General features: G+C 62.0%; 54 protein-coding genes (1 of these 54 only partly in view). 42 read left to right on the forward strand and 12 right to left on the reverse strand.

Features of this window, described 5'->3' with window-relative positions:
* The coding region (locus tag I8N66_RS08505; RefSeq protein ID WP_291152144.1) for an aminotransferase class III-fold pyridoxal phosphate-dependent enzyme at window positions 1-747 on the forward strand (747 nt) is incomplete at its 5' end.
* 36 nt (window positions 748-783) lie between these two features.
* On the opposite strand, the gene I8N66_RS08510 is transcribed toward I8N66_RS08505, so the two are convergent.
* Together I8N66_RS08510 and I8N66_RS08515 are read right to left on the reverse strand one after the other, a co-directional pair.
* Entirely contained in the window at window positions 784-1,326 is a 543-nt protein-coding gene (locus I8N66_RS08510; RefSeq protein ID WP_223727771.1) for a YceI family protein, read from the reverse strand.
* A gap of 53 nt (window positions 1,327-1,379) precedes the next feature.
* Window positions 1,380-2,000: a cytochrome b gene (locus I8N66_RS08515; RefSeq protein ID WP_291152146.1), complete on the reverse strand. Its 621-nt coding sequence runs from the start codon at window positions 1,998-2,000 to the stop codon at window positions 1,380-1,382.
* Between the two features lie 192 nt (window positions 2,001-2,192).
* Here I8N66_RS08515 and I8N66_RS08520 point away from each other — a divergent pair, with 192 nt between their 5' ends.
* The 6 genes from I8N66_RS08520 to I8N66_RS08550 all read left to right on the forward strand — a co-directional run bounded on the left by I8N66_RS08520 (window position 2,193) and on the right by I8N66_RS08550 (window position 8,027).
* On the forward strand, window positions 2,193-2,672 hold the full coding sequence (locus I8N66_RS08520) for a hypothetical protein (RefSeq protein ID WP_291152149.1): 480 nt from the start codon (window positions 2,193-2,195) through the stop codon (window positions 2,670-2,672).
* Between the two features lie 190 nt (window positions 2,673-2,862).
* Window positions 2,863-3,348: a GNAT family N-acetyltransferase gene (locus tag I8N66_RS08525; RefSeq protein WP_291152154.1), complete on the forward strand. Its 486-nt coding sequence runs from the start codon at window positions 2,863-2,865 to the stop codon at window positions 3,346-3,348.
* A 60-nt stretch (window positions 3,349-3,408) separates the two neighbouring features.
* Window positions 3,409-4,731, forward strand: coding sequence for a bifunctional class I SAM-dependent methyltransferase/GNAT family N-acetyltransferase (locus I8N66_RS37520; RefSeq protein WP_365887003.1), 1,323 nt, complete (start codon window positions 3,409-3,411; stop codon window positions 4,729-4,731).
* A gap of 123 nt (window positions 4,732-4,854) precedes the next feature.
* The gene (gene tpiA / locus I8N66_RS08540) at window positions 4,855-5,625 is read left to right on the forward strand and encodes a triose-phosphate isomerase (protein ID WP_291152157.1); all 771 of its coding nucleotides are present in this window, start codon (window positions 4,855-4,857) and stop codon (window positions 5,623-5,625) included.
* Between the two features lie 131 nt (window positions 5,626-5,756).
* On the forward strand, window positions 5,757-6,251 hold the full coding sequence (secG, locus tag I8N66_RS08545) for a preprotein translocase subunit SecG (protein WP_291152160.1): 495 nt from the start codon (window positions 5,757-5,759) through the stop codon (window positions 6,249-6,251).
* Between the two features lie 138 nt (window positions 6,252-6,389).
* Window positions 6,390-8,027, forward strand: coding sequence for a CTP synthase (locus I8N66_RS08550; protein ID WP_162768747.1), 1,638 nt, complete (start codon window positions 6,390-6,392; stop codon window positions 8,025-8,027).
* 172 nt (window positions 8,028-8,199) lie between these two features.
* On the opposite strand, the gene I8N66_RS08555 is transcribed toward I8N66_RS08550, so the two are convergent.
* The 5 genes from I8N66_RS08555 to I8N66_RS08575 all read right to left on the reverse strand — a co-directional run bounded on the left by I8N66_RS08555 (window position 8,200) and on the right by I8N66_RS08575 (window position 12,155).
* Window positions 8,200-9,288 (reverse strand): DUF418 domain-containing protein, encoded by a 1,089-nt coding sequence (locus tag I8N66_RS08555; RefSeq protein ID WP_291152163.1) that lies wholly within the window; start codon window positions 9,286-9,288, stop codon window positions 8,200-8,202.
* A 237-nt stretch (window positions 9,289-9,525) separates the two neighbouring features.
* The gene (locus I8N66_RS08560; protein WP_291152166.1) at window positions 9,526-10,182 is read right to left on the reverse strand and encodes a CDP-alcohol phosphatidyltransferase family protein; all 657 of its coding nucleotides are present in this window, start codon (window positions 10,180-10,182) and stop codon (window positions 9,526-9,528) included.
* Window positions 10,166-10,564: a hypothetical protein gene (locus tag I8N66_RS08565; RefSeq protein ID WP_291152169.1), complete on the reverse strand. Its 399-nt coding sequence runs from the start codon at window positions 10,562-10,564 to the stop codon at window positions 10,166-10,168. The genes I8N66_RS08560 and I8N66_RS08565 overlap by 17 nt, the downstream gene beginning before the upstream one ends.
* A complete protein-coding gene (locus I8N66_RS08570) occupies window positions 10,561-11,511 on the reverse strand; it encodes a phosphatidate cytidylyltransferase (protein WP_113537703.1) in 951 nt (316 codons plus the stop codon). The genes I8N66_RS08565 and I8N66_RS08570 overlap by 4 nt, the downstream gene beginning before the upstream one ends.
* Window positions 11,508-12,155, reverse strand: coding sequence for a lysophospholipid acyltransferase family protein (locus tag I8N66_RS08575; RefSeq protein WP_291152176.1), 648 nt, complete (start codon window positions 12,153-12,155; stop codon window positions 11,508-11,510). Before I8N66_RS08575 ends, I8N66_RS08570 begins: the two co-directional genes overlap by 4 nt.
* Window positions 12,156-12,680: 525 nt before the next feature.
* Here I8N66_RS08575 and I8N66_RS08580 point away from each other — a divergent pair.
* From I8N66_RS08580 to I8N66_RS08655, 16 genes are all read left to right on the forward strand, one after another.
* On the forward strand, window positions 12,681-13,487 hold the full coding sequence (locus tag I8N66_RS08580) for a class I SAM-dependent methyltransferase (protein WP_291152178.1): 807 nt from the start codon (window positions 12,681-12,683) through the stop codon (window positions 13,485-13,487).
* Between the two features lie 206 nt (window positions 13,488-13,693).
* On the forward strand, window positions 13,694-13,864 hold the full coding sequence (locus tag I8N66_RS08585) for a hypothetical protein (RefSeq protein ID WP_162768742.1): 171 nt from the start codon (window positions 13,694-13,696) through the stop codon (window positions 13,862-13,864).
* Between the two features lie 182 nt (window positions 13,865-14,046).
* Window positions 14,047-14,937 carry a VOC family protein gene (locus I8N66_RS08590; protein WP_291152182.1) on the forward strand — a complete coding sequence of 297 codons (891 nt, stop codon included), beginning with the start codon at window positions 14,047-14,049 and terminating at the stop codon, window positions 14,935-14,937.
* Window positions 14,937-15,779 carry a 3-deoxy-8-phosphooctulonate synthase gene (kdsA, locus tag I8N66_RS08595; RefSeq protein ID WP_223727092.1) on the forward strand — a complete coding sequence of 281 codons (843 nt, stop codon included), beginning with the start codon at window positions 14,937-14,939 and terminating at the stop codon, window positions 15,777-15,779. The genes I8N66_RS08590 and kdsA overlap by 1 nt, the downstream gene beginning before the upstream one ends.
* Window positions 15,780-15,915: 136 nt before the next feature.
* Window positions 15,916-17,190: a phosphopyruvate hydratase gene (gene eno / locus I8N66_RS08600; protein ID WP_275023564.1), complete on the forward strand. Its 1,275-nt coding sequence runs from the start codon at window positions 15,916-15,918 to the stop codon at window positions 17,188-17,190.
* A 230-nt stretch (window positions 17,191-17,420) separates the two neighbouring features.
* Window positions 17,421-17,741, forward strand: coding sequence for a septum formation initiator family protein (locus I8N66_RS08605; protein WP_113537698.1), 321 nt, complete (start codon window positions 17,421-17,423; stop codon window positions 17,739-17,741).
* 136 nt (window positions 17,742-17,877) lie between these two features.
* Window positions 17,878-18,924, forward strand: a complete 1,047-nt coding sequence (pdhA, locus tag I8N66_RS08610; protein WP_113537697.1) for a pyruvate dehydrogenase (acetyl-transferring) E1 component subunit alpha — start codon at window positions 17,878-17,880, stop codon at window positions 18,922-18,924.
* A 17-nt stretch (window positions 18,925-18,941) separates the two neighbouring features.
* Window positions 18,942-20,312 (forward strand): pyruvate dehydrogenase complex E1 component subunit beta, encoded by a 1,371-nt coding sequence (locus tag I8N66_RS08615; protein WP_291152196.1) that lies wholly within the window; start codon window positions 18,942-18,944, stop codon window positions 20,310-20,312.
* A gap of 15 nt (window positions 20,313-20,327) precedes the next feature.
* A complete protein-coding gene (locus tag I8N66_RS08620) occupies window positions 20,328-21,665 on the forward strand; it encodes a pyruvate dehydrogenase complex dihydrolipoamide acetyltransferase (protein ID WP_291152199.1) in 1,338 nt (445 codons plus the stop codon).
* Window positions 21,666-21,731: 66 nt separating this feature from the next.
* On the forward strand, window positions 21,732-22,373 hold the full coding sequence (locus I8N66_RS08625) for an SGNH/GDSL hydrolase family protein (RefSeq protein WP_113537694.1): 642 nt from the start codon (window positions 21,732-21,734) through the stop codon (window positions 22,371-22,373).
* Between the two features lie 2 nt (window positions 22,374-22,375).
* Entirely contained in the window at window positions 22,376-22,957 is a 582-nt protein-coding gene (locus tag I8N66_RS08630; RefSeq protein ID WP_291152206.1) for a GNAT family N-acetyltransferase, read from the forward strand.
* Window positions 22,958-22,975: 18 nt separating this feature from the next.
* On the forward strand, window positions 22,976-24,421 hold the full coding sequence (lpdA, locus tag I8N66_RS08635) for a dihydrolipoyl dehydrogenase (protein WP_113537692.1): 1,446 nt from the start codon (window positions 22,976-22,978) through the stop codon (window positions 24,419-24,421).
* 74 nt (window positions 24,422-24,495) lie between these two features.
* Window positions 24,496-24,747: a GlsB/YeaQ/YmgE family stress response membrane protein gene (locus I8N66_RS08640; RefSeq protein WP_034795805.1), complete on the forward strand. Its 252-nt coding sequence runs from the start codon at window positions 24,496-24,498 to the stop codon at window positions 24,745-24,747.
* A gap of 130 nt (window positions 24,748-24,877) precedes the next feature.
* Complete coding sequence (gene lipA, locus I8N66_RS08645; protein WP_113537691.1) at window positions 24,878-25,846, forward strand: lipoyl synthase; 969 nt, start codon at window positions 24,878-24,880, stop codon at window positions 25,844-25,846.
* Between the two features lie 152 nt (window positions 25,847-25,998).
* Entirely contained in the window at window positions 25,999-26,565 is a 567-nt protein-coding gene (locus I8N66_RS08650) for an AAA family ATPase (RefSeq protein WP_113537690.1), read from the forward strand.
* 9 nt (window positions 26,566-26,574) lie between these two features.
* Window positions 26,575-27,024, forward strand: coding sequence for a type II toxin-antitoxin system RatA family toxin (locus I8N66_RS08655; protein WP_291152231.1), 450 nt, complete (start codon window positions 26,575-26,577; stop codon window positions 27,022-27,024).
* On the opposite strand, the gene I8N66_RS08660 is transcribed toward I8N66_RS08655, so the two are convergent.
* Together I8N66_RS08660 and I8N66_RS08665 are read right to left on the reverse strand one after the other, a co-directional pair.
* Window positions 27,012-27,509, reverse strand: a complete 498-nt coding sequence (locus tag I8N66_RS08660; protein WP_291152484.1) for a CinA family protein — start codon at window positions 27,507-27,509, stop codon at window positions 27,012-27,014. The genes I8N66_RS08655 and I8N66_RS08660 overlap by 13 nt on opposite strands.
* Window positions 27,509-28,714 carry a bifunctional 2-C-methyl-D-erythritol 4-phosphate cytidylyltransferase/2-C-methyl-D-erythritol 2,4-cyclodiphosphate synthase gene (locus tag I8N66_RS08665; RefSeq protein ID WP_365887019.1) on the reverse strand — a complete coding sequence of 402 codons (1,206 nt, stop codon included), beginning with the start codon at window positions 28,712-28,714 and terminating at the stop codon, window positions 27,509-27,511. Before I8N66_RS08665 ends, I8N66_RS08660 begins: the two co-directional genes overlap by 1 nt.
* Before the next feature lie 213 nt (window positions 28,715-28,927).
* On the opposite strand from I8N66_RS08665, the gene dusB reads away from it, so the two are divergent.
* The 9 genes from dusB to hflX all read left to right on the forward strand — a co-directional run bounded on the left by dusB (window position 28,928) and on the right by hflX (window position 40,579).
* Window positions 28,928-29,971 (forward strand): tRNA dihydrouridine synthase DusB, encoded by a 1,044-nt coding sequence (dusB, locus tag I8N66_RS08670; RefSeq protein ID WP_291152237.1) that lies wholly within the window; start codon window positions 28,928-28,930, stop codon window positions 29,969-29,971.
* Complete coding sequence (locus I8N66_RS08675; protein WP_291152240.1) at window positions 29,968-31,119, forward strand: nitrogen regulation protein NR(II); 1,152 nt, start codon at window positions 29,968-29,970, stop codon at window positions 31,117-31,119. Before dusB ends, I8N66_RS08675 begins: the two co-directional genes overlap by 4 nt.
* Window positions 31,116-32,570: a nitrogen regulation protein NR(I) gene (gene ntrC, locus I8N66_RS08680; protein WP_113537684.1), complete on the forward strand. Its 1,455-nt coding sequence runs from the start codon at window positions 31,116-31,118 to the stop codon at window positions 32,568-32,570. Before I8N66_RS08675 ends, ntrC begins: the two co-directional genes overlap by 4 nt.
* Window positions 32,571-32,792: 222 nt before the next feature.
* On the forward strand, window positions 32,793-35,063 hold the full coding sequence (locus I8N66_RS08685; protein WP_291152245.1) for a PAS domain-containing sensor histidine kinase: 2,271 nt from the start codon (window positions 32,793-32,795) through the stop codon (window positions 35,061-35,063).
* Window positions 35,053-36,417: a two-component system response regulator NtrX gene (gene ntrX / locus I8N66_RS08690; protein ID WP_113537682.1), complete on the forward strand. Its 1,365-nt coding sequence runs from the start codon at window positions 35,053-35,055 to the stop codon at window positions 36,415-36,417. Before I8N66_RS08685 ends, ntrX begins: the two co-directional genes overlap by 11 nt.
* Window positions 36,418-36,571: 154 nt before the next feature.
* The gene (gene trkA / locus I8N66_RS08695) at window positions 36,572-37,948 is read left to right on the forward strand and encodes a Trk system potassium transporter TrkA (RefSeq protein WP_113537681.1); all 1,377 of its coding nucleotides are present in this window, start codon (window positions 36,572-36,574) and stop codon (window positions 37,946-37,948) included.
* 11 nt (window positions 37,949-37,959) lie between these two features.
* A complete protein-coding gene (locus I8N66_RS08700) occupies window positions 37,960-38,823 on the forward strand; it encodes a D-amino-acid transaminase (protein ID WP_291152250.1) in 864 nt (287 codons plus the stop codon).
* A 109-nt stretch (window positions 38,824-38,932) separates the two neighbouring features.
* A complete protein-coding gene (gene hfq, locus I8N66_RS08705; RefSeq protein WP_003535434.1) occupies window positions 38,933-39,175 on the forward strand; it encodes an RNA chaperone Hfq in 243 nt (80 codons plus the stop codon).
* Window positions 39,176-39,253: 78 nt separating this feature from the next.
* On the forward strand, window positions 39,254-40,579 hold the full coding sequence (hflX, locus tag I8N66_RS08710; RefSeq protein ID WP_291152440.1) for a GTPase HflX: 1,326 nt from the start codon (window positions 39,254-39,256) through the stop codon (window positions 40,577-40,579).
* Window positions 40,580-40,668: 89 nt separating this feature from the next.
* On the opposite strand, the gene mazG is transcribed toward hflX, so the two are convergent.
* Entirely contained in the window at window positions 40,669-41,502 is an 834-nt protein-coding gene (gene mazG / locus I8N66_RS08715) for a nucleoside triphosphate pyrophosphohydrolase (protein WP_291152443.1), read from the reverse strand.
* 5 nt (window positions 41,503-41,507) lie between these two features.
* Window positions 41,508-42,095 (reverse strand): nucleoside deaminase, encoded by a 588-nt coding sequence (locus I8N66_RS08720; RefSeq protein ID WP_291152446.1) that lies wholly within the window; start codon window positions 42,093-42,095, stop codon window positions 41,508-41,510.
* A 230-nt stretch (window positions 42,096-42,325) separates the two neighbouring features.
* Here I8N66_RS08720 and cysG point away from each other — a divergent pair, with 230 nt between their 5' ends.
* From cysG to I8N66_RS08750, 6 genes are all read left to right on the forward strand, one after another.
* A complete protein-coding gene (gene cysG / locus I8N66_RS08725) occupies window positions 42,326-43,786 on the forward strand; it encodes a siroheme synthase CysG (protein ID WP_291152449.1) in 1,461 nt (486 codons plus the stop codon).
* A 10-nt stretch (window positions 43,787-43,796) separates the two neighbouring features.
* A complete protein-coding gene (locus I8N66_RS08730; RefSeq protein ID WP_113537675.1) occupies window positions 43,797-44,111 on the forward strand; it encodes a DUF2849 domain-containing protein in 315 nt (104 codons plus the stop codon).
* A 14-nt stretch (window positions 44,112-44,125) separates the two neighbouring features.
* Window positions 44,126-45,796: a nitrite/sulfite reductase gene (locus I8N66_RS08735; RefSeq protein ID WP_291152453.1), complete on the forward strand. Its 1,671-nt coding sequence runs from the start codon at window positions 44,126-44,128 to the stop codon at window positions 45,794-45,796.
* Between the two features lie 17 nt (window positions 45,797-45,813).
* A complete protein-coding gene (locus I8N66_RS08740) occupies window positions 45,814-46,314 on the forward strand; it encodes a DUF934 domain-containing protein (protein WP_113537673.1) in 501 nt (166 codons plus the stop codon).
* Window positions 46,315-46,458: 144 nt separating this feature from the next.
* Complete coding sequence (locus I8N66_RS08745; protein ID WP_113537672.1) at window positions 46,459-47,271, forward strand: ferredoxin--NADP reductase; 813 nt, start codon at window positions 46,459-46,461, stop codon at window positions 47,269-47,271.
* Window positions 47,272-47,527: 256 nt separating this feature from the next.
* Window positions 47,528-49,048 (forward strand): acetyl-CoA hydrolase/transferase family protein, encoded by a 1,521-nt coding sequence (locus I8N66_RS08750; RefSeq protein WP_291152459.1) that lies wholly within the window; start codon window positions 47,528-47,530, stop codon window positions 49,046-49,048.
* Window positions 49,049-49,135: 87 nt separating this feature from the next.
* Here the strand turns inward: I8N66_RS08750 and I8N66_RS08755 are convergent, their stop codons facing one another.
* Window positions 49,136-49,753 carry a GntR family transcriptional regulator gene (locus tag I8N66_RS08755; RefSeq protein WP_113537767.1) on the reverse strand — a complete coding sequence of 206 codons (618 nt, stop codon included), beginning with the start codon at window positions 49,751-49,753 and terminating at the stop codon, window positions 49,136-49,138.
* A 271-nt stretch (window positions 49,754-50,024) separates the two neighbouring features.
* On the opposite strand from I8N66_RS08755, the gene I8N66_RS08760 reads away from it, so the two are divergent.
* The 4 genes in view from I8N66_RS08760 to I8N66_RS08775 are tightly spaced (at most 43 nt apart) and all read left to right on the forward strand, a layout consistent with a single transcriptional unit that may run on beyond the window.
* The gene (locus tag I8N66_RS08760) at window positions 50,025-51,284 is read left to right on the forward strand and encodes a ferric reductase-like transmembrane domain-containing protein (RefSeq protein WP_291152464.1); all 1,260 of its coding nucleotides are present in this window, start codon (window positions 50,025-50,027) and stop codon (window positions 51,282-51,284) included.
* Window positions 51,285-51,327: 43 nt separating this feature from the next.
* Entirely contained in the window at window positions 51,328-54,549 is a 3,222-nt protein-coding gene (locus I8N66_RS08765) for a c-type cytochrome (RefSeq protein WP_291152467.1), read from the forward strand.
* A 10-nt stretch (window positions 54,550-54,559) separates the two neighbouring features.
* Complete coding sequence (locus I8N66_RS08770) at window positions 54,560-55,459, forward strand: OmpA family protein (protein WP_291152470.1); 900 nt, start codon at window positions 54,560-54,562, stop codon at window positions 55,457-55,459.
* A 2-nt stretch (window positions 55,460-55,461) separates the two neighbouring features.
* Window positions 55,462-56,874 carry the 5' portion of a caspase family protein gene (locus I8N66_RS08775; RefSeq protein WP_291152473.1) on the forward strand. 132 nt of this gene lie beyond the right edge of the window, so the window shows 1,413 of its 1,545 coding nt (coding positions 1-1,413); it begins with the start codon at window positions 55,462-55,464; its stop codon lies beyond the right edge, outside the window.

A 56,874-nucleotide genomic window follows, 5' to 3' on the forward strand; every position in this document is an offset into this window, starting at 1 on the left:
GGCATCATCCAGGCACCGGCTGAATACTGGCAGAAACTCCGCGCGCTCTGCGACAAGTATGGAGTGCTTTGGGTCGCCGATGAAGTGCAGTGCGGCTACGGCCGTTCCGGCCGCTTCTATGCCTTCGAGCACTATGGCGTCGTGCCGGACGTCACCGCGCTCGCCAAGTCGCTCGGCGCCGGCAAGGCCGCCGTCGGCGCGATGATTGCGCGCCGCGAAGTCTACATGAAGGCCTATGGCACGCCGAAGACCGCGATGATCCACGCGATGGCGACATTTGGCGGCATGGGCGAGGCTTGCGTGACGGCGATCGAAGGCATCAACGTGCTCTACGACGAGCACCTGATCGACCGCGCCGCTGACAGTGGCGACTACCTGCTCGAGCGTCTGCAGGCGCTGAAGGACAAGTACCCGAAGATCATCAAGGACGTGCGCGGCAAGGGCTTGATGGTCGGTCTGGAGTTCCAGGACTTCAGCCAGACGCTGCCGATGGTCCTGCGTCCTGTTGTCTCGATGCTCGACGACAAGCTCAAGGGCTCGCTGTCCGGCTTCATCGGCGCGTTGCTTTTGCGCGACTACGACGTGCTGGTCGCCTTCACCGAATACAATCGCAACGTCATCCGGCTTGAGCCGCCGCTGATCTGCGAGCGCGCCCATGTCGACCAGTTCATCGCTGCCCTGGACGACCTGCTCGGCCGCGGTATCGTGCGGATCGTCAAGGATTTCGTCGGAAGCCAGATCGGCTGAGCAACGATCCTGTCGTCTTGCAAGGGGCAGGGGCGCTTAGTGCCTCTGCCCTTTGATGTTCATGTCGAATTCGACGACATTGGAATAGATCGGCGTGCCGACATCCATGCCGTAGGGTGAGCGGTGGATATTGCCGCGGATGTTGAAGGCAATCGAGCCGCGGTTCCAGTCAAGCAGCGTCACGGAAAACCGCTCCTTTCGCGAGGTGCCGCGTGCCGTCAGCGTTCCCTCGACCGCCGCCGTATCCGGGCCGGTCTGCTTCACATTCGTCGACCGGAAGGTGACGGTGCTGAAGTTCGCGGTGTCGAAGACGGCGCTCGACTTCAGGAAATCCTCGATCCGTTTCTCTCCCGTTTTTACGCTTTCCGGATAGAGCGTGAACTCGACCGTCGAGTGGTCGATATCGTTGCGGTCAATGCGGAAGTTGCCGGAAAATTTGCCGAAGTCGCCGACGATCCCTCCACCGCCTGCTTGTGCCACCGTAAAGTGGATGCGGGACGCGGACGTAATGCCATAGTTGCCGGCGGCATCCGCAAGGTCTGGCGCGGCGCCGACAGCGAGCGATGGGCTGACGGACATGGCCGCCAGCAGGGCGAGTGCAAGTGCTCTGGGTGATGGTTGCAGGCGCGGTGTCATGGTTTCTTCCTTCCAGCGATAACCGGATCGGCGCTCGCCGCTTGGGAGCGTTTATGGCGGCGCGAACCGGCTGGCAGCATGCGGACGAGGACGTCGTCCCGCCGCGCAAAGTGGTGGTAGAGCGCGGCCAATACGTGAAGCGTGACGAAGGCGAAGAGCAGATAGGCGAGCGTCATATGGACGAGCGTCCAGAAATCCTCGGCCGGTGCCGATTTCGCCATCGGCAGATGCGGTATGACGAACCAGTCGAAATAGAAGCTTGGGATGTTGAGCGTCGAGGTTGATGCGACCGCCCAGCCGGCAAGCGGGACAGCGAGCGCAAGCCCCATGAGCACGATATGGGTGACGCTTCCGGCGCGCTGTTCGAGTGCGCTTAGACCTTCTGGCGGCTTCGGACGAAGCTCAACCATGTGCCAGAGCCCGCGGACGGCCGCGAGGCCAAGCGCGGTGAAGCCCAGCGATTTGTGCCACTGGTACAGCGAAAACTGGAGCGCCGGATCGATCGGTAGCCGGCGCATGATGATGCCGAGGGCAAGCAAGGTAAGGATGATCGCCGCAATCGTCCAATGAAGGGCGATGGTGACCCAGCCAAACCCGGCTTTGTCGTTGCGCAACATGATCGTCTCCGTGGTCGCCAGCCCGGTGGCTACAACTCGGTTACGGCGGTGAGACCCATGAGCCCATGCTTTTATTCGCCGATAATACCGTAAAATTGCACTGCGATCTTGTTGATGTCGGCAAGCTGTGGTCCACTTGCGGTGGAAGGGGACACGGAGGGGTTGTTCCCGGGAGCAGTTGGGCTGGCGTACATGACGAAGAAAAAAACGACACCAATGAGTCCGCACGAGCGGGAGGCTTATGAGCAGGCTCGCACGGGTAACCGCCTTGGAACCGAAGGCAAATATGGTGAGGCGAACGATGCCTGGCGTCTGGCATCCGACCCGGCCGATGCCCACCTCGCATTTACGGACATGTATTACTGGATCAAGAGCGGTTACGGCGCGGCACTTTGCGATGCCGGGCAGTATCGGGAGAGCATTGCCGTCTCGCTCATGTCCCGAGAGTGGACGCTGGAGCGGCGCCAGCCGCTTTCGTCGCTGTCGATCGCACGCTCGTATCTCGCGCTTGGCGAAGGCGAGGCGGCCGCCCCTTATCTCCGCGAGGTTCACGGCTTGATCGGCGATGCCATCTTCGAACAATTCGACGAGGATCTGGAGGCCGACGTTCACGCGGCGATCGCCGGCCTGGAAAACGGCGGAACGCGGCCGTCCGCCGGTCGGCCGAAGTGACGTTGGCTTCCTAGGCCAGGGCCAGGACCACTGCAAACCGGAATATGACGGCGTTCGCGATCGCGAACGGTCAGGCGTTTTCTCGCCATGATTTCATTTTAGGTGCCGATTGCCCCTTTAGCGGGTGATTCGAAGTCGACCGTTCTGGTTCCGGCTCTTTTTTACATTTTGATTTTCTTAGGAGTTTCCAATGAGTGAAACCGTATTGCCGTCTGATGCCGAAATTACCCTTCGGCGCATTTCAGCCCTGACCGTCTGCGACGTTTGCGAGCTCAGCGAAACGCTGAGCGACGAGCAACGCGACATGGTGGCGGACAACGGCACCTCGATCGCCGAGGCGCATTTTTCCGAGAACGCCTGGTTCCGCGCGATCTACGCGGAGGAAACGCTTGTCGGCTTCATCATGCTGCATGAAGGATCCGACTGGGACGACGGTATCGATTGCCCGGGGGTCTATCTCTGGCGGTTCATGATTGCCCGCCCGTTCCAGGGCAAGGGGTTTGGCAAGCAGGTGATCGCCCTTGTGGTGCGCGATCTGAAAGCGCGCGGTCTTCACGAACTCTACACGAGTTACGGACAGGGCCCCGGCAGTCCCGAAGGATTCTATCGTGGCCTCGGCTTCGTGCCGACGGGCGAGCACTATGACGACGAGCTTGAGGCCGTGCTGAAATTTTAAGACAGTGCAGACATGGGCGCCGGCTTCATGTCTGCCGACACGATTTTCATGAGTATGACGATGAGTAACGATCTACACGAGGCCAACCGCCTCTCCTGGAATGCTGCGACGGTCGCACACAACAGCCACAAGGGCGATCAGGCGGCCTTCTTTCGCGCCGGCGGCTCGACGCTCTATCCGGAAGAAATCGAGCTGCTCGGCGATATGACCGGGCTGGACCTCCTGCATCTTCAATGCAACTCTGGCCAAGACAGCCTGAGCCTTGCGCGTCTCGGCGCCAGGGTCACCGGCGTCGATATCTCGGACGAAGCGATCGCCTTTGCGACCCGGCTCTCCGAGGAAAGCGGGATTGCTGCCCGCTTCGAGCGCGCCGACCTGTTCCAGTGGTTCGATGGCGCGCGGGCGAGCGGGCGTCGGTTTGACCGGGTCTTTGCGTCCTACGGCACGATCTGCTGGCTGTCGGATCTCGGCATCTGGGCGCGCGGTATAGCCGACGTGCTGAGGCCGGGCGGTCGTTTCGCCTTCATCGAGTTCCATCCCTTCGCGATGGTCTTCGGCCCGAGTTGGCAGCTGCATTATGACTATGCGCCGAGGGAACCGGTCGCAGAGACTGGCGTCGGCGACTATGTCGCGGATTCCGGCGCCGGTCTTGCCGCTGCCGGCTATCAGCAGGGTGTGGTGGGCTTCACCAATCCACATCCTTCCTTCGAGTTCAACTGGGGGATTGCGGATGTGATCCAGGCGCTCATCGATGCCGGTCTCAGGGTCGAGCGCCTGACGGAGTATCCCTATTCCAACGGCTGGGTCGGCTTCGAAGGCATGCGTGATCTCGGTGGCCGACGCATGGCGCCGCCTGCGACCATGCCAAGCCTGCCCTTGATGTATGCGATTGCGGCGTCGAAGCCGGGGTCGGAAGCAGGAGGCAGGGCAGTGGCGAGCGCCGCGCCCATGACCATTCGGCCCTGGCGCCCGGAGGAGGGCGACCGGCTACTCGCAATCTGGCTCGCCGCTTCGCGCATCGGTCATCCGTTTCTCGGAGAAGCCCGCCTTGTCGAGCAACAGCAGGTGGTGCGGGACACCTATCTGCCGATGGCCGACAACTGGGTCGCCGAGATCGACGGCAAGGTCGTGGGCTTCATTGGGCTGATCGAGAGCTTCATCGGCGGGCTGTTCGTCGATCCGGATATCCGCGGTTCGGGCATCGGTCGCGCCCTTGTCGAGGATGCGGCGGCCCGTCTAGGGCAGCTCGAAGTCAGCGTCTATGCGGACAATCAAGCTGCCGTCGACTTCTACCGTCGCCGCGGTTTCGTCGAAACCGCGCGCAAGGAGACCGACGACGAAGGATTGCCGTTTGCGGTGATCGACATGGTGCGCAACGCCTGACAATTGCTCGCGGCGGGGCAGGGCAACTTGTCCCGCTGCCAGGGAATAATCACCGCCAGCGCTTTTAATTGCCGGCCGCATTTGCTAGGCCGCTTCCGGAGAAAAGCATCCGGAGGAAATTGCATGACGCCCGATATCCGCCCGCTCGTCGCCGGCAACTGGAAGATGAACGGAACCCGCGCCTCGCTGGACCAGATCAAGGCGATGGCCGAAGGGGTCAAGGGCGAACTTTCCGCCAAGGTCGAGACGCTGATCTGCCCGCCGGCAACCCTGCTGTACGTGGCGACGGCGCTTTGCGACGACAGCCCGCTGATGATTGGCGCGCAGGATTGCCATCAGAAGCAGTCGGGCGCACACACCGGCGACGTTTCAGCTGAAATGATCGCCGATTGCTTCGGCACTCACGTCATTGTTGGCCATTCCGAGCGTCGTACTGACCACGCTGAAAGCGATGCTCTGGTTCGCGCGAAGACCGAAGCGGCCCATGCCGCCGAGCTCGTGGCCATTGTCTGCATCGGCGAAACGGGCGACGAGCGAAAGGCGGGCAAGACCCTGGACGTTCTGAAGCGCCAGCTCGCCGAGAGCCTGCCGGATGCCGCGACTGCCGAAAATACGGTCATTGCCTACGAACCCGTCTGGGCGATCGGCACGGGCCTGACCCCGACCGTGGCCGACGTCGAGGACGCGCATGCCTTCATGCGCAAGGAGCTCGTTTCGCGCTTTGCCGACGCTGGCGCCAAAATGCGTATCCTCTATGGCGGCTCGGTCAAGCCTTCCAATGCGAAGGAACTGATGGGTGTGGCCAATGTCGATGGCGCGCTGATTGGTGGTGCGAGCTTGAAAGCGGAAGACTTCCTCGCCATCTACCGGGCTTATGAAGAATTGACGGCCTGATTGCCCGGAGCACCGGGCGGGGGCTTGGAATGGCGCACGGCATGGTATAAAGAGGCGCGAAAATTGCGCCCGGCCATGCCGAGTTGGCGCATGGTTTGATTCGTGTGCCCAAAGGGCAGGACTGGAAGCTGATGCAGACCGTACTACTCGTCATCTATCTCATGGTCGTCGTCGCCCTGATCGGCGTCGTTCTCATTCAGCGTTCCGAAGGCGGCGGCCTCGGCATCGGCGGCGGCTCGGGCTTCATGTCCGCGCGTGGCACGGCCAATGCTCTGACTCGCACGACGGCAATCCTTGCCGCGCTGTTCTTCGTCCTCGCAATTGCCATGGGCATTCTGGCGCGCTACCAGCCGCAGGCAACCGATATCCTCGACCGGATCCCGGGCACCAGCTCGAACGGCGGCGGTGTTCTCGATTCGCTCGGCGGCGGCAACACCCAGGCTCCGGCCGGCGGCGCCGCGCAGCAGCAACCCGCAACTGCCCCGGCAGCCGGCAATGGCGCTGCGACAGGCAACGGCGTTCCCTCGGCCGCACCGGCAACATCCGGCGAAGCTCCGGCAGGCGGCGCAACGACTGAGACGCCCGCCAACAACAACTCGGGATCGCAAGTTCCCAGCGGCCAATAAGGTCGCAATTCAGAAGAACCCGCCGGCGGATGTTTCATCCGCCGGTTTTGTTTTGTGTGAAATCTGCCTCCATCCAAAGACGAAAAGTTCTGGAACATGAATTTTTCGGTGGCGGAATCATTTGTGAAAAGGTATCCGGTGACTCCCATGGCGCGATATGTATTCATCACTGGCGGCGTGGTTTCCTCCCTCGGAAAAGGCATCGCTGCAGCGGCTCTCGGAGCACTGCTGCAGGCGCGTGGCTACCGGGTGAGACTGCGCAAGCTCGACCCCTACCTCAACGTTGACCCGGGCACTATGAGCCCGACCCAGCACGGTGAGGTTTTCGTAACCGACGATGGCGCGGAGACAGATCTCGATCTCGGCCACTATGAACGCTTCACGGGGCGTTCGGCGACGAAGACCGACAACATCACCACGGGCCGGATCTACAAGAACATCATCGACAAGGAACGCCGCGGCGACTATCTCGGCGCAACCGTTCAGGTGATCCCGCACGTCACCAACGAAATCAAGAACTTCGTCACCGAAGGCAACGACGACTACGATTTCGTACTCTGCGAAATCGGCGGCACGGTCGGCGATATCGAGGCGATGCCGTTCATGGAGGCGATCCGCCAGCTCGGCAATGACCTGCCGCGCGGCACCGCCGTCTACGTCCACCTGACGCTGATGCCGTATATTCCTGCGGCAGGCGAACTCAAGACCAAGCCGACGCAGCATTCGGTCAAGGAACTGCAGGCGCTCGGCATTCATCCCGATATCCTGCTCGTTCGCGCGGATCGCGAAATTCCGGAAGCCGAACGCCGCAAGCTCTCGCTGTTCTGCAACGTTCGCCAGTCGGCGGTTATCCAGGCGCTCGACGTCGCCTCGATCTATGACGTTCCGATCGCCTACCACAAGGAAGGCCTCGACAACGAGGTGCTAGCAGCCTTCGGCATCGAGCCGGCGCCGAAGCCGCGCATGGAAGCCTGGGAACGCGTTGCCGATCGGATCCGTACGCCAGAAGGCGAAGTCACGATCGCAATCGTCGGCAAGTACACGGGTCTCAAGGATGCCTACAAGTCGCTGATCGAAGCGCTCTACCACGGTGGCATCGCCAACCGGGTGAAGGTCAAGCTTGAGTGGATCGAATCGGAAGTCTTCGAGAAGGAGGACCCGGCACCCTATCTCGAGAAGGTCCATGGCATCCTCGTTCCCGGCGGTTTCGGCGAGCGTGGCTCCGAGGGCAAGATCAACGCGGCGCGCTTTGCCCGCGAGCGCAAGGTGCCTTACTTCGGCATCTGCTTCGGCATGCAGATGGCGGTCGTGGAAGCTGCCCGCAATCTCGCCGGTATCGAGAAGGCGTCGTCCACCGAATTCGGCCCGACCAAGGAGCCGGTTGTCGGCCTCATGACCGAGTGGGTGAAGGGCAACGAACTCGAGAAGCGTTCGGCTTCCGGCAATCTCGGTGGTACCATGCGCCTCGGCGCCTACCGTGCGTCGCTCAAGAGCAACACGAAGATTGCCGAGATCTACGGTTCGACCGATATTTTCGAGCGTCACCGTCACCGCTATGAAGTCAATGTCGACTACAAGGATCGCCTGGAATCCTGCGGCCTCGTCTTCTCCGGCATGTCACCGGACGGCGTGCTGCCGGAAACGGTCGAGTACCCGGATCATCCGTGGTTCATCGGCGTCCAGTACCATCCGGAACTGAAGTCGCGCCCGCTCGACCCGCATCCGCTGTTTGCGAGCTTCATCGAAGCGGCGCTGGAACAATCCCGTCTCGTCTAAGTCGAGATTGCATCAAACAAGAAAGGCCGGTCGCGAGACCGGCCTTTTTCATATGTGCTGGTGCGCGGAGTTCCTGGTGCGACCAGTCAGAGATTGCTCATTGCGGCGCCCGCCAGATGGTGATGAAGCGCAGTACCCATTCGAGCGGGCCGTAAGCGTAGCGCGCCATCCATCAGCGGCTGGTGAAAAGCTGGGCCGTGAAGATTGCAAGCGCAATCAACACCGTTGCCAAGGGCGAGACCTGGCCGATGAGGCCAAGCCCGTACCCATGGAAGATCAGAGCCGCGACCAGTGACTGCATGAGGTAGTTGGAAAGCGCCATACGGCCGGCTGGCGCCAGCAGGGTGCGCAGGCGCTGCCCGGCCGTCGTTCCGAAGAACAGCATCATGCCGCCGACATAGGAGCCGGTCAGGAACGGGCCGGTGATCAGTCCAATCGAAAGACCGATGATGGCGACGGGCGAATCGATCAGCTCGACGCTGGCATAGGCATAGACGATGGCGCCGGGCAGTCCGATCCACAGGCCGGCGCGAAGCAGCCGTTGGAAGAGTGGGCGGTTTTCCTCCGGTCGCGCCAGCGTCTTGCGGCGCCCCGCGATCAGGCCGAGCGCGAACATCGCAAGCGCACACGGCGCCTGCAGCAGGCCAAGGATCACCCAGACTGACGAGAGCTCCGTCAGGTGCTGGCCGATGATAGCTTGCCAGTCGCCTTGAAAGGCAAGTTCTGTCGCCTCGGCCGCAGCAAGGATCGCGGACCGGTCGAGCGGCATCGGCCCCAGCGTAGCGAGCACACCGAGCGCACCCCATGCTACAGCAATGAGAATGATCAGCCATTTCGCCAGGCGGAAGAGGGCGGCATCGCTTCGGTTCCGTAGTGTCAGCAGCACGACGCCGAGCACGGCATAGGTGGTGAGAATGTCGCCATGGAAGAGCAGAACCGCATGGGCAATACCGATCAGCCAAAGGCCGGTCTGCCGACGCAAGAGCCGGGGCACGAAAGCTTCGCCGGATTTTTCCGCCGAGCGCATCTGCAGCGTGAAGCTGTAGCCGAACAGGAACGAGAACAAGAGGTAGAACTTCATCTCGAAGAACAGCGCGATCACCAGATGGACGGCGCGGTCGGCGATGCCGCCGAAGGCCGGATCGGCGAGCTCCAGTCCATAGAACGCGGAGGCGAAGGCCATGCTGTTGACGAGAAGGATTCCGAGCAGTGCAAAGCCGCGCAATGCGTCGACATCGTCGATGCGATCCGGGGTGGTCATTCGAGTTCTCCGTAGCGGCAGGCGCTGGAAGGGTGCGCCATAACCAGTTGAAACAGCGCCGTTTTGTGAAAATGAACGTCTCAATCGCCAGCAGGGACAGGGGAGCCCCGCTCAGCTTGGGCGAGTGTTCTATTTATTAAATCGACTAGTCAATCTAGTAATTGGAGCAATGAGACGTCAAGTCGCGCCCGGGGGTTTAGCGCGCGGGAGCCTTTCAGTTACGGTGGATGGGGACGGTCAGCCTTTGTGGCTGGTATTCTGCCGGAGCCAGGCGATTTGCCGGCGGGCACGCAGAAGTGCGGTCAGTGCAGCGCCGATCGAGATCAAGAGCAACGCGGCCCAGAGGACTTCGCCGTCGCCAAGCCAGAGGCCTTCAAGAGACGAAAGAACCGCAGCCAGCGTCATTGTCGCCATGCGGTGCTGCTTGGCCATCGGGCCGGAGAAATCACTCGGAGCGCCATTGGCTCGGCCAAGTTCGCGCACATAGGCCGTCAGTACGGCGAAAGTAGCTGCAGCGAAACCAAGGGCAGGCACGCCGATCCCGAATCCGGCGCCGACGAAGATGAAGACATCGGCGACACGGTCCGGAAATTCGTTCCAGAAAGGACCATCGGCTTCGCCCTTGCCACCCTCGACGGCGACCATGCCGTCGAAGAGATTGCAGAGCAGGCGCCCCTGGCAGAAGAGGGCTGCGGCGATGAACAGCGCGACTCTTGCCCCATCCTGCGTTTCCCCCGTCAGCCAGAAGGCGAGCCCGGCCAAGGCCGCGGCTAGCATGCTGGCCTGCGAGATCTGGTTGGGCGTGACGCTCATCGAGGCCAGGCGCCGCGCGATCGCCTGCGCCCAGCGGGTGTTGCGGCTTGCGAGTGGCCTGCGGTCACCGGTCCCGGTCATGTTCGCCTCGGCTGATGGAATAGTTGTAGATGGCGGCGTAGGTGGTCGAAACCGTGAGCGGCAGCGCGATCGTTTTCAGGATCTCGGGCGTGCCGCTTGCTGCGTGGATCGCGATGAGGACTGCTGACGAACCAAGGCAGGCGAGGAGTGGCGGCAGGACCAACCGCGTCGCGCCGCTGAACCGACTGTAAAGCACGTCGATCGCCGTCTTGAGATAGAGCGTCAGCAGGGCCGAAAGCGTACCCTGGACGACGCTGGCAACAACCGGCTTCGGCATCGGATGATGGCGATTGGCGAAGAGCGCCCAGCCACCCATGGCAAAAAACGCAAATGCCACATGCACCACGCCGCTTGATGCCAATCCCCTCAGCTTTGAGGTCATGTCAGTGACCACCAGTAACGCGTCAGATGGAAGAAGATCGGCGCCGAAAAGACGACGGAATCCAGCCGGTCGATCAGTCCGCCATGGCCCTCGATCAGGTGACCCCAGTCCTTGACGCCGCGGTCGCGCTTGATCGCCGACATCACGAGCCCGCCAAAGAAGCCCATCAAGGTGATGATGAGCGACATCACAGCCGCTTGCATCGGCGTAAACGGCGTAATCCACCAGAGCGACGCACCGATCAGGGTGGCGCTTGCGACCCCGCCGACAAACCCTTCGACGGTCTTCGAGGGCGAAAGGGTCGGTGCGATCTTGGTGCGTCCGAAGAGCTTGCCCCAGACATATTGCAGCACGTCGCTGGACTGAACGACGATGACCAGGAAGGCGATCAAGAGAACGTTGCGGCCATCATAGCCTGGGATCTGCAACGTCAGCAACGCCGGCACGTGCGAGGCGCAGAAGACGCAGATCATCAGCGCCCATTGCACCTCGGAGATCCGCAGAAGGAAATCACGCGTATCACCGCGCAGAACCGCGACGATCGGCATCAGCAGGAAAGCATAGACCGGCACGAAGATCGAATAGATGCCGTATTGCTCGGCCCACAGCAGAAAGTAGTTGATCGGCAGCACGACGAAGAAAGCGGCAGCGATTGCCCAGTGATCGCCACGTCGCGTATTGATGAGCGTGATGAATTCGCGCAGTGCCGCGAAAGAGCAGAAGGCAAAGAGCAGGAGCACGCCGACCCGACCGGCGACAAAGGCGATAGCGATGAGTACCACCATCGCCCACCACGCCTTGATGCGAGCGTTGAGGTTCTCGATTGCGCCGTTAGATCCGTCCGGCGAAAGCTTCTGCTTGAGCACGTAGCCGATGCTCGACGCGAGCACGAGAATGCCGCCGACACCGAGAAGCAGTTTGAGCATGTCCAGGCTTGCCGTGCTCATGCATTGTCTTCCGTTGAAGAGGGAGCGAGCGAGAGCAGGGCGACCTCGACGCGGGCGATGAATTCGTCCTTGGTCTCCTGCGCCTTGAGGTGCATCGGTTCGCCGAAGGTTACGGTACAGATGAGCGGGATCGGCACGAACTCCCCCTTCGGCATCACGCGGTTGAGATTGTTGATCCAGACGGGGACGAGCGCCACATCCGGCCGCTTGCAGGCAAGGTGATAGAGCCCGCTCTTGAAAGGCAACAGGCGCGCCTCGGTCTGGTTGCGCGTTCCCTCGGGAAAGAGAATCAGCGACGAGCCGTCGTTGAGGACGGCCGTCATTTGCTCGACCGGATCCTGGGTGCGGGCCGTCGCGTCGCGCTCGATCAGGACCGCGTCGAACACGTCACGGCCGATGAAGGCAGAGAGCTTCGATTTCAACCAATATTCTGCCCCGGCCACCGGCCGCGTGCGCTCCCGCAGCCAGGGCGGCAAAACCGCCCAGATCAGGACGAAATCGCCGTGGCTGGAATGATTGGCGAAGTAGATGCTCTGTTTCGGCGGCAGGCCGGTCTCATGCCAGATGGCGCGCGCCGCGGTCATTGCGCGCGCAAACATCATGATGGCGATGGAGGCCAGCTTGGCCATTATCTCGCGGATCATGCGAATTCGTGCTCGGATTGGAAACGGGCCGGTACTCCGACGCACCCTGCGGAGCGTATGGGCCATGTCCGGATGGGTTTCATGCCTTGCAACAATAAGATCAAGTGCTGCCCCTCAGCCTGCGCCTAGCGTAACCCCAGGCTGCATCGACCAACATTACGCGATTGCGTCCGCTTCTCAAGCGGTTGAAATCACAAGCAAGGTGATAACGGACCAGGCGCTCCGGATATTCGCCGTCGTTGTGAAGGGATCGAACGCAAGACGATGCGACGCCTCGCCACAGCCGGTCGCAGAGCCAACGTTGACCAACTGCAACCCTGCCGCTAGCCTGCGCTTACAACATGAGGAGCCTCGTCCGATGCGCCAGTAATGCCCGGTGAAAACCGAATTCGCCTCAACTTCGCTCGCGAAGGGGATGGACGATGGCATTGCTAGACCCGCATTGGCGGTCAGACGCCGAGGCATTCCGTGCCTGCGCCCCCGTTCGTGAGCGGTCACATTTGGACACGTTTCCAGGGACCGAACATGCAAGGTAAATCCAATCTCGATATCATCGATCACAACCGCCAGGCCTGGGACAGGCAAGCGAGTGAACACTGCGAGTGGTCGCGGCCGGTGACGCCGGAGATGATCGCTGCGGCCCGTGCCGGGCAATGGCAGGCGCGGCTGACGCCTGGCGATCTGCCGAAGGGCTGGCTACCCGACATCCGCGGCAAGAAGATCCTGTGCCTGGCCTCGGCGGGCGGCCAGCAGGGGCCAATTCTGGCGGCGGCAGGTGCCGAGGTCACCGTCTTCGACATCTCCGAGGGGCAGCTCACCCAGGACCGGCTTGTGGCCGAACACGAGGGCCTGTCGCTGGCAGCGGTACAGGGGGACATGCGCGACCTCGCGGTCTTTGCGGACGAAGCCTTCGACATTGTCTTTCACCCGATATCGAATCTCTACGTTCCGGATCTCCAGCCGGTTTGGCGGGAATGCAATCGCGTGCTCAAGACCGGTGGACGCCTGCTCGCGAGCTTCTACAACCCGATTGTTTTCGTTGGCGACCGGGACCCGGGCTATGCGGAGAAGGGCCTCATTCGCCCCGTCTATGCGCTGCCCTTTGCGGAAGCCGAACATCTGGCTGCCGATGCGGTGCAAGCCAAGATCGGTCGCGGTGAAGCGCTGGTGTTCGGGCACAGCCTTGCCGCGCAGATCGACGGGCAATTGCAAGCAGGCTTCGTGCTCGCCGGCTTTCACGAAGACTGGCAGCCATCGCCCCGTTTTCTGATAGACAGGTTCGTGCCGACCTTCATCGCCACCTGCGCCATCAAGAGCGATCTCGGCCTCTGACATAGGGGCGCGAACGGTGCGCGTCTTGTGGCGTGCACAGGAGGAACAGAGCAATCGCGGCGTCCGCGATAACCCGCGGTTGCGTTTTCGGGCAGGCTGCATGCCGATCATTGTGACTTGTTACGTCGCGTTACTGTTACGTACTCGCCAAACCGCTGGTTTCATTCTTTTATGTTCGTCAGCGAAACTGGAAAGGGTCAATACGCATGCGCTTCATCGCTTTGTTGGTTATGCCGTTGGCGATCGTGCTGGGGCTTTCGGGCTGTGCCTCCACCACCTCCTCGAGCAATACGACCTACGCGCAGCCCCAAACGTTCGCCCCCGGTCTCGGCGCGGGAAATACGGCCAACTCCACGGCGGCTCCGGGCTACTACTGACGCTCTGGCGGCCCGACACCTGCGGGCAAGCGTAATTCCGCGACGGGCGCGGCCCGGCGCGGAGTGTTCTTGCCTGCGGCCAGTTTTCGGGCTCACACGGCCAATCGGCTCCCTGGCCGCGACTCGGCTTGCAATCGCCGGCCAAAAGTTGCAAACAGCGGCGAACCATCAGGGAAAACGCCATGAGCCTCTCCAAGCGCACCACCCGCCCGCTCGATCACCTCGTGCTGCCGGTGGATACGCTTACGCAGGCGCGGCGCCGTTTTTCCGATCTCGGCTTTACTGTCGCTGAGGATGCGCGCCATCCTTTTGGCACTGAGAATGCCTGCGTCTTCTTTTCCGATGGCACCTATCTCGAACCATTGGCCGTCGCCTCCCGCGAGGAATGCGAAGCCGCCGCCCTCGCGGGCAATGCCTTTGTCGCCCGCGATCAGGCCTTCCGCTTTCGTCAGGGACCAGAAGGTCTTTCGGCCCTGGTTTTCGGCACCGAGGATGCGGCAAGCGATCACATTCGCTTCCGTGCGCACGGCGTCTCGGGCGGCGACATGCTGGAGTTCTCTCGGCCGATGAAACTGCCGGATGGCCGAGAAGGATTGGGTTCCTTCCGCCTTGCATTTGCGGCCGATCTGCGTGCGCCGGATTTCTTCCTCTTCAACTGTCAGCGCGTCCGGGCACTACCCACAGACCGGGCAGCGCTGGAGCGGCATCAAAACGGCGTGACCGGCATCGCCGAAGTGGTTCTGTCGGAAGCCAACCCGACCGATTTTCAGTATCTCCTGCAGGAGGCCGTCGACGAACGCGAAGTCGCTGCGCACTCCTTCGGCATGGATATCTCGGCCACGAACGCCAAGATTTCGGTGCTGAATGCAGCTGGCATGGAAGCTTTCTTCGGTCGCTCGGTGCGCGAAGCCGAACGCGGCCTGCGTGGACGCGCCGTCGTCTTCCGCGTCGCCGATCTCGAGGCGACACGCGCGCTCTTTGCTGACAACGATATCGAATTTGCAGAAATGGGCGGACGCCTCATTGTTCCCGAAATGCCGGGGCAAGGGGTGATCTTCGCTTTTGGAGCTTGATGATGAAAACCAATGCCAGAGTAGTAGTCGGCAACGGCGCCCACCAGGTCGCCTTCGCGCAAACCGATAAGCTGTCGCTGATCGCCGGCCCCTGCCAGATGGAGAGCCGCGAACACGCCTTCATGATGGCGGGTGCGCTTTCCGAACTCTGCAAGAAGCTGGGCCTCGGCCTCGTCTACAAGTCCTCCTTCGACAAGGCGAACCGTACCTCGCTTTCGGGCAAGCGCGGCATCGGCCTCGACAAGGCCATGGAGATCTTTGCCGACCTCAAGAAGGAGTTCGGCTTTCCGGTTCTGACCGACGTCCACACCGAAGAGCAATGCGCTCTGGTCGCTCCGACGATCGACATCCTGCAGATCCCCGCGTTTCTGTCGCGCCAGACCGATCTTTTGGTCGCCGCTGCCAAAACCGGCCGCGCGATCAACGTCAAGAAGGGTCAGTTCCTCGCCCCCTGGGACATGAAGAACGTCCTCGCGAAGTTCACCGAAAGCGGCAATCCGAACGTTATGCTTTGCGAACGCGGCGCTTCCTTCGGCTACAACACGTTGGTCTCCGACATGCGCTCGTTGCCGATCATGGCATCGCTCGGCGCGCCCGTCGTTTTCGATGCGACCCATTCCGTGCAGCAACCGGGCGGGCAGGGTGGCTCCTCGGGCGGCCAGCGTGAATTCGTCGAGACCCTGGCGCGTGCGGCCGTTGCCGTCGGCGTTGCCGGCGTGTTCGTCGAGACACACGAGGACCCGGACAATGCCCCGTCGGACGGTCCGAACATGGTGCATCTCAAGGACATGCCGCGGCTGCTCGAAAAGCTGCTGGCCTTCGACGCGATCGCCAAGGGCTGAGCCCGCGCGACGCTTCGTGAAATTTTCATGAACCGCAATGGCGCGAACGGTTTTGCATATTGCGCGCCATTGTAATTTCGAGGCCTTGGCGTATGACAGGCCCGACCACCCACCGTCCTCAAGCAGGGAAGAGATCATGACTGCAATCATCGACATCATCGGCCGAGAAATTCTGGACAGCCGCGGCAACCCGACCGTCGAGGTCGACGTGTACCTGGAAGACGGAAGCTTCGGCCGTGCGGCGGTCCCGTCGGGCGCCTCGACCGGTGCGCATGAGGCTGTCGAGTTGCGCGATGGTGGTACGCGTTACCTCGGCAAGGGCGTCGAGCGCGCTGTCGAAGCCGTCAACGGCGAGATCTTCGAAGCGATCGGCGGCCTCGATGCCGAGAATCAGATCCAGATCGACAAGACCATGATCGAGCTCGACGGCACGTCGAACAAGTCGCGCCTCGGCGCCAACGCCATCCTTGGCGTGTCGCTTGCCGTCGCCAAGGCTGCGGCTGAGGCTGCCGGCCTGCCGCTCTATCGTTACGTCGGCGGCCCGAACGCCCACGTTCTGCCGGTTCCGATGATGAACATCATCAATGGCGGCGCCCATGCCGACAACCCGATCGACTTCCAGGAGTTCATGATCGTTCCTGTTGGCGCCGACACGATGCGCGATGCGGTCCGCATGGGTTCGGAAGTGTTCCACACGCTGAAGAAGCAGCTTGCGGCCGACGGCCATAACACCAATGTCGGCGATGAAGGCGGCTTCGCACCGGGCCTCGCGTCCGCTCCGGCAGCGCTCGACTTCATCATGAAGTCGATCGAGAAGGCCGGCTACAAGCCGGGCGAAGACATGTTCATCGCGCTCGACTGCGCCGCAACCGAATTCTTCAAGGACGGCAAGTACGTGCTCGAAGGCGAAGGCCGCACGCTCGAGCCGGGCGCCATGGCCGAATACCTGGCCGAACTCGCTGCCAAGTACCCGATCTTCTCGATCGAAGACGGCATGGCGGAAGACGACTGGGATGGCTGGAAGGCCGTGACCGACCTCATCGGCAACAAGTGCCAGCTCGTCGGCGACGACCTGTTCGTCACCAACTCGGCGCGTCTGCGCGACGGCATCAAGATGGGCGTTGCCAATTCGATCCTCGTCAAGGTCAACCAGATCGGTTCGCTCTCCGAGACGCTCGACGCCGTCGAGACTGCGCACAAGGCGCGCTACACCGCCGTCATGTCGCACCGCTCGGGCGAGACCGAAGATGCCACGATCGCCGATCTCGCGGTTGCCACCAACTGCGGCCAGATCAAGACCGGCTCGCTTGCCCGTTCGGACCGGCTCGCAAAGTACAACCAGCTGATCCGTATCGAAGAGCAGCTCGGCCTGCAGGCGAAGTACGCCGGCCGTTCGATCCTGCGCGGCTGATCCCAGGGCGGGATAGGGAAACTGTGTGCGGTTTTCCGCTCGCATCCCGCTCTCACTTGCTAAAGCGCCGTGCGTCTTGTCAGGCGCGCATGGCTCACTGCCGCTGATAAACGAAACCCGCCCACGTTCCCGCGTGGGCGGGTTTCTGTTTTCCTGCCATTCATGGTCAACGGTCGGTTAATCAATCGACGCTAATCTGACTTCCGTATTGCGTATCAGGGCGTGAATGGATGTGGACACGGCATCATAAGAAACGGAAACTGGGTCGGCTGGTGATGCCGTTGATCGCGGTCGCCTTTCTCTCCTACTTCGGCTATCATTCCATCCACGGCGGCTATGGCCTGAAGGCGACCGAGCAATTCGATCGCCAGATCGTCGAGCGGCAGGCGCGGCTGGATAAGCTCACGAAGCAGCGAATGATCCTCGAAAAAGAGGTTCAGTTGATGAGTGATGGGTCGCTGGAACGGGACATGCTGGATGAAAAAGCTCGCCTCGCGCTCAACATGTCGCGAAGTGATGAGATTGTTATTTTCCACCGGCCCGCGAATTAACCTGAATTCAGTTAATTGAAATTTGTAAATTAAATTCAATTACTTGCGTGGAATGCGAGCCATGCAAATATGGCATTGCTGTGGCCGCGTTCTTTCCCTATGGTAACCGCAAAAGGCTAACCATTGGGAGGAACGAATGGCTCCGCGAAAATCCGCGTCCGTTTCCAGCCGCAAGAGTGCCGCAAAGCCGGCCAAGAAAGATTTCAACGGCGGCACCTTCGCCGACTTCTCCAAGGAAGAAGATCTCAAAGCCTACCGCGAGATGCTGCTGATCCGGCGTTTCGAGGAGAAGGCCGGCCAGCTCTACGGCATGGGCTTCATCGGCGGCTTCTGTCACCTCTATATCGGCCAGGAAGCCGTCGTCGTCGGCATGCAGATGGCGCTGAAGGAGGGTGACCAGGTCATCACCGCCTACCGTGATCATGGCCACATGCTGGCCTGCGGCATGAGCGCCCGCGGCGTCATGGCCGAACTCACCGGTCGTCGCAGCGGTCTTTCCAAAGGGAAGGGCGGCTCGATGCACATGTTCTCCAAGGAAAAGCACTTCTACGGTGGTCACGGCATCGTCGGCGCGCAGGTGTCGCTCGGCACCGGTCTTGCTTTCGCCAACCGCTACCGTGGCAACGACAATGTGTCCGTCGCCTATTTCGGTGATGGCGCGGCCAACCAGGGCCAGGTCTACGAGAGCTTCAACATGGCGCAGCTCTGGAAGCTGCCGGTGATCTACGTGATCGAGAACAACCGTTACGCGATGGGTACTTCCGTTTCGCGGGCTTCGGCCCAGACCGACTTCTCGCAGCGCGGCGTCTCCTTCAACATTCCGGGCTTCCAGGTCGACGGCATGGACGTGCGTGCGGTCAAGGCCGCCGGCGACGAGGCCGTTGAGCATTGCCGCTCGGGCAAGGGTCCGATCATCCTTGAGATGCAGACCTACCGCTATCGCGGCCACTCGATGTCCGACCCGGCGAAGTACCGCTCGAAGGACGAAGTGCAGAAGATGCGCTCGGAGCATGACCCGATCGAGCAGGTGAAGGCACGTCTGACCGAAAAGGGTTGGGCGAACGAGGACGAGCTGAAGCAGATCGACAAGGATGTCCGCGACATTGTTGCCGACAGCGCCGATTTTGCCCAGGCCGATCCGGAGCCGGATGCATCCGAGCTCTACACCGACATCCTGCTTTGATCCGGGGAGGGACAAACATGCCAGTAGAAATTCTTATGCCCGCCCTTTCCCCGACCATGGGGGAAGGCACGCTCTCGAAATGGCTGAAGAACGAGGGGGACAAGGTGTCCTCCGGCGATGTCATCGCCGAGATCGAGACCGACAAGGCAACGATGGAAGTCGAAGCCGTCGATGAAGGCACGATCGGCAAGCTGCTGATCGCCGCCGGCACCGAAGGCGTCAAGGTCAACACGCCGATCGCCGTGCTGCTGCAGGATGGCGAAGGCGCTGGCGACATCGCCGCTCCGAAGGCCGAAGCTCCAAAGGCCGCCGCCGCCGAAGCCCCGGCTGCTGCCGCATCGGCTCCGGTCGCTGCCCAGCCGAAGGTCGAAGTCGCTGCCGATCCGGCCATCCCGGCCGGCACCGAAATGGTGACGATGACCGTCCGCGAAGCGCTTCGCGACGCCATGGCCGAAGAAATGCGCGCCAGCGACGATGTCTTCGTCATGGGTGAAGAAGTCGCCGAATACCAGGGCGCCTACAAGATCACGCAAGGTCTGCTGCAGGAATTCGGCGCCCGCCGTGTCATCGACACCCCGATCACCGAGCACGGCTTTGCCGGCGTCGGCGTCGGCGCTGCCATGACCGGCCTTCGCCCGATCGTCGAGTTCATGACCTTCAACTTCGCCATGCAGGCGATCGACCAGATCATCAACTCCGCTGCCAAGACGCTCTACATGTCCGGCGGCCAGATGGGCGCTCCGATCGTCTTCCGCGGCCCGAGCGGTGCCGCGGCCCGCGTGGCCGCACAGCACTCGCAGTGCTACGCCGCCTGGTACAGCCATATCCCCGGCCTCAAGGTCGTCATGCCCTACACGGCCGCTGACGCCAAGGGTCTGCTCAAGGCCGCGATCCGCGATCCGAACCCGGTCATCTTCCTCGAAAACGAAATCCTCTACGGTCACTCCTTCGAAGTGCCGAAGCTTGACGATTTCGTGCTGCCGATCGGCAAGGCTCGTATCCACAAGGTCGGCAAGGACGCAACGATCGTCTCCTTCGGTATCGGCATGACCTACGCCGTCAAGGCAGTTGCCGAACTCGAAGCCCAGGGCATCGACGTCGAGTTGATCGACCTGCGTACGATCCGCCCGATGGACCTGCCGACGGTCATCGAATCCGTCAAGAAGACGGGCCGCCTCGTCACCGTCGAAGAAGGCTACCCGCAGTCGTCTGTCGGCACCGAAATCGCGACCCGCGTCATGCAGCAGGCCTTCGACTACCTTGACGCCCCGATCCTGACGATCGCCGGCAAGGATGTGCCGATGCCTTACGCCGCGAACCTCGAGAAGCTCGCGCTTCCGAACGTCGCAGAGGTTGTCGATGCGGTGAAAGCCGTTTGCTACAAATAAGGGGAGGGCCCTTCGATGCCTATCAACATCACAATGCCTGCCCTCTCCCCGACAATGGAAGAAGGCAATCTGGCCAAGTGGCTGGTCAAGGAAGGCGATAAGGTCAAGTCCGGCGACGTGATCGCCGAGATCGAGACCGACAAGGCGACGATGGAAGTCGAAGCCGTCGACGAAGGCACCGTTGCCAAGATCGTCGTCCCCGCCGGCACCGATGGCGTCAAGGTCAATGCGCTGATCGCTGTGCTCGCCGCCGATGGCGAGGATGTCGCCACGGCCGCCAAGGGTGGCAATGGCGCGGCAGCACCGGCACCTGCCGCCAAGGCGGAAGCGCCTGCGCCGGCAACGCCGAGCGTCCCGGCTGCGGCTCCTGCCGCTGCGCCGGCTGCAGCCCAGCCGGCCAAGGCTGAGGGCGGCGCACGCGTCTTCTCCTCGCCGCTGGCCCGTCGCCTGGCGAAGGATGCCGGCATCGACCTGTCGGCAGTGGCCGGCACCGGTCCGCATGGCCGCGTCGTCAAGATGGACGTCGAAGCCGCCGCTTCCGGTGGTGCTGCCAAGCCCGCCGCCGCACCGGCCGCCGGCGCTGCTGCTCCTGCAGCCGCACCGCTTGCCAAGGTCCCGTCGGACGACGCGGTTCTCAAGCTGTTCGAGCCGGGTTCCTACGAACTCGTGCCGCATGATGGCATGCGCAAGACGATCGCCAAGCGCCTCGTCGAATCCAAGCAGACGATCCCGCACTTCTACGTGTCGGTCGATTGCGAACTCGACGCGCTGTTGGCGCTGCGCGCTCAGCTCAATGCCGCATCCCCCGAAAAGGACGGCAAGCCGGTCTACAAGCTTTCGGTTAACGACATGGTGATCAAGGCTCTGGCTCTGGCGCTGCGCGACGTTCCGGACGCGAACGTCTCCTGGACCGACAGCAACATGGTCAAGCACAAGCACGCCGATGTCGGCGTTGCCGTGTCGATCCCGGGCGGCCTGATCACCCCGATCGTCCGCCAGGCGGAGCTGAAGAGCCTGTCGGCCATCTCCAACGAGATGAAGGACCTCGGCAAGCGCGCCAAGGACCGCAAGCTGAAGCCCGAGGAATACCAGGGCGGCACCACGGCTGTCTCCAACATGGGCATGATGGGCGTCAAGAACTTCGCCGCCGTCGTCAACCCGCCGCACGCCACGATCCTCGCGGTCGGTGCCGGCGAGGAGCGCGTCGTCGTCAAGAACAAGCAGATGGTCATCGCCAATGTCATGACCGTCACGCTCTCGACCGACCACCGCTGCGTCGATGGTGCGCTCGGCGCCGAACTGCTCGGAGCCTTCAAGCGCTACATCGAAAACCCGATGGGCATGCTGGTCTGAGTTGGATAAGGACCGGCCTTCGGGCCGGTCCGTTGCTTGTCGCGCAGTCGAAGGCGGGCCCGGACGATGAAAACAGTTCTCTGCTATGGCGACAGTCTGACCTGGGGTTACGATGCCGCGGATGGTGGTCGCCACGCGCTTACCGATCGCTGGCCGAGCGTTTTGCAGAAGGCCCTGGGATCGGATGTACAGGTTATTGCCGAGGGGCTGAACGGCCGCACCACGGCCTATGACGACCATCTCGCCGATTGCGACCGCAATGGCGCGAAGGTGCTGCCGACGGTCCTTCACAGTCACGCCCCGCTCGATCTCATCATCCTGCTGCTCGGCACCAACGACATGAAGCCGGTGATCCACGGAACCGCCTTCGGCGCCGTGAAGGGCGTCCAGCGACTGGTCAAACTCATTCGCCGGCACGACTGGCCTGTCGAGAGCGAAGATGGCCCGGAGATTCTGATCGTCGCGCCGCCGACGCTTTGCGAAACTGCCGATGCCGGGTTTGCTGCAATGTTTGCCGGCGGGGTCGAACAGTCGGCGATGCTGGCACCGCTCTATCGCGATCTCGCCGACGAACTCGACTGCGGCTTCTTCGACGCCGGCTCAGTGGCGGTGACGACGCCGCTCGATGGCGTGCATCTCGATGCCGAAAATACACGTGCCATCGGCCGCGGCCTCGAACCGGTCGTGCGGATGATGCTCGGGGTCTGAGAATGTCGGGGGGCGTCACCATCCGTCCGGCGGAAAGGCGTGAGGCGGCGGAGCTTGCCATCCTCGTCGATATTGCCGCGCATGGCTTTGCCTCCTGGCTCTGGTACGGCGCCGTCCTCCATGGAGTGGCGGACACGGCTTTCGAGCGTGGCCGCAACAAGCTTCGGGAAGAGCCAGGACCGGGGAACTGGCGCGACGCTCTGGTCGGCGAAATCGATGATGAGGTTGCCGGTCTGACGGTCGGCTATGCGATTGGCCCGGAAGTGCTGGAGATCGTCGCTAAGCATCCGGTTCTGGAACCCTTGCTGGCGCTGCAGAGGCAGGTTGTCGGCCACTGGTTCATCGAGAGCCTCGGCGTCTATCGCCATCAGCGCGGCCGCGGGGTCGGCAAAGCGCTTCTGGCAAAGGAATTCGAACGCGCCGGATCGGCGCCGGTGAGCTTGATCACCGAGAGCCACAATGACAGGGCTCAGGCACTATACAGGGCAAACGGTTTCGGCGAGGCAGCGCGCGTCGAGGCGGTTCCGCTCTTTGAGGAAAGCAAGAAACACGACTGGGTGCTGTTCACCCGCAAAGTCGCTTGAGACAAAGGCAGGAAACACATGGCTGAGAATTACGACGTCATCGTCATCGGTTCGGGTCCGGGGGGCTATATCGCCGCCATCCGTGCGGCACAGCTTGGTTTGAAGACCGCGGTCGTCGAGCGCGAGCATCTGGCGGGCATCTGCTCCAACTGGGGCTGCATCCCGACCAAGGCGCTGCTGCGCTCCGCCGAAGTTCTCCACTACGCCCAGCATCCGGGCGCCTATGGCATCAAGATCGAAGGCACGGTGACGCCGGACCTGAAGGCGATCGTCGCCCGTTCGCGCGGCATCGCCGAGCGCATGAACGGCGGCGTCGGCTTCCTGATGAAGAAGAACAAGGTCGACGTGATCTGGGGCGAAGCCAAGCTGACGAAGCCGGGTGAGATCGTCGTCGGCAAGTCGACGAAGCCGGTGGTCCAGCCGCAGGCGCCGCTGCCGAAGAACACCAAGGGCGAAGGCACCTACACCGCCAAGCACATCATCATCGCGACCGGCGCCCGTCCTCGTGCGCTGCCGGGCATCGAGCCCGATGGCAAGCTCATCTGGACCTATTTCGAGGCGATGAAGCCCGAGGAAATGCCGAAGTCGCTGCTGGTCATGGGCTCCGGCGCGATTGGCATCGAATTCGCCTCCTTCTATCGCACCATGGGCGTCGACGTGACCGTTGTCGAAGTCATGCCGACCGTAATGCCGGTCGAAGACGCCGAGATCTCGGGCATTGCCAAGAAGCAGTTCGAAAAGCAGGGCATGAAGATCCACCTTCAGGCCAAGGTAACGAAGGTCGAGAAGGCTGCCAACTCGGTGACCGCCCATGTCGAGATGAAGGATGGCAAGGTCGAGAAGATCACTGCCGATCGCATGATCTCGGCTGTCGGCGTCCAGGGCAATATCGAGAACCTCGGCCTCGAAACGCTCGGCGTGAAGACCGACCGCGGCTGCATCGTCATCGACGGCTACGGCAAGACCAATGTTCCCGGCGTTTATGCGATCGGAGACGTTGCCGGCCCGCCGATGCTCGCCCACAAGGCCGAACATGAGGCCGTCATCTGCGTCGAAAAGATCGCAGGCCTTCCGAACGTCCACCCGATGGACAAGCTGAAGATCCCGGGCTGCACCTATTGCCACCCGCAGGTCGCTTCCGTCGGTCTCACAGAAGCCAAGGCAAAGGAACTCGGCCGTGACATCCGCGTCGGCCGCTTCCCCTTCGTCGCAAACGGCAAGGCGATCGCGCTCGGCGAGGACCAGGGTCTGGTCAAGACGATCTTCGACAAGAAGACCGGCGAACTGCTCGGTGCCCACATGGTCGGCGCCGAAGTCACCGAGCTCATCCAGGGCTTTGTCGTCGCGATGAACCTCGAGACGACCGAAGAAGACCTAATGCACACGATCTTCCCGCATCCGACGATCTCGGAGACGATGAAAGAAAGTGTGCTCGACGCATACGGCCGCGCGCTCAACGCCTGATAGTTTCGGCGGCCGCGTTTTTGGTGTATTTTTGGCATTGCTAATGGGAACATTTTTAATGCACGGAGACCAAAATGAGCGTGAACGGCGTCGGTATTTTGGCTGCGATCATCGTCGGCGGTTTGGCCGGGTGGCTCGCGGAGAAGTTCATGGGCAGCAGCATGGGGCTGATCATGAACATAGTGCTCGGCATCATCGGTGCGGTGGTGCTGAATTTTGTCCTGGCGGCCTTCGGCATGGCCTATGCCGGCTGGGTCGCCTACCTGATCATCGGCTTCATCGGCGCATGCCTGTTGATCGCCGCTGGTCGGGTCGTAAAACGATAGTCTGCCGGGCCATCTGCGCTTCCGTCGGGCATGTGCTTAAGACGGCCTGACATTTCTGGTCGGGCCGTCTATATAGAGCGAAAATGGGTCAACCGGCCTGATGCCGGCCCACCGCGACGAGGAAGACAGTATGGTAACGGTGTTCGATGCCGTCTCTGACCGGGCGCAACGCGTCCGCCATCCGGAAAAGGCGCACAAGCCCGATACGGAAGTGATGCGCAAGCCGGAGTGGATCCGCGTCAAGGCGCCGATGTCCAAGGGCTACCAGGAGACGCGAGAGCTGGTGCGTTCGCACAAGCTCGTCACGGTCTGTGAAGAAGCGGGCTGCCCGAACATCGGCGAGTGCTGGGACAAGAAGCACGCCACCTTCATGATCATGGGCGAGATCTGTACCCGCGCCTGCGCCTTCTGCAATGTCGCCACCGGCAAGCCGAATGCGCTCGACATGGAAGAGCCGGCCAACATCGCCAAGGCCGTCAAGCAGATGGGCCTAAGCCACGTGGTCATCACCTCTGTCGACCGCGACGATCTGGAAGATGGTGGCGCCGAGCACTTCGAGAAGGTGATCTGGGCGATCCGCGAAGCGTCGCCGGCGACGACGATCGAAATCCTGACGCCGGACTTCCTGAAGAAGCCGGGTGCGCTGGAACGCGTCGTTGCCGCCAAGCCCGACGTCTTCAACCACAACATGGAAACCGTACCGGGCAATTACCTGACGGTCCGTCCGGGTGCGCGCTATTTCCACTCCGTCCGCCTGTTGCAGCGCGTGAAGGAACTGGACCCGACCATGTTCACCAAGTCCGGCATCATGGTCGGCCTCGGCGAAGAGCGTAACGAAGTGCTGCAGCTGATGGACGACCTCAGAACCGCGGATGTCGACTTCCTGACGATCGGCCAATACCTGCAGCCGACGCGCAAGCACCACAAGGTCGAAGCGTTCGTGACCCCCGAGGAGTTCAAGTCCTACGAGACCGTCGCCTACACCAAGGGCTTCCTCATGGTTTCCTCGAGCCCGCTGACACGCTCATCGCACCATGCCGGCGACGACTTCGCCCGCCTGAGGGCCGCGCGCGAGAAGAAGCTGCAGGCCGCTGAGTAAAGCGGAGCAAGGTCCTTGAGAACCATGGACTCCGGCGCTTGCGCCGGAGTTTTTGTTTTGGCGAAGTGTATGGGGCGACAACCGGCCGTTCGCGCAAAGCTTGCATCATTTGGTCCGATCGCCTAACGGCTGTCTCTGGAGGAGGCGCGCCGATGCCGCGATATCTGAACAACTGGGACGAGGCGGCGGCGCATCTTGCAAGCGCGCAACGCATTCTGGTGGTCGGCTGCTCCGGCAGCGGCAAGAGCACGCTATCCGCTCAACTGTCCGAACGGCTCGGCCTGCCGCACCTGGCGATGGACCGGGAGTTCTTCTGGTTGCCGGGATGGAAACTTCGGCCGAGGCAGGAAATGCTCGCGCTGATCTCGAAGGCCGCCGCCGGCGAGTGCTGGATCATGGATGGCACCAGCCCGAAGACCCTGCCGCTCCGCCTTCCACGCACCCATGTGGTGATATGGATGCGGCTGCCGCGCTGGGTGTCACTGCGCGGGGTGTTCTGGCGCTGGTTCACCTATTGGAAGAAGACCCGGCCGGACATGGCTGACGATTGTCCGGAGAAGGTCGATCTCGATTTTCTGCGCTACATCTGGAACTTCGAGCGCAGGGATGCGGTTGAGATAGAGACGCAACTGGCCGGTCATTCAAACCTGCCGGTTCTCGTGTTGAAATCGCACGCGGAAACGGCGTTCCTACTTGCTAAGATAAAGCGGGGCGACTAGCTCTCGATCATGCCGCATTTCGAAACCAACCACGTCGTCAACCATAGTGCCGACCAGATGTTCGATCTCGTCGCCGATGTCGAACACTATCCCGAGTTCCTGCCGCTCTGCGAAGCGCTGACCGTGCGCTCGCGCAAGGAGCGCGACGGCAAGGTGTTGCTGTTGGCTGACATGACCGTCGGCTACAAGGCGATCCGCGAAACTTTCACGACGCAGGTGCTGTTGAACAAGGCCGAGCGCGTCATCGACGTCAAATACATCGACGGGCCGTTCAAGTATCTCGACAACCGCTGGCGCTTCGAGCCGTCGGGCGAGGGGCAGTCGATCGTGCATTTCTACATCGATTACGAGTTCAAGAGCCGCATTCTCGGCGCTCTGATGGGTTCGATGTTCGACCGTGCCTTCCGCATGTTCTCCGACGCCTTCGAAAAGCGCGCCGACAAAATCTACTCCGCCTGAGCGATTTCCGTGAGCATGGCGAACGCGGTGCGGACGGTGGCAAGCCGGATGCGGCTGCGGCCGATGTCGCCATAGCGCATCTCCCGATGCAGGATCTCGCCGTTTCGCCCGGATGCTGCAAGGTGCACGAGGCCAATGGGCTTTTCGGCCGATCCGCCGCTGGGGCCGGCAACGCCTGTGACGGAAACCGCGAAATCCGCCGCCGAATGCGAAACGGCGCCGCGTGCCATCTCGATCGCGGTCTCTCGCGATACCGCGCCGTGGGCGGCAAGTGTCTCGGTCTCGACGCCGAGCATCGCGACCTTCGCTTCGTTGGAGTAGGTGACGAAGCCACGATCGACGACGGCGGATGAACCGGAAATCTCGGTCAGGGCACCTGCGATCAGGCCGCCGGTGCAGGATTCGGCGGTCGCGACCTTGAGGTTCCGCGCCGTAAACTTGGCGATGATTTCACCGGCTTTGACTTCGATATCGGCGGGCCACATCACGAAAGGCTCCCGTAAACCACGGTGGCCGTGGCGATGGCGGCGATGCCCTCATCGCGGCCGACAAAACCCAGGCGCTCATTGGTCGTTGCCTTGACCGAGCAGCGGTCGAGCGAAATCCCCAGCATCTCCGAGAGCTTTTCGCGCATCGTCAGCCGATGCGGGCCGACCTTCGGCGCTTCGGCGATCAGCGAGATATCAGCATTGGTGATGATGCCACCACGTTCGCGCACGATCTTGGCAGCATGCTCCAGGAAGATGCGCGATGGCGCGCCCTTCCATTGCGGGTCGGACGGCGGAAAATGGTCGCCGATGTCGCCAGCACCACAGGTGGCGAGCAGAGCGTCGGTCAGCGCGTGCAGCGCCACATCGGCATCGGAATGGCCGGAAAGTTTCTTCGTGTGCGGAATGAAGACGCCGCAGAGCGTGACGCCGTCGCCTTCGATCAACTGGTGCACGTCGTAACCGTTGCCCGTGCGCACATCGGGCAGGGCGGTCCGATTGAGTTTCTCGTCGGCCATGGCGATATCCCTTCTCAGCGTAAGCTTGACGTTGTCGACCGTGCCCTCGACGAGGACGACCTTGAGGCCCGCCCATTCGGCGATCGAGGCATCGTCGGTAAAATCGGTGCGGCCGCTCTTGGCTGCATCCCGGTGCGCAGCAAGAATGGCCTGGAGATCGAATGTTTGTGGTGTCTGTGCGCCGTAGAGACCGTCGCGCGGCACAGTCTCAAGCACGACACTACCCTTGCCCGCGCGCTTCAGCGTGTCTGCGACCGCGACCGCTGGCAGCACGGCCTTGACGTCGTCGCGAAGGGCCGCTGCACAGCGCGAAAGCAGCGCATGATCGGCGAAGGGGCGTACCGCATCGTGAATCATCACATGACGAGCGCCGATTTCTGTGAGGGCTTCGAGGCCGGCGAGCACGGACATCTGCCGGGTCGCGCCACCATGGACGACAGTGACGGCACTTGCCGCCGACCGTTTGCGTGCGGCATCGAACAGCGTCTCGTCATCCGGGTGAATGACGACGACGATTGGGCCGACGGTCGGCCATGTCGCGAAAGTGTCAAGCGTATGGGCGATAACGGGCCGGCCGCCGATGGTTCGATACTGCTTCGGGCCTTCGGCGGATTGTCCGGCACGTTCGCCGCGTCCTGCTGCAACGATCACCACGCCGCACTTAAGCTGTTCTTGAGGCTGCATCTTCTGTATGAGGTCCCGCATTCGCCTATCTTCGCCGTGATGTAACGCGAAGGGGCGTGCTTTGCCAGCACTGCATAATTCCTTAGGTCGAACTTGCGGTGACCTTGGCGCGTCTTGAGAGGCTCGCGGCGCTGTAAGCCTGGAATTTTGCGCAAGGCGCCGAAATCGCTTGGCAAGCCCGAGAACAATGTCTAAAAATAGTGCAGTACCAACATGTGCCTGAAAGATATGCATTTGCCAATTCCGGCTCTCTCGTCACCTCTTCGGATCGCGACCATCGAAATCCGCAACCGGGTGGCGCTCGCCCCCATGTCCGGTGTCACCGATCTGCCGTTCCGGCGGCTTGCCTGGCGTTATGGCGCCGGCTTTGTCGTGACCGAGATGGTTGCGAGCCGCGAACTGGTCGGTAATGCCCAGGAGTCCTGGGCGCGGCTGAAAAATTCCGGCATCAAGCCGCACATCGTCCAGCTTGCCGGTCGCGAGGCGCATTGGATGGCGGAAGCCGCCAAGATCGCCGCCGACAATGGTGCCGATATCATCGACATCAACATGGGCTGCCCGGCCAAGAAGGTAACGGGGGGCTACTCCGGCTCGGCGCTCATGCGTGATCCCGATCACGCTTTGTCGCTGGTCGAGGCGACCGTGAACGCGGTCGATGTGCCGGTAACGCTGAAGATGCGGCTCGGCTGGGACGAGAACTCCATCAACGCGCCGCTGATTGCCAAGCGCGCCGAAGAGGCGGGCGTCAAGGCGATCACCGTGCACGGCCGCACGCGCATGCAATTCTACAACGGCAAGGCAGACTGGGATGCCATCCGCCCGGTCCGCGAGGTCATTACTGTTCCGCTGGTTGCCAATGGCGACGTGGAGACAATCGCCGACGCCGAAGAAATCCTTCGGCGCTCGGGCGCAGATGCCGTCATGGCCGGCCGCTCGTCGCAGGGCCGCCCTTGGCACATCGGCTTTCTTGCCGGTGCGGTCGAGCACCCGTCGCAGGCGGAGGTTGCCGATATCTTTGCGGAGCACTACGAAATGATGCTCGAATTCTATGGCGTCGAGGTTGGCCTGCGGCACGCGCGCAAGCATGTCGCCTGGTATCTCGATCGCGCTGCCCCTGCCATGCCAGGCACGGAAAAGGCAGCAATCCTGACGTCGACCGATGTGCGCTTTGTCCGCGACCGGGCACGCGCCGCGATGCTGGATGCCGCTTCGACCAGGTCGGAAGGTGAGGCGCTCGCAGAAGGAATTGCCGCATGAGCGAGAAACCGGGCGTTTCCGAAGCGGCCGCGAGCGGTCTGTCGATGGCGGTTCTGAATGCCATCCAGAATCCGGTAATCCTGGTCGATGCCAGCGGCCTGGTCGCCTTTGCGAACTGGGAGGCCGAATCGTTTTTTGGCGCCAGCGCCAATCACCTGGCGCGTCACAACATCAGCGCCTTCATTCCCTTCGGCAGTCCGTTGCTGACGCTGATCGAACAGGTGCGCGAACGCAAGGCGCCAGTGAATGAATACCGTGTCGACCTGAGCTCGCCGCGTCTCGGTGCCGACAAGCTTGTCGATCTCTATGTTGCCCCGGTTCTTTCCGAGCAAGGCTCCGTCGTCGTCGTCTTCCAGGAACGCTCGATGGCCGACAAGATTGACAGGCAGCTCACGCATCGCGGTGCCGCGCGTTCGGTGACTGGCCTTGCCTCGATGCTCGCGCACGAAATCAAGAACCCGCTTTCGGGCATCCGCGGTGCTGCGCAGCTGCTCGAAACCTCTGCCAATGACGAAGACAGAGCGCTGACGCGCCTCATCTGCGACGAGACTGACCGGATCGTCTCGCTGGTTGATCGCATGGAGGTGTTTTCCGACGAGCGCCCGGTGGACCGCGTGCCGCTGAACATCCATTCGGTGCTCGACCATGTGAAGGCGATCGCCAAGGCCGGCTTTGCCCGCCACATCAAGTTTTCAGAAAATTACGATCCGTCCTTGCCACCCGTCTATGCCAACCGCGATCAACTGGTTCAGGTGTTCCTGAACCTGATCAAGAACGCGGCCGAAGCGATCGGCGATCGCAGCGATGGCGAGATCGTGCTGACGACGGCCTACAGGCCGGGCATCCGCCTGTCGGTCGCCGGAACGCGCGAGAAAATCTCGCTGCCGCTGGAATTCTGCGTGCACGACAACGGACCGGGCGTGCCGTCGGATCTGCTGCCGCTGCTCTTCGATCCTTTCATCACCACCAAGACCAACGGTTCCGGCCTGGGGCTCGCACTGGTTGCCAAGATCATCGGCGCCCATGGCGGCATCGTCGAATGCGACAGTCAGCAGAACCGTACCACCTTCCGTGTCCTGATGCCTGCCTCCAAGGGCCAGGCAGCGGATGAAGACGACATGCCGATGACAAAAGGAAACCTTGCATGACGGGTGCCACGATCCTCGTCGCGGATGACGACGCAGCCATTCGCACCGTGCTGAACCAGGCGCTGAGCCGCGCCGGCTACGATGTCCGCATCACCTCCAATGCGGCAACCCTGTGGCGCTGGATCGCGGCAGGCGACGGCGATCTCGTCGTGACCGACGTGGTGATGCCCGACGAGAATGCCTTCGATCTGCTGCCGCGCATCAAAAAGGCGCGGCCCGATCTGCCGGTGCTGGTCATGAGCGCGCAGAACACTTTCATGACGGCGATCAAGGCTTCGGAGAAAGGCGCCTACGACTATCTGCCGAAGCCCTTCGACCTGACCGAACTGATCGGCATTATCGGCCGGGCGCTGTCTGAGCCCAAGCGTCGCCCGGCGAAGCTTGACGACGACACCCAGGACGGTATGCCGTTGGTCGGCCGTTCGGCTGCTATGCAGGAAATCTACCGGGTACTGGCGCGCCTGATGCAGACGGATCTGACGCTGATGATCACCGGCGAGTCCGGTACCGGCAAGGAGCTCGTCGCGCGTGCGCTGCACGATTATGGCAAGCGGCGCAACGGCCCGTTCGTGGCGATCAACATGGCGGCGATCCCGCGCGATCTGATCGAATCGGAGCTTTTCGGTCACGAGAAAGGCGCCTTCACCGGTGCTCAGGTGCGCTCGACCGGCCGTTTCGAGCAGGCCGAGGGCGGCACACTCTTCCTCGACGAGATCGGCGACATGCCGATGGACGCGCAAACCCGTCTGTTGCGGGTGCTGCAACAGGGCGAATACACGACGGTCGGCGGCCGCACGCCGATCCGCTCGGACGTGCGCATCGTGGCGGCGACGAACAAGGATCTGAAGCAGTCGATCAATCAGGGCCTGTTCCGCGAAGATCTTTACTATCGCCTCAACGTCGTGCCGTTGCGTCTGCCGCCGCTGCGTGACCGCGCCGAGGATATTCCGGATCTCGTGCGCCACTTTGTCCAGCAGGCGGAAAAGGAAGGGCTCGACGTCAAACGCTTCGACCACGAAGCGTTGGAATTGATGAAGGCGCACGCTTGGCCGGGAAACGTGCGCGAACTGGAAAACCTGGTGCGCCGCCTGACGGCGCTTTATCCACAGGACGTGATCACCCGCGAAATCATCGAAAACGAGCTGCGTTCGGAGATACCGGACAGCCCGATCGAGAAGACCGCAGCACGGCCTGGCTCACTCACCATCTCCCAGGCTGTCGAAGAGAATATGCGCCAATATTTTGCAAGCTTCGGCGATGCTTTACCGCCGGTCGGCCTCTACGATCGGGTGCTTGCCGAAATGGAGTATCCGTTGATCCTTGCGGCGCTTACCGCAACCCGTGGTAACCAGATCAAGGCGGCCGATTTGCTCGGCCTCAACCGTAACACGCTGCGCAAGAAAATCCGCGAACTTGGCGTTTCGGTCTACCGCAGCTCACGCAGCGCTTGACTTGGTCGCAGCCACCGTTGCATTTTCGCCACAATGCGTTGCTTGAACGTGTGACGATCGCCGAATCGCGTGTCGTTGCCGTCTCGTTCAATCGATTTGACCCAATTGATTGAGTGGGGCCGCAACGCAGCAGCCCGTTTGGGCGGTGAGGTCAACCTTTGACCAGAGAATGCTAGCAAGAGATGCCGTCGCCAACAGGCGCCGGTTGGGGGAACGCTTTTCATGGTGGATGCAATGGCCTTGCCGCTGGGCACAGATGAGGGACTCGCGGCGCAGGACCGGCGCGCGTCCTTTGCCCTGCCGGGGCTGATGCTGGCGACCGGGGCCCTGGCCTGTGCCACCGTCTCGTTGATCATCCTTCTCGGATTGACGCCGATACGGCTGGAACGAAATGTCGTCATCGCCTGCGCCGCCATCAACAGCCTGTTCGTCGTTGGCCTGATCTACCTGATCGCCCGCGAAATCCTGCGGCTGCTGCGGGCCCGCAGCAAGGGCCGCGCTGCTGCGCGCCTGCATGTGCGTATCGTTGCGCTGTTTTCGATCGTGGCGATCACGCCGGCGGTGCTCGTCGCGATCTTTGCCAGCATCACTCTCGATGTCGGCCTCGATCGCTGGTTTTCGCTTCGCACCCAGGCGATCGTCCGCTCGTCGATCAATGTCGCTCAGGCCTATGTGCTCGAGAATGCCAGCTATCTGCAGGGCCAGACCGTGTCGATGGCAAACGACCTCGAACGCAACCGGCAGCTCTATAGCCTCGATCGCACCGGCTTCACGGAACTGATGACCCGCCAGGCACGTGGCCGCGGTATGCTTGGCGCATTCCTCGTTCGCGCGGACGGCAGTCCCATCATTCAGGCCAACATCTCCACGGACCGTCCGCTGCCCTCCATTCCCCCGGACGCGCTGAAAAGCTCGGTATCCGGTCAACCGACCCTGATCCCGCCAGGGGTCACCAACCTCGTTGGTGCCGTGATTCCGCTCGACGACATCCCGGGCACCTATCTCTACACGGTTCGCAACGTCGATCCGGAAGTGATGCGCTCGCTGCGGCTGATGGAAGAGAATACGGCCGAGTACAAGATGCTCGAGGCCGGGCGGACCTTCACGCAGATTGCCTTTGGCGTTCTCTACATCGGCTTTGCGCTCATCGTTCTCCTCGCCGCAATCTGGACCGCGATCGCGGTCGCTGACCGGATCGTCAGGCCGATCCGCCAATTGATCGGCGCCGCCGACAGCGTCGCCTCGGGCAACCTTGATGTCGTCGTGCCGGTCCGCGCGGTGGACGGCGACGTCGGCAACCTGTCGCGCACCTTCAACAAGATGGTCTCGGAGATCCGCAGCCAGCAGGAACAGATCCTGGAAGCCAAGGACGAGGTCGATCATCGCAGCCGCTTCATCGAGGCAGTGCTCTCGGGCGTGACCGCAGCCGTGATCGGTGTCGGTCGAGATCGGCAGATCACCATCGCCAACTCGTCTTCCGAAGAGTTCCTGAAGAAGACGGCGCCGGAGCTCCTCGGTGCTGACCTGCGTACCGTGGCACCGGAGATCGAAGAGGTCCTGGTGGAGGCCGAAAGCCGCCATCGCAACGACTACCGCAAGCAGATCAACATCATGCGCGGCGGAACCGAACGGACGCTGAACGTTCAGGTGACACGCGAAGAGGGCGGCGAGTCGAATGAGTCCTACGTCATCACCATCGACGACATTACCGATCTCGTCATCGCCCAGCGTTCGACTGCATGGGCAGATGTCGCGCGCCGCATCGCGCACGAGATCAAGAACCCGCTGACCCCAATCCAGCTTTCTGCCGAGCGCCTGAAGCGGCGCTACGGCAAGCAGATCAATCAGGAAGACAAGGTCGTTTTCGACCAGTGTACCGATACGATCGTGCGCCAGGTGGAAGATATCGGCCGCATGGTCGACGAGTTCTCCTCCTTCGCACGCATGCCTAAGCCGACGAAGGAAAAGGCCGATCTCCGCGGGATACTGAAGGATGCGATATTCCTGCGCGAGATGGGCAACAATCACATCGATTTCGTACGGGACCTCGGCGAAGAGCCGCTTGAGGGGCTGTTCGATGGGCGCATGCTCGGCCAGGCCTTCGGCAACATCGTCAAGAACGCCGTCGAATCGATCGAGGCGGTGCCGGCCGATGCCGTGCGCGGCCATCCGATGATCGTGGCGCGCGCGCGAACCGACACAGCCACGGGCCGCTTCGTCGTCGACATCATCGACAACGGTAAGGGCCTGCCGACGGAGAACCGGCACAGGATTCTGGAGCCGTACATGACGATGCGCGAGAAGGGCACGGGCCTCGGCCTCGCCATCGTCAAGAAGATCATTGAGGACCATGGCGGACAATTGGAATTGCACGACGCGCCAGCCGATTTTGACGGCGGTGTCGGGGCGATGATCCGCGTGATCCTGCCGCCTGCCGGAGAAGCCGCGGGCGAAGACAGTTTGAAGGATAAGGGTGCGAGCGATGGCCGCTGATATTCTGGTTGTTGACGATGAAGAAGATATCCGCGAGATCGTGTCGGGTATCCTCTCCGACGAAGGGCACGAAACCCGCACCGCCTTCGACAGCGACAGCGCGCTGGCAGCGATCAGCGATCGTGTGCCGCGTCTGGTCTTCCTCGATATCTGGATGCAGGGAAGCCGCCTCGATGGTCTGGCGCTGCTCGACGAGATCAAGGGACGCTATCCGGATCTCCCGGTCGTGATGATTTCCGGTCATGGCAACATCGAGACCGCGGTCAACGCCATCAAGCGTGGCGCATATGATTTCATCGAGAAGCCCTTCAAGGCGGACCGGCTCATTCTGATCGCCGAGCGCGCGCTCGAGAACTCCAAGCTCAAGCGCGAGGTTTCCGAGCTGAAGAAGAAGTCCGGCGACCCGGTGGAACTGATCGGAACGTCGGTTGCCGTGTCGCAGCTTCGTCAGACGATCGAGAAGGTCTCGCCGACCAACAGCCGCATCATGATCCAGGGTCCATCCGGGTCGGGCAAGGAACTGGTCGCGCGGATGATCCACCGCAAGTCGACGCGTTCTGCCGGCCCCTTTGTGGCCCTGAACGCTGCGGCGATCACGCCCGACCGCATGGAGATCGCGCTTTTCGGCACCGAAGGCACGCCCGGCCAGCCACGTCGCACCGGTGCGCTCGAAGAGGCCCATGGCGGTATTCTTTATCTCGACGAAATCGGCGAAATGCCGCGCGAGACGCAGAATAAGATCCTGCGGGTGCTGGTTGACCAGCAGTTCGAACGTGTCGGGGGCACCAAGCGCGTCAAGGTCGATGTCCGCATCATTTCCTCGACCGCCTACAACCTCGAAAACATGATCTCCGAAGGTCTGTTCCGCGAAGACCTGTTCCACCGGCTTGCCGTCATCCCGGTGCGGGTGCCGGCGCTCGCCGAACGCCGCGAGGATATTCCGTTCCTGGTCGACATGTTCATGCGCCAGGTCAGCGAGCAGGCGGGTATCCGCCCGCGAAAGATCGGCGACGATGCACTGGCCGTGCTCCAGGCCCATGACTGGCCCGGCAACATCCGCCAGCTTCGCAACAACATCGAGCGCCTGATGATCCTTGCGCGCAGCGACGGCCCGGACACGCCGATTTCCGCCGACATGCTGCCGACGGAGGTGGGCGACACACTGCCGAAGATCTCGGCGCAGGGCGATCAGCACATCATGACGTTGCCGTTGCGCGAGGCCCGCGAAATGTTCGAGCGTGACTATCTGATCGCGCAGATCAACCGGTTCGGCGGCAACATCTCCCGTACGGCGGAATTTGTCGGAATGGAGCGGTCGGCGCTGCATCGCAAGCTGAAGTCGCTGGGCGTCTGAGCCGATATGGCGTCTGGCCTTTACATCAGCGCTCCTGCAGTGGCGCGCGCCTGATCAGGCGCGCCAACATCGCTGCCGCACTGTGAATTGCTGCATGTTTTTTTGCCTGAATCGGATACGGTCCAAGGAAACACGCGGCGGGTGAAAGAACGACATGAAGGTAGTCATTTGTGGTGCGGGCCAGGTCGGGTACGGCATCGCCGAGCGGCTGGCGCAGGAAGATAACGACGTATCGGTGATCGATACGTCGGCAGCATTGATCGCCAACATCACCGAAAGCCTCGACGTGCGCGGCTATGTCGGCCACGGTGCGCATCCGGATGTGCTGGCCAAGGCCGGTGCCGATCAGGCCGACATGCTGATTGCCGTCACGCTCTCCGACGAGGTCAACATCGTCGCCTGTGAAGTGGCGCATGCGATTTTCAACGTGCCGACGAAGGTTGCCCGCATCCGGGCACAAAGCTATCTCGCGCCCGAATATTCGAACCTCTTCTCCCGTGAAAACGTGCCGATCGACGTCACCATCTCTCCGGAAGTTGAAGTCGGGCGGCTGGTGCTGCGTCGCATATCCTTTCCGGGCGCCATCGACGTCGTGCGCTTCGCTGACGATCGCATCGCCATGGTCGCCTTCGAGTGCCTGGAAGATTGCCCGGTCGTCGGCACGCCGCTACAGCAGCTGAGCGAGCTGTTCCCTGACCTGCTTGCGACCGTGACCGGCATTTTCCGCAACGGCAAGGTCATGGTGCCGCATTCGGACGATCAGCTGCAGGCCGGCGATATCGCCTATCTCGTCTGTGACCGCGACCACGCTCGCCGTACCCTGGCGCTCTTCGGCCACGAGGAGCAGGAAGCGCGGCGCATCATCATCTTCGGTGGCGGCAATGTCGGCTATTTCGTTGCCAAGGCCATCGAGGATCACCAGCCCCGAACGCGGGTGAAGCTGATCGAGAGCGATCGCGATCGCGCGGTGATGATGGCCGACAAGCTCAACAATACCGTGGTGCTCAACGGTTCGGCGATGGATCAGCGGATATTGGCGCAGGCGGACGTTCAGGACGCCGATCTCGTCGTGGCACTCACCAACAACGACCAGATCAACATCCTCGGCAGCATGATGGCGAAGCATCTGGGCGCCAAATCCACGCTCGTTCTCATCAACGAACCGTCCTATCAGGATTTTGCCGCCACGGCCGGCGTCGACGCCTATGTGAATCCACGCGCCGTGACCATCTCGCGCGTGCTGCAGCATGTGCGCAAGGGGCGCATCCGCTCGGTCTATGCGGTGCAGAAGGGCATGGCCGAGGTGATCGAGGCCGAAGCGCTGGAGACCTCGCCGCTGGTCGGCAGGGCGCTGCGCGACCTCGAGCTTCCCGAAGGCATCCGCATCGGTGCGCTCTATCGCGACAAGACGTTCATTCGCCCGGACGGCAATACCAAGATCAAGGCGAAGGATCGGGTCGTGCTCTTTGCCACCGCCGCTGCCGTGCGGCATGTCGAGCAGCTTTTCCGCGTCAGCATTCAGTACTTCTAGGGTCGAGGTCCATGCCGAGAATTGCCTATGTCAACGGCGCCTACGTGCCGCATGCCGACGCCGGCGTCCATATCGAGGACCGGGGCTATCAATTTGCGGACGGTGTCTACGAGGTCTGCGAGGTGCGCCACGGCTATATCGTCGATCTCACCCGCCATCTCGATCGCCTCGACCGCTCGCTCGGTGAATTGCGCATCGACTGGCCGATGAGCCGGGCGGCGCTGGTTCATGTGATCCGGGAAGTGATCCGGCGCAACCGGGTCCGCAATGGCCTGTTCTACATGCAGGTGACCCGCGGCGTGGCGCGCCGCGACCATGTGTTTCCGGCCAAGGAGACCATGCCGACGATCGTGGTAACGGCGAAGCGCACCGATGCCGAAGCCATTGCCAAGAAAGCGACGCTTGGGATTTCGGCGATTACCGTTCCGGAAAACCGATGGGACCGGGTCGACATCAAGTCCGTCGGGCTTCTTCCCAACGTGCTTGCTCGCCAGAAGGCGAAGGAGGAGGGCGCGCAGGAGGCGATTTTCGTGGATCCCGATGGCACGGTCAAAGAGGGCGCCGCGACCAATGTCTGGATCGTCGACCGCGACGGTACCCTGCGCACACGACCGGCGGAGCACGGAATCTTGAAGGGAATCACCCGCGCCACCCTGATGGATGTGGCAGGTCCGCTTGGGCTCAGGATTGAGGAGAAAGCGTTCTCGGTCGAGGACATGCTCGCGGCGCGCGAGGTCTTCATAACCGCTGCTACCAGCATCTGCTTTCCGGTCGTTTCGGTGGATGGCAGGCCGATCGGCAATGGCCATCCCGGAAGCATAGCACAGAATATTCGTGAAGCCTTTTTCGGCGTTGCGGAAAAGACATTGATTTGATACCAAACTTAAAGAGGTGTCGGGGAAGGTACTTGTGGCGCCTCTGATTGCAGATATCGACAAAAATGCACCGGCGCGAAACGCCGGCAAATAAGAAAGAAGCGGCGCGATGGCGGAACGTTCTCAAAACTTGCAGGATCTTTTTCTCAACACGGTCCGCAAGCAGAAGATTTCATTGACAATTTTCCTTATCAACGGTGTCAAGCTCACCGGTGTCGTGACGTCTTTTGACAATTTCTGCGTCCTGTTGCGTCGTGACGGCCATTCGCAACTGGTCTACAAGCACGCGATCTCGACCATCATGCCCGGCCAGCCGCTGCAGATGTTCGAGAACGAAGAAGCCGCATCCTGACGGGACGTTAGGCACATTACCAAGCGGGATTCAAAATCGTCGTCGATCATTCCGGAGCTCGAGAAGCTCCGCGACGACATGCGCGCGGTCGTCATCGTTCCGGTCTTGAAGAAGACCGGACGACAGTCCGCAGACGTTCTTTCGAACACGACGACACGCTCGGATGAAAGTCGCCTCGACGAGGCGACCGGGCTGGCGTTGGCGATCGATCTCGAAGTCGTGCACGGCGCCGTCGTTCCGGTGGCGCAGCCGAAGCCCGGCACCTTGCTCGGCACAGGCAAGATTGAAGAGATCGGCCACATCCTCGTCGAACAGGATGCCGGCCTTGTCATCGTCGACCATCCGTTGACGCCGGTTCAGCAGCGCAACCTCGAGAAGGAATGGAACGCCAAGGTCATCGACCGCACGGGCCTGATCCTTGAGATTTTCGGCCGCCGCGCTTCCACCAAGGAAGGCACGCTGCAGGTCGATCTTGCGCATCTCAACTACCAGAAGGGCCGCCTGGTCCGAAGCTGGACCCACCTTGAGCGTCAGCGTGGTGGTGGTGGCTTCATGGGCGGTCCGGGTGAAACACAGATCGAAGCGGACCGCCGTTTGCTGCAGGACCGCATCGTCAAGCTCGAGCGCGAGCTGGAGCAGGTCCGCCGCACCCGGCAGCTGCACCGTTCCAAGCGCAAGAAGGTGCCGCATCCGATCGTCGCGCTCGTCGGCTACACCAACGCCGGCAAGTCCACGCTTTTCAACCGCATGACCGGGGCAGGCGTGCTTGCCGAGGACATGCTGTTTGCGACGCTGGATCCGACACTGCGGCGCCTGAAGCTGCCGCACGGCCGCATGGTCATCCTTTCCGACACTGTCGGCTTTATTTCCGACTTGCCGACGCATCTGGTTGCAGCGTTCCGTGCGACGCTCGAAGAGGTGCTTGAGGCTGACCTGATCCTGCATGTTCGCGATCTTTCCGATCCGGACAACCAGGCGCAGGCGAGCGATGTGCTTCGTATTCTCACCGATCTTGGCATCGACGAAAAGGAAGCCTCCGAACGGCTGATCGAGGTCTGGAACAAGATCGACCGGCTCGACGCTGATTCCCGTGAGGCGCTAAAGAGCAAGGCAGCGACGTCAGGCAATACGGTCGCCGTCTCCGCGATATCGGGCGAAGGCGTCGACGAGCTGCTCGCTGAAATCGGTCGACGCCTGTCGGGCGTCCTGACCGAATGCACCGTCGTGCTCGGCATCGATCAACTGCAGCTTCTGCCCTGGATCTATCAGCACGCCATCGTCGATGGCCGCGAGGATCTGGAAGACGGACGTGTCAGTCTCGATCTCCGGTTGACCGAAAACGAGGCCTCCGATCTGGAGCGTCGTCTCGGAAATGGGCCGAAGCCTGTCGTGGAAGACTGGTAAGCCCGAGGCGCTTGCCCGGATCCGTTCCCTATTGTTTTCGTTAGGTTTGTATTTGTGGACGCATGTTGCGAACATGCGTCCTGTAGGCCTTAGCCGAGCTGCCGCTCGATCGCCTTGGCCGCCTGCCAAAGCTCTTCCATCCGCTCCAGAGTGGCTCCATCCAGCGTCTCGCCGTCGGCCTCGAGTTCGCGCTCGATATGGGCGAAGCGGCGGCGGAACTTGGTGTTGGTGCCGCGAAGCGCCATCTCCGGATCGGTGCCGACATGGCGGCCGATGTTGACCACCGCGAAAATCAGATCGCCCAGTTCGTCGCTGACTTTGGCGTGATCCTTTTCGCGCAGCGCCTGGCGCAGTTCCCCGATTTCCTCCTCGATCTTGTCGAGAATCGGTTCGGGTTCCGACCAGTCGAATCCGACCTTTGCAGCGCGTTCCTGCAGCTTCAGTGCTTCGACGAGTGCTGGAAACGAGCGTTGGACGGAACCGAGATGGCTTGCAGCGGCGTCCGGGGCGAGGCCGCGCTTTGTCCGTCGCGCCTGTCGCTCCGCCTTCTCTGCCTGCTTGATCTGGTCCCACTGCAGTTTGACCGCCTCGGGCGTGTCGGCATCGGAACGGGCAAACACATGCGGATGCCTACGGATCATCTTGCGCGTCACCGCCTCGACGACGTCGCCGAAGGCGAAGTCGCCCGCTTCCTCCGCCATGCGTGCGTGAAAGACCACCTGCAGCAGCAGGTCGCCGAGCTCGTCGCAGAGGTCGTGCATGTCGCCGCGCTCGATGGCATCGGCCACCTCATAGGCCTCTTCGATCGTATAGGGCTTGATCGTCTCGAAGGTCTGGACGATGTCCCAGGGGCAGCCGGTCTCGGGCTGGCGGAGCGCCGCCATGATGTCGAGCAGGCGCTTTATGTCGCGTGAAGGTTCCATGGATCTCAGTTCAGCGGAATGGCGTTGTCGTCCTTGCCCGACTGATAGCTGTCGGAAAGGCTCTGGTAGCGGGCACGGATGCGGGCATCCTGACCGCCGAGACGGGCTTGGGTTGCAGGGTCGGCATCTCTCGAAAGCGCGGCGATGGAAGCCGAATGCCAGAAGGCATTGTCCTTGGCATAGCCACCCGGCTCCAGCCGGAAGACTTCCTTCAGGATCTTCAGATCATGCGGGATCGCGAAGCTGTCGCGCGAATCTTCATGGCTGAAGAAATAATAGAAATTGTCGAAACCGGCCCAGGTGATCGCCGAGAGGCACATGGAGCAGGGCTCGTGGGTCGACAGGAAGATGAGGTCGCGGGTGTCGAGCTTTTCCGCCATCTCGTAGAAGCGTTTCAGCGTATGGACCTCGCCGTGCCACAGCGGATTTTCCGTCTCGTTGTTGGTTTCGGCCAGCACCAGCGATAGGTCGGACTTGCGCAGGATGGCGGCGCCGAACACCTTGTTGCCGGCGGCGACACCCTTTTCGGTGAGTGGCAGGATGTCCTGCTCGATTACCGTCAAAAGCCGTTCGGCGAGTTCCGCTTGGGTCATGTCATGCATCTCCGGCAGGTCAGTGAGCGCATTTAACGGAGGTTGCCCCCGCGGCGCAATGGCCGGGGAATGACCGGTGCTTCAGCGAGCCCGGAGATATTTGCTCAAAATGATGCACCACCGAGCAAAACAATACGTGCCCGGAAAGGCATTGAAATTTCTGTTCCTTCAATTGTCGTGCTTCATGCGGGATATTCGGCGCAGCCTGTAGAAGGAACCGTTTGGCAGACATGTCGCAGCAGCTCGCCGTTTTCCCCGCATTCTTTCGCGTCGCGCAAAAGCGCGTGGCGGTTTTCGGCAATGGCGACGAGGCTTTTGCCAAGGTGCGGCTGCTGCTGAACACCGAAGCGTCGATCGTCGTCTTTGGTGACGCGCCGGAAACCGGATTCGCTGACTATCTTCGTGGGCACGGTATCGAACATGTCGCCGCCGCATTCGCGCCCGAGCAGCTCGAGGGCGCCATTCTCGTTTTTGCGGCAACCGGCAATGCCGCCGAGGATCAGCACATCGTCGTCGCGGCGCGCGAACGCAAGATCCCGGCAAATGCCGTCGATCAGCCCGACTTCTGCGATTTCTTTACGCCGGCGCTTGTCAATCGCGCGCCCGTAGCGGTCGCCATCGGCACCGAAGGGGCTGGGCCAGTGCTTGCCCAGATGATCCGAGCGCAGATCGATCAGCTCCTTTCACCCTCGCTCGGTGTCGTCGCGTCGCTTGCTGCGAGCTATCGCGAGACGGTTGATCGTCTGGTGCCGCGCGGCGTGGCTCGCCGCCTGTTCTGGCGTCGCTTTTTCCAGGGCTCGGTCGCCGACAAGGTCGCCGGCGGCGATCTGGCTGCCGCCCGCCGCGAGGCTTCGCGTCTGCTCGATGCGCCCGAGAAGGCGCTGGGTCATGTCTGGCTGGTCGGCGCCGGTCCGGGCGCTGAGGACCTGCTGACGCTCCGCGCCCAGCGCGTGATGATGGAAGCCGATGCCATCGTTTATGACGCGCTGGTGCCGCAGGCGATCGTCGATATGGGCCGCCGCGACGCCGAGCGCCTTTCGGTCGGCAAGCGCAAGGGCTGCCATACGAAGTCCCAAGACGAGATCAACCAGTTGCTGGTGACGCTGGCTGCCGAAGGTAAGCGCATCGTCCGTCTGAAGTCCGGCGATCCGTTGGTATACGGCCGGGCCGGCGAGGAGATGGCGGCACTTCGCGAAGCTGGTATCAGCTATGAGATCGTCCCGGGCATCACCTCGGCCTTCGCTGCAGCGGCCGATTTCGAACTGCCGCTGACGCTTCGCGGTGTCGCGTCCTCGCTGGTCTTCACGACAGGCCATGATCTGACCGGAGAGGTCCTGCCCGATTGGGCGCGGCTTGCGGTCTCGGGTGCAACGATCGCGGTCTATATGGGCCGGACTGTTGCCGCGTCCGTCGCCGGTCGTCTCATGCAGGCGGGCCTTCCGTCGGAAACGACGGTTGCCGTCATCGAGAATGCCAGCCGCGCGGACCGCCGCCTGCTGCATGGCACGCTGAAGGACCTTCCGGATCTGGAAAACCGCAGCGAGCTTTCGGGCCCGGTCATGGTTATCATTGGTGATGCGGTCGCCGGCGCCAATTTCGAGCGCTCCGAGCCGCTCGTTGCCGGCAACTCGCGTAGTGAGAAGAAAAACGTTGAAGTTGCCTTCGGGCGCGACGAACAGATTTTGAACTGAGGAAGAGACGATGGTGAGCAAGGTTTTGACGGCAAATCGGCTTTCGGACGGCATCTCCGTCTGGCTGGATGCCGCCGGCAACTGGGTCGAATCGCTGCAGGATGCCTTCATTGCCCGCCATGCCGAGGCCGTGACGGCGCTCGAAGCCACCGGCAAGCAGGCGTTTGACGACAACAAGGTCGTCGACGCCAATGTCGTCGATGTCGAAGAGATCAATGGCACGCTCCGTCCGCTGCGCATGCGTGAGCGCATCCGCGCTGAGGGCCCGTCGATCCCCTATGCCGCCGGCTATAACGGCTTGTCCGGCCCGAAACACGCTGCCTGAGGAACCGATACCCGATGTACCGTTACGATGAATTCGATCACGCCTTCGTTTCCTCCCGCGTCGAACAGTTCCGCGATCAGGTCGAGCGCCGTCTGAGCGGCGAGCTTGCCGAAGATGCCTTCAAGCCGCTGCGGCTTATGAACGGCGTCTATCTGCAGCTTCACGCCTATATGCTGCGCGTGGCCATTCCCTATGGCACCTTGTCGAGCCGTCAGATGCGCATGCTCGCCCATATCGCGCGCAAGTATGACCGCGGCTACGGTCACTTCACCACGCGCCAGAACATCCAGTACAACTGGCCGCGCCTCTCCGACACGCCGGATATCCTGCAGGAACTGGCAAGCGTCGAGATGCATGCCCTCCAGACCTCGGGCAACTGCATTCGCAACGTCACCGCCGATCACTTCGCCGGTGCGGCCGCCGATGAGGTAGCGGATCCAAGGCCTTACGCCGAGATCTTGAGACAGTGGTCGAGCGTCCATCCGGAATTCTCGTTCCTGCCGCGCAAGTTCAAGATCGCCGTCACCGGCGCCGAGCGCGACCGCGCCGCGATCCAGGTCCATGACATCGGCCTGCACCTGAAGAAGGACGACACCGGCCGCATCGGCTTTGCCGTCTATGTCGGCGGTGGCCAGGGCCGCACGCCGATGATCGCCAAGAAGATCCGCGACTTCCTGCCGGAGGAGGACCTGCTGTCCTACACGACGGCGATCATGCGCGTGTACAATCTCCACGGTCGCCGCGACAACAAGTACAAGGCCCGCATCAAGATCCTCGTGCACGAGACAGGCGCCGAAGAATTGTCGCGTCAGGTCGAGGTCGAATTCGCGGCCCTCAAGGACACCGAGCTGAAGCTGCCCGAGACGGACATCCAGGCGATCTCCACCTATTTCGCGCCGCCGGCTCTCGAAAGCCGCGCCGAAGGCTGGGAAAGCCTCGCACGCTGGAAGAAGACTGATCCCGAGTTTGCGCGCTGGGTGCAGCAGAACGTGCAGCCGCACAAGCACCCGGACTACGGCATGGTGACGATCTCGCTGAAGCCGATCGGCGGCATCCCGGGCGACGCCAGCGACGCGCAGATGGATGCCGTTGCCGACATCGCAGCGGAATATGCCTTCGATGAAATCCGCGTCAGCCACGAACAGAACCTGATCCTGCCGCATGTGGCGCTGGCCGATCTGGAGCCGGTTTACCGAGCTCTGGTCGCTTCGGGCCTTGCCACCGCCAATGCCGGCCTGATCACCGATATCATCGCCTGTCCTGGGTTGGACTACTGCGCGCTTGCCAATGCGCGCTCCATTCCGGTGGCGCAGGAGATTTCGAACCGATTCGGTTCGCCGGAGCGCCAGGCCGAGATCGGCGAGTTGAAGATCAAGATCTCCGGCTGCATCAATGCCTGCGGTCATCACCATGTCGGCCATATCGGCCTGCTCGGTGTTGAGAAGAAGGGTGCTGAACTCTATCAGATCACGCTCGGCGGTTCCGGCGACGAGAACACCTCGATCGGCGAGATCATCGGCCGCGGCTTCGAGCCGGAGAAGGTGACCGATGCCGTGGAGACGATCGTCGACACCTATCTGGGACTGCGCCGCGACAGGCAAGAGACGTTCCTCGAAGCCTATCGCCGCGTCGGCCCGCAACCCTTCAAGGATGCGCTCTACGGCAGTGCGCAGGAAGCTGCCTGAGGCGCCGAGGAACAGACATGACAAAAATCTGGAAGGAAACCGGCTTCGTGGGCGATGATCCCTGGGTCATCGAGACGGAAGAGACGAAGGCAGGTTCGAACGAGAAGGCGATTGTTGGCCTCGACGCGTTCCTGGCCAAGGTCGCAGACAGCGACGAAACCGGCCTCGGCGTGGTGATTGCGCCGGCGGACGACGTGACGAAGCTCGCGCCCCACCTCGATCGCCTTGCGCTGGTTGCCGTCGCGTTCCCGGCCTTCAACGACGGCCGCGCCTTCAGCCATGCGTCGCTGCTGCGCGCGCGCCTCGGTTTTGGCGGCGAGGTGAGGGCGGTTGGCGATGTGCTGATCGACCAGATCCCGCTGATGCTGCGCTGTGGTGTCGAAAGCTTTGCGGTCAGCAATGCAACGGCTCTGAAGCGCCTTTCGGAAGGGCGCCTACCGGGCATCGCCGTGCACTACCAGCCGACGGCAAAGGCCTCGACCGACGCCAAATCCTACAGCTGGCGGCGGGTCTCCTAACATCACTAGGGCCGCGACAGTGTGAAGCACGCTGAAATCCCCGAAAGCGACTATATTTGGAAGGGATTTCCTTCCCTTCGCGTGCGGCTTGGAATATCCGCTCATTGTTGATAAACAGGGTCATCATTACAGGACTTTAGCCAGATGAATGCTCCGGCAAAAACGGAAGATTTCGCGATCCAGGCACCGGCAGGCGTATACGTCGAGACGGTGACGAGCGTTGAGCACTATACGGATCGGCTCTTCCGCTTCCGCATGACCCGCCCTGCCGAATTCCGCTTCCGCTCGGGCGAATTCGCGATGATCGGCCTGATGATCGGCGACAAGCCGGTCTACCGCGCCTATTCGATCGCGAGCCCCGCCTGGGATGAAGAGCTCGAATTCTTCTCGATCAAGGTGCCGGATGGCCCGCTGACCTCGCACCTGCAAGGGATCAAACCGGGCGACAAGGTGCTGATGCGCAAGAAGCCGACCGGCACGCTGGTACTCGATGCGCTGGTTCCCGGCCGTCGTCTCTACATGTTTTCGACCGGCACCGGCATTGCGCCCTTCGCAAGCCTGATCCGCGATCCCGAGACCTATGAGAAGTTCGAGGAAGTAATCCTTACGCACACCTGCCGCGACGTTGCCGAACTGAAATACGGCTTCGATCTCGTCGAGGAAATCCGCAACCACGAATTCCTGAACGAGATCGTCGGCGACAAGCTGCGCCACTATGCGACGGTGACCCGCGAAGACTTCCCGTTCAAGGGGCGGGTAACCGACCTGATGGTCAACGGCAAGTTCTTCTCCGATCTCGGCCTGCCGCCGCTCGATCCGGCCGTCGATCGCGGCATGATCTGCGGCTCGACCGCGATGCTGAAGGACACCAAGGAGATTCTCGAGGCTGCCGGCCTGACCGAGGGCGCCAACAACAAGCCGGCCGAATTCGTGATCGAGCGGGCCTTCGTCGGCTGATCCTTTTTTGTGCAGTCGTACAGTTCGAGGGGCGCACCTGGGGTGCGCCTCTTGTCGTTTGAGGCGATGCGGGGTGGAGCTATGCATTTGCGGTAGCTCGGCTCTGTTCATTCTGCGTATCGCGTGGCGTCGCCAAGGGCTATCGTGCTGCCGCAAAACTTCATAACGTGTGCGTGCAGCCATGCAGATTCAGCGCACCAAAACCAAGCCCGCGCCGTCCTGATGTGAGCCCCGCGGGCTCTGCAGGGAGGGCCCGATGAGCCGAGATACCCGAACAAACATCGAGACCAGGATTCGCTACGCGCCGCTGCGTGATCGAATCGCCACGCCGGAAGCGGCGGCCGCGCTCATCAAGGATGGCATGACGATCGGCATGAGCGGCTTCACCAAGGCGGGTGATGCCAAGGCGGTGCCGCTTGCGATGGCCGAGTGCGCCGCAAAGGAGAAGTTTCGCATCACGCTTTTGACCGGTGCTTCGCTCGGCCACGATATCGACAAGACGCTGACGGAAGCGGGCGTCCTTGCCCGCCGTCTGCCGTTTCAGTCGGATCCGGTTTTGAGGGCCGCGATCAACCGCGGTGAGGTGATGTTTATCGACCAGCATCTCTCGGAGACCGTCGAGCAGTTGCGCTCCGGCCAGATCAGCCCGATCGACTATGCGGTGGTCGAGGCGGTTGCGATAACCGAGGATGGCGGCATCGTACCGTCGACATCGGTCGGCAACTCCGCGAGTTTCGCAATCCTGGCGAAGAAGGTGATCGTCGAGCTCAATCTCAGCCATAGTCCCGAGCTCGAGGGCTTGCACGATATCTACATCCCGGCGAAGCGCCCGAGCCGGACGCCGATCCCGGTCGTCGCCTGCGACAGCCGTGCGGGCTCGCCCTCTATCCCTGTCGATCCCGAAAAGATCGTCGCCATCGTCGTCACCGAGAAGGAGGACAGCGCCGCGCGAATCTCTCCGCCGGATGCGGAGACGACAGCGATCGCCGGCCATCTTATCGGTTTTCTGCAGGAGGAGGTGCGCAAGGGACGGCTCGACATGACGCTCAACCCGCTGCAGGCCGGCATCGGCGTTATCGCCAACTCGGTCCTGAGCGGCCTTGTCGATAGCCCGTTCCATGATCTGCGCATGTATAGCGAGGTCCTGCAGGACAGCACGTTCGAGCTTTTCGAGGCGGGCAAGCTGAGCTTTGCTTCGGCATCGTCGATGACGCTCTCCAGCGCCTGGGCCGATCGGGTGTTTCGCAACATCGGCGCCTACAAGGACAAATTGGTGCTCCGTCCGCAGGAGGTGAGCAACCACCCGGAGATCATCCGTCGCCTGGGCGTGATCGGCATCAACACGGCGTTGGAATTCGATATTTACGGCAACGTCAATTCGACCCATGTGGGTGGCACCGACATGATGAACGGCATCGGTGGTTCCGGGGATTTCGCCCGCAATGCCTTCCTGTCGATCTTCGTCGCCAAGTCGGTTGCCAAGGGCGGGGCCATTTCATCCGTGGTCCCGATGGTCTCCCATGTCGACCACACGGAACATGACGTCGATATCCTGGTAACGGAGCATGGCCTTGCCGACCTTCGCGGCCTGGCGCCGCGGGAAAGGGCGCCTGTCGTCATCAACAACTGTTGCCATCCGGCCTATCGCGAATTGCTCTCGGACTACTTCAGACGCGCCGTCGATACGCGTGGTGGCCAGACGCCTCATATTCTCGAAGAGGCTTTTGATTGGCATGTGCGCCGACTGAAAACCGGAAGCATGCTGCCGGCAAAGTGATGTGTGACCTGAAGAATGGCGTGAGAATGAAATCGCTGTAAAAGCAAATGCTTGCAGCGATTTCTTTGGGGCCTGGCGAATGCGTCTTCAGGCGTCTGACAGATAGCTCATCAACTCCGCCATCGCCGCCGAAGCAGCGGGAGCGTCGGCTTTTTCGATCGCATCGATGACGACAACATGGCGGCGAACCGATCCGGCCATCTTCTCCGGTGAGGACGATGCAAACCAGATGCGGCGCGCATGCGTCTGCAAGGGTGCGAGTGCGGCAGTGAGGAAGCGGTTGGGACAGGCCTCTTCCATCAGTTCGTCGAAGACCTTGTCGGCCACGAGGAAACCTTCCATGTCGCCCGCGCCCAGGCATGCGGTCATCTCCGCGCCGCAGGCTTTCATCGCCCCTCGGTCATCAGCGCTTGCGTGCGTTGCGACCAGGGCTGCGGCAAGCGGCTCCAGCTGCTGCCGCGTCTGCATGACATGCACCTGGTCGTCCGGGCGGATCGTGGTGATCTGCAGGCCGACGCGCGGTCTGACCTCCATGAGGCCCTGCCAGGCAAGCTTCTGGATCGCCTCTCGAACCGGTGTCCTTCCAAGCCCCGCCAGTTCGATCAACTGTCTCTCGGTAACCAGGGCGCCAGGCTCGAGCTTCAGCGTGACGATGAGGCGTTCGAGCGCGAGGTAGGCGAGGTGCGCATGGGATTGCAGGGACATGCCGTTCCTTTGCTTCTGATATATCAGGAGCTTGCACATTTTTTCACAAGGAGGCAAGCAAGGCGAACATCGCGTCCCGATATCGCCTGTGAGGCTGACGTGAGCCTTGAGGATTATAAATAAGCGAGTGCTCAAAAATGCAAAATTTCAAAGGCATGAATAAAGGAAGCTCACCAGCCGTTTCCAAGGGGATTGATGTTGACGAATGGTAAGGGGCTTGTCAGTCTTTCCTTGGCAACAACCGTCTGACGTCGGCGTTGAGGGGCGCAAGATGCAAGTGGGCGCGTTTCTGGTCTGGTCGTTGATGGTGATTGCGGGGCTGCTGGCCGTGCCGGCAGTCAGCCACACCAATGGCTTGACGACATTCTCTTTAATGGCCTCTTCCGCCGCCTTCGTCGGCATGGCGATCGCCCAGTTCATGGCCGCGCGCCCACCGTTCGTCGAAGCCTTGTTCGGCGGCCTCGACCGCGTCTATCACTTCCACCGCAAGATCGGCATCTCCGTGCTGCTCCTCATCTTGGTCCACTACTTCCTGAAACCGGATTTCAAGGGGCTGGCCCTGACGAGCGGCCTGAACCAGCTGGCGGCCTCCGCCGGAAAGTACGCCTTCTATGGGTTCGTGGTCCTGTTCGTCCTGAGCATCGTCAAAGTCATCCCAAGGACGAAGATCGAGATCCCCTATCATCTCTGGCGCTACACGCACCGCCTGATCGGTCTGCTCTTCGTCCTGGTCGCCTTCCATCAGATGTTCATCAAGCGCCCCTATGACGGGACGGCGCTGTTGGCGGTCTACCTGAACATCTTCGCGGCAGTTGGCATATTGAGTTACGCCTATACCCAGTTGTTGCCGTGGCTCAGGACGCGCGGCTACGAAGTTTTCGAAGTGGCGAAGCACGAGGGCGCGACGGTAATTGTGGCACGGCCCATGGGGCGGCGCCTCCGCGCGAAGCCGGGGCAGTTCGGTTTCCTGCGCGTGATGAAGCCGGGTCTGCGCGAACCGCATCCGTTTACGATTGCCGGCATCGATGCCGACGGCGTCCTGCGCTTCGCGATCAAACCGCTCGGTGACTATACGCAGGCACTGCGTGATGAAGTCGCTGTCGGTGACCGGCTGAAGCTCGAAGGCGGCTATGGCCGCTTCAATCATCGCCGCGGCAGCAAGAAGCAGATCTGGCTCGCCGGAGGCATCGGCGTCACGCCGTTTCTGGCTATGGCGCGGCACCTGAAGGGCGATGAAGGGCAGGAGATTCATATGGTCTACTGCGTGCGCGACAGGCGCGAAGCGATCGGCCTGGAAACCTTCGAGGCGCAAGCCGAGAAACTCGGGAACTTCAGCTTCGTCCTGCATGATTCTTCCATGGATGGACGCCTGGACGCGGCCAAGCTGGCAACCGGAAGCGCGATCGATCCGGCTGAGGCGGACCTTTGGTTCTGCGGTCCGCCGCCGCTGAGAGAGGCAATCGTCAAGGGGTTGAAGGAGCTCGGCAAAGGGCCGCGACGGGTCGAGTTCGAGCAGTTTCAGTTTCGATAGCAGCAGATTTCAATAGCGACTTTTTTATCGAGGAGAGGGTTTCATGCGTGGTCTGCGGAGAGGGCGGGAGAGCGTCTCGCGAAAAGCCGGCCTTGGCACGGGATCATTGGCAGCGTCGGTGCTGCTCGCCATCACGGTCTGTCCGAACCTCGCAGAAGCGCGCGACGCCTTCGCCGATGACGCGTTTTCGACCTACAAGGCGAATGTCGACAACGGCAAATACATGTTCAATGCCGCAGGCTGCGGTGCCTGTCATGGCTCCGGCGATAATACCGAGCTGCTCTCCGGCGGCATGGAGATGAACACGGCAATCGGCACTTTCTTTGCGCCGAACATCTCATCGCACGTAAACGGCATCGGCGGCTGGAGCAATGCACAGTTTCTGAACGCCGTGCTGGTCGGTCTCGACCGGGACGGCGACAATCTCTATCCGGTCATGCCCTATACATCCTATGGCGGGATGAAGCCGGAGGACGCGCTCGACATCAAGGCCTATATCGAGACGCTGCCGCAGTCTGACGCCGCCTCGAAGGAACACGAGATTGCCTTCCCCTTCAGCCGCCAGACGACGATTACGCTCTGGAAGCGCAGCCACTTCACGGTGCCGGGCTATCAACCGCGCGAAGAGACGCAAGCCGAGCGCGGCCGCTACCTTGTCGAGAATGTCGGCGCCTGCGGCGACTGCCACACTCCACGCACGACCACCTATGGCCTGGACCAGGAACGCGCCTATCAGGGCGAAAAGGACCTGACCGGCGCGGTCGCGCCCGACATCAGCAAGGCGAAGATGGCCGGGCTTGCCTCGCCGCAAGTCTTCACCAAGGGTTTGATCGACGACGGTAAGAAACTCTCGGGCGCACCGGTCGCCGATCCCGTCATGCGGCGCATCGCCAAGGGCATGGCCGTGCTGGCGGAGGACGACCGCAGGGCGATCTATGCCTTTCTCGCTGATCGCGAGGTGAAGGCACCGGCGCCGGTGGCCCAGTCGGTGACGGCCGTCTGCAAGGAGAATACGGCGGCGGATGTGCTTGGCGGCGAAAACGCGGCACTGGCACAGCAGGCGGATGCCTTCATCGGCAAATACTGTCGCAATTGCCACGGGCCGGGTGAAAGTTCGCAAGGGAGCTACCCCGCCGGTGACCTCGCATCGATTGCAGCCGACGCCAATTTCGTGACGCCGGGTGACGCATCGAAATCACGCCTCTTTTCGACCGTCGTTAGCGGCCGCATGCCGCTCGGCAAGCGGCCGTCGACAGAAGAGATCAAGGTGCTGGAGGACTGGGTCAATTCCCTGAACGAAAAGAGCCTGCCGCAGACCGCGGCGGCCAAGCCAGAGCGCTCGCGACCGATTTTAGCCTACGGACAATTCGTCGAGGCAGCGCTGAAGGACATCGAGACGGTCGGCACACTCGATCGGCCGTTCATGCGCTACTTCTCCTATCGCGACCAGTACAATGGCATGATGGGCTGCGAGGACGACCAGACCTTCATGAAGCGTATGGACGTGCTCGCCGGCGGCTTCAAGAAGCTGCTGAATTCGCTCTCCTACGGCCCGAAGCTGGTTCTGCCGACTGAAGTCGATGGCACCAACGGGCTGCTCGTGCGCGTCGATCTTCGCGAGCTGCAATGGGGTGCTGCAGACTATGATTTCCTCGCCAGCCGCTATTTCTACGGAATGGCTCCAGAGAGCGATGCTTCGCTGGCTGCACTCGCCAAGGAAACGGCGACGCCGCTGCCGATCATGCGGATCGACTGGTTCATGAGCAATGGTGCCCGGCCGGAAATCTACAACCGATTGATGAAGCTGCCGACCCACATTGGCGAATTGGAAACGCGCTTCAAGATTGACGTGGCCGACAATATTCGCCGGCGCAACGTGCTGCGCGCCGGTTTCGCCGACGGATCATCCGGGGTGTCCGACCACAATCGCATGCTGGAGCGGCACGACATGCCCTTCGGCGGCTACTACTGGAAGTCCTATGATTTCGGTGGCGATCTCGGCAAGCAGGTGCTGAAGCGCTTTCCCCATGGGCCGAAGGAACTTGCGCCGCTCGACGCCGGCCTCGTGCCTTTCGAACATGACGGCGGCGAGATGATCTTCTCGCTCCCGAACGGATTGCAGGGCTATTACCTCTCGACCTCCTCGGGCAAACAGCTCGATGTCGGCCCGACGACGATCGTCTCGTTCCGCAAACGCCCGATCGGCAAGGGCGTGGAGATCATCAACGCGCGTTCCTGCGTCGATTGTCATGCGGACGGGATCCTGTCGAAGCGCGATCAGTTGCGCGAGCAGATCGAGACATCGACCTTGTTCAGCAAGGATCAGCAGGACGTGCTGCTCGCCATGTATGTGAAGCAGGAGGATCTAGACGAGACCTATCGCAAGGATCGCGAACGCTTCGTCAATGCGCTGAAGGCGCTGGGCGTCACCGAGCCCACGCCCGACGGCGGTCTCCAGAGCATGCACGCGCCGGGCGACGCCGAGATCATCACTTACTGCGCCGACAAGTATGAGGACGAGCTCGATTTCGACGCCTTGGCGGCAGAGTTCGACATGACGCCGAAGCAGTTCTCCGACGCGATCAAGCGGGTAACGAACACAGATGTACTGCGCCTGGGTCTCGACTGGGTGACGACGCTGGAAGCGGGTGGAACCATCCCGCGCAACGAGGTCGAGCAGCAATATGCCATGCTGCTGCAGCCGCTGCTCCAGCGTCGCCCTTTGGATACGTCAGCGATCGTCGTTGCCGGTGCCGAGCAATCGCCGGATGCAAAGCCTCAGTCGATCGCGGCTGCCGTGCCTGATTATCGCAAGCAGGATCCGGCGGCAGGCAACAAGCTCGAATTGGCGCTCAACGTGAAGTCGACGACGGCGAAAGTCGGCGACCAGCTTTCCTTCGAGCTCAGCGCCAACCAGGCCTGCGAGCTGCAGATCCTCTATGTCGAGGAGAATGGCAATGTCGAGGTCATCCCGGACGTGATGATCGGCAACACCACGCTGCAACCCGGCGAACGACGCCTGATCCCGCAGCCAGGTACTGGCACGCTTACCTTCGATACGCCGGCGCCGGCCGAGTCGATGCTGGCGTTCTGCCGCGCCGGCGGCCTCGGAGACCAGAAGCTCACGGTGGAGAAGGCACGCGAATACGTCTCGAAGTCGCGCCTGCCGCCGACGCGAGGGCTGGCAATCAACCTCGCCAAGCGGGCGCAAGGCGATGCCGGCGCCAGCAGTGTTCAGATGGTGACCTTCGAGATCAAGGATTGACGGGCGAACCATGGTGCAGCTACGGGCATTTCTCCTCGCTTCGGCGGCTTTGGCGGTCTTCACTGCGCCGAGCATGGCCTGCGACGGTCTTCGCCTGGCTTCCGAGGCGCTGAACCGCTCCGACGAAGCCGGCACCAAGGTGGCGGCCGATCCCGTGAACATGAAGGGCTGCTCGGCGACCGAGATCGCGCTGACGCGCCGCGTCGCAGCACTTGCAACCTTCAATCGGATTGCAGAGGCCGTGGGACAGGGCGCCAAGCTGGAGACCTTCGAATCGGAACTGACGGCCGCCAGCCGCGACGCCGGCGGCCCCTGGCAGATCCTTGATGCGCTCGGAGACATCAAGCGCGAACGCAAGGATTACGACGCGGCGGCGACCTCCTACCAGCAGGCATTGGAAGATGCGGCAAACGAGGAGCTGACGCCCGATTGGATGGCACCGGACAAGGACTATATCCTGCGTCTGGACAGGCTGGCTTCCGAAATGCGCTTGGCCGCGACCAAGCCCGTCACGCTTGCCGCGCGTGGTGCCTGTAAGTTCTCCTATCGTGGTGTGTCGATCAAGAAGAAGGCTACGCCGGTGCGCTACGTCTTCGGCACCGCCGAATTCACGCCCGAAGGCTTGCAGTCGGCAAAGGACCTTTTCGAATGCCTGAAGTCGGCGAAGCCGGCGTCCATCACGCTGATCGGCCACACGGACCCGGTGGGCACGACCGAGGCGAACAAGGCATTGTCGATCGCCCGCGCCGAGGCCTTGGCGCACTACCTCGTGGATGCCGGATATCCGGGTAGGTGGACCGTCGTCGGCAAGGGAGAAGAGGAGCCTTTCACGCCGGATGACCCGAGCGCCTATGACGAGGCGATGTTGCACCAGCTCGATCGGCGGGTGGAAGTGGACGTGGGGAACTAGCGGTGCTGGAGAGAATCCTGCTTTCGACGGCGCTGTTCGTCCTGCCCTTTTCACCGGTCTTCGCGGCCACATCGGCGCTTGTCGTCGGAGTGGATGTCTATCCGCATGAGGTGAGCCTCGATGGCGCGGTCAAGGACGCACGCGATGTCGCGCAGGCGCTGAAGGCGGCCAATGTCGACACGATCCGCCAATTCATCAATGAGCAGGCGACGAAGGACGCCATACGCGCAGCCTGGACCGATCTGGTCGCGGGTGCTGCGCGCGGCGATACCATCGTCTTCACCTATGCAGGGCATGGCGCACAAATGCCTGAATTGATCGCGGGCAGCGAAGAGGACGGGCTGGACGAGTTCCTGGAACTGCCTGGCTTCGACAGGGGGCGAGCGGACGAAACGGGCAAGGAGATCATTGTCGACAACGAGTTGAGCGCCTGGTTCGCGGAAGCGGAGGCCAAAGGCATCCAGGTGCTGTTCGTGTCGGACAGTTGCTTCTCCGGCGGCATGAACCGCTCCATTTCGGGTAAGACGCGGCTTGCACCGATCGTGCGAGCGAAGGTGCCCCCACCGTCAGAAGAAGCGCTTCGAGGTGCCAAGATGAAGGACGTGGAACTGTCGCGGGTGACGATTCTCGCCGCCTCGCTCGAAAGCCAGCCGACGCCGGAAGTGGTGATCGGCGGCGAGCCGCGCGGGGCCCTGAGCTGGAGCTTTGCCCGCGCCATCGAGGGAGCTGCCGATCGTGACGGCGATGGTCGCATTTCGCGCATCGAGCTCGAGGACTATGTGTTCTCCAACGTCAAGCTGCAGTCGGAAGCCCTGCAGGTGCCGAACTTTACGCCGCAGGCGCCGCGCTCCGACAAGGAGATTGTGCTGTCCCTGTCGCGCAGCGCGACCATTGGCGCGGGTACGACGGGCGATGCCGGATCGAAATTGAAGTCGCCTCGGGGCATGGGCTGGACCGGGAAACTGGCGCTCAGCGTCACCGGCACGGCACTGCCGCTCAACAACCTCGGCGGCAGTGGTGTGCCCTACCGCTGGGATGCGGCAACCGGCGTGTTCTACACACCGAACGGTGATGTCGCCGGCGAACATATCGCGCCGGAGATGCTCCAGGGCGCCGTCGACAAGTTCATCCTGGTTGATTTCCTGAAGGCGCTGGCGACACAGAGCCCCGGCAGCGTCTCGCTCACGCCGTCGAAGGATATCTACACCGCAGGCGACCGGCTGAACTTCAAGGCCGCGCAGGGCGATTACGCCAACATGCTGGTTTTCAATCTGGCGAATACAGGGGAGGCACAGCTTCTCGATGCGCAGATTGCCGGCAGCGGCAGCCACGCGTTCCAGCTTCAGGGTCTGGAGGTGGTCGAACCCTTCGGCGCCGACCATCTGGTCGTCATCTCGACCAATGCGCCCATCGAC

Source organism: Ensifer sp. SSB1, from assembly GCF_016652895.1.
Lineage (GTDB): Bacteria > Pseudomonadota > Alphaproteobacteria > Rhizobiales > Rhizobiaceae > Ensifer.

Bases quoted from the DNA above. Each gene is read 5' to 3' on its own strand.
- I8N66_RS08510 (WP_223727771.1), bottom strand. From the start codon at position 1,326: ATGTCCGTCAGCCCATCGCTCGCTGTCGGCGCCGCGCCAGACCTTGCG.
- I8N66_RS08515 (WP_291152146.1), bottom strand. From the start codon at position 2,000: ATGTTGCGCAACGACAAAGCCGGGTTTGGCTGGGTCACCATCGCCCTT.
- I8N66_RS08520 (WP_291152149.1), top strand. From the start codon at position 2,193: ATGACGAAGAAAAAAACGACACCAATGAGTCCGCACGAGCGGGAGGCT.
- I8N66_RS08525 (WP_291152154.1), top strand. From the start codon at position 2,863: ATGAGTGAAACCGTATTGCCGTCTGATGCCGAAATTACCCTTCGGCGC.
- I8N66_RS37520 (WP_365887003.1), top strand. From the start codon at position 3,409: ATGAGTAACGATCTACACGAGGCCAACCGCCTCTCCTGGAATGCTGCG.
- tpiA (WP_291152157.1), top strand. From the start codon at position 4,855: ATGACGCCCGATATCCGCCCGCTCGTCGCCGGCAACTGGAAGATGAAC.
- secG (WP_291152160.1), top strand. From the start codon at position 5,757: ATGCAGACCGTACTACTCGTCATCTATCTCATGGTCGTCGTCGCCCTG.
- I8N66_RS08555 (WP_291152163.1), bottom strand. From the start codon at position 9,288: ATGACCACCCCGGATCGCATCGACGATGTCGACGCATTGCGCGGCTTT.
- I8N66_RS08560 (WP_291152166.1), bottom strand. From the start codon at position 10,182: ATGACCGGGACCGGTGACCGCAGGCCACTCGCAAGCCGCAACACCCGC.
- I8N66_RS08565 (WP_291152169.1), bottom strand. From the start codon at position 10,564: ATGACCTCAAAGCTGAGGGGATTGGCATCAAGCGGCGTGGTGCATGTG.
- I8N66_RS08570 (WP_113537703.1), bottom strand. From the start codon at position 11,511: ATGAGCACGGCAAGCCTGGACATGCTCAAACTGCTTCTCGGTGTCGGC.
- I8N66_RS08575 (WP_291152176.1), bottom strand. From the start codon at position 12,155: ATGATCCGCGAGATAATGGCCAAGCTGGCCTCCATCGCCATCATGATG.
- I8N66_RS08580 (WP_291152178.1), top strand. From the start codon at position 12,681: ATGCAAGGTAAATCCAATCTCGATATCATCGATCACAACCGCCAGGCC.
- I8N66_RS08585 (WP_162768742.1), top strand. From the start codon at position 13,694: ATGCGCTTCATCGCTTTGTTGGTTATGCCGTTGGCGATCGTGCTGGGG.
- I8N66_RS08590 (WP_291152182.1), top strand. From the start codon at position 14,047: ATGAGCCTCTCCAAGCGCACCACCCGCCCGCTCGATCACCTCGTGCTG.
- kdsA (WP_223727092.1), top strand. From the start codon at position 14,937: ATGATGAAAACCAATGCCAGAGTAGTAGTCGGCAACGGCGCCCACCAG.
- eno (WP_275023564.1), top strand. From the start codon at position 15,916: ATGACTGCAATCATCGACATCATCGGCCGAGAAATTCTGGACAGCCGC.
- I8N66_RS08605 (WP_113537698.1), top strand. From the start codon at position 17,421: ATGTGGACACGGCATCATAAGAAACGGAAACTGGGTCGGCTGGTGATG.
- pdhA (WP_113537697.1), top strand. From the start codon at position 17,878: ATGGCTCCGCGAAAATCCGCGTCCGTTTCCAGCCGCAAGAGTGCCGCA.
- I8N66_RS08615 (WP_291152196.1), top strand. From the start codon at position 18,942: ATGCCAGTAGAAATTCTTATGCCCGCCCTTTCCCCGACCATGGGGGAA.
- I8N66_RS08620 (WP_291152199.1), top strand. From the start codon at position 20,328: ATGCCTATCAACATCACAATGCCTGCCCTCTCCCCGACAATGGAAGAA.
- I8N66_RS08625 (WP_113537694.1), top strand. From the start codon at position 21,732: ATGAAAACAGTTCTCTGCTATGGCGACAGTCTGACCTGGGGTTACGAT.
- I8N66_RS08630 (WP_291152206.1), top strand. From the start codon at position 22,376: ATGTCGGGGGGCGTCACCATCCGTCCGGCGGAAAGGCGTGAGGCGGCG.
- lpdA (WP_113537692.1), top strand. From the start codon at position 22,976: ATGGCTGAGAATTACGACGTCATCGTCATCGGTTCGGGTCCGGGGGGC.
- I8N66_RS08640 (WP_034795805.1), top strand. From the start codon at position 24,496: ATGAGCGTGAACGGCGTCGGTATTTTGGCTGCGATCATCGTCGGCGGT.
- lipA (WP_113537691.1), top strand. From the start codon at position 24,878: ATGGTAACGGTGTTCGATGCCGTCTCTGACCGGGCGCAACGCGTCCGC.
- I8N66_RS08650 (WP_113537690.1), top strand. From the start codon at position 25,999: ATGCCGCGATATCTGAACAACTGGGACGAGGCGGCGGCGCATCTTGCA.
- I8N66_RS08655 (WP_291152231.1), top strand. From the start codon at position 26,575: ATGCCGCATTTCGAAACCAACCACGTCGTCAACCATAGTGCCGACCAG.
- I8N66_RS08660 (WP_291152484.1), bottom strand. From the start codon at position 27,509: ATGTGGCCCGCCGATATCGAAGTCAAAGCCGGTGAAATCATCGCCAAG.
- I8N66_RS08665 (WP_365887019.1), bottom strand. From the start codon at position 28,714: ATGCAGCCTCAAGAACAGCTTAAGTGCGGCGTGGTGATCGTTGCAGCA.
- dusB (WP_291152237.1), top strand. From the start codon at position 28,928: ATGTGCCTGAAAGATATGCATTTGCCAATTCCGGCTCTCTCGTCACCT.
- I8N66_RS08675 (WP_291152240.1), top strand. From the start codon at position 29,968: ATGAGCGAGAAACCGGGCGTTTCCGAAGCGGCCGCGAGCGGTCTGTCG.
- ntrC (WP_113537684.1), top strand. From the start codon at position 31,116: ATGACGGGTGCCACGATCCTCGTCGCGGATGACGACGCAGCCATTCGC.
- I8N66_RS08685 (WP_291152245.1), top strand. From the start codon at position 32,793: ATGGTGGATGCAATGGCCTTGCCGCTGGGCACAGATGAGGGACTCGCG.
- ntrX (WP_113537682.1), top strand. From the start codon at position 35,053: ATGGCCGCTGATATTCTGGTTGTTGACGATGAAGAAGATATCCGCGAG.
- trkA (WP_113537681.1), top strand. From the start codon at position 36,572: ATGAAGGTAGTCATTTGTGGTGCGGGCCAGGTCGGGTACGGCATCGCC.
- I8N66_RS08700 (WP_291152250.1), top strand. From the start codon at position 37,960: ATGCCGAGAATTGCCTATGTCAACGGCGCCTACGTGCCGCATGCCGAC.
- hfq (WP_003535434.1), top strand. From the start codon at position 38,933: ATGGCGGAACGTTCTCAAAACTTGCAGGATCTTTTTCTCAACACGGTC.
- hflX (WP_291152440.1), top strand. From the start codon at position 39,254: ATGCGCGCGGTCGTCATCGTTCCGGTCTTGAAGAAGACCGGACGACAG.
- mazG (WP_291152443.1), bottom strand. From the start codon at position 41,502: ATGGAACCTTCACGCGACATAAAGCGCCTGCTCGACATCATGGCGGCG.
- I8N66_RS08720 (WP_291152446.1), bottom strand. From the start codon at position 42,095: ATGACCCAAGCGGAACTCGCCGAACGGCTTTTGACGGTAATCGAGCAG.
- cysG (WP_291152449.1), top strand. From the start codon at position 42,326: ATGTCGCAGCAGCTCGCCGTTTTCCCCGCATTCTTTCGCGTCGCGCAA.
- I8N66_RS08730 (WP_113537675.1), top strand. From the start codon at position 43,797: ATGGTGAGCAAGGTTTTGACGGCAAATCGGCTTTCGGACGGCATCTCC.
- I8N66_RS08735 (WP_291152453.1), top strand. From the start codon at position 44,126: ATGTACCGTTACGATGAATTCGATCACGCCTTCGTTTCCTCCCGCGTC.
- I8N66_RS08740 (WP_113537673.1), top strand. From the start codon at position 45,814: ATGACAAAAATCTGGAAGGAAACCGGCTTCGTGGGCGATGATCCCTGG.
- I8N66_RS08745 (WP_113537672.1), top strand. From the start codon at position 46,459: ATGAATGCTCCGGCAAAAACGGAAGATTTCGCGATCCAGGCACCGGCA.
- I8N66_RS08750 (WP_291152459.1), top strand. From the start codon at position 47,528: ATGAGCCGAGATACCCGAACAAACATCGAGACCAGGATTCGCTACGCG.
- I8N66_RS08755 (WP_113537767.1), bottom strand. From the start codon at position 49,753: ATGTCCCTGCAATCCCATGCGCACCTCGCCTACCTCGCGCTCGAACGC.
- I8N66_RS08760 (WP_291152464.1), top strand. From the start codon at position 50,025: ATGCAAGTGGGCGCGTTTCTGGTCTGGTCGTTGATGGTGATTGCGGGG.
- I8N66_RS08765 (WP_291152467.1), top strand. From the start codon at position 51,328: ATGCGTGGTCTGCGGAGAGGGCGGGAGAGCGTCTCGCGAAAAGCCGGC.
- I8N66_RS08770 (WP_291152470.1), top strand. From the start codon at position 54,560: ATGGTGCAGCTACGGGCATTTCTCCTCGCTTCGGCGGCTTTGGCGGTC.